We start from the raw sequence: 57671 nt of genomic DNA, 5'->3' as shown, positions 1-57671 counted from the left end.
TTCGCGGGGACTTTGTCATTGCGGACGATGCCACGCGGTTCGACGCGTTCTTTGCCGGCCATGGTGGTTTCCGCCAGGTCGAGCTGGGCACCGGGCATTACCACGAAGGCGGTGTGGACGTGGGAACTCCAGTTGTAGAAATTACCGCGGCTGACGAAGACCCAGGTGCCTTCGTCAAGGTGAAGGGCGGTTTTGGGCGTCATGTCGGAGTAGATCGATCCACCGGGGCCGGGCACCTCGTCAACCAGCGCAGTGACGGCGCGCAGACTGGATGCGCCCGGGCCTCTAAAAACAAAGACGTTGGAGAAGCCGCGGGAGACACCGATCTCCGAACCCGTGCCGGTGATCGTAATGCCCGGGGGCATGATGAGCGGGCTGCGGAGTCGATGTTTGCCCGGCGCGAGGGCGAGCACGGAGCCGGGAGCCGAAGTGTCCAAGGCAGCTTGCAGTTCGTCCAAGGTGGCGAACGTGGCGGTGGGCGCGGTTCCCGGTGCGGCCAGCACCCAGAGTTCGGCCGTGTTGGGCGCGGGGAGGGCGATGACGGCTTTGGCGGCTTTTTCCACGGGGCCGACGATGCGGGTGTTTTGCAGCGACCAGCCGGCGGGCAACGTGGCGGGCCAGGTTGAGTTGTTGATCGCGACCACGTTTTTCAGGCTTGAACGCGCGCCGGGTTGCGTGGCCCACGGGAGCTTGCCCGTCAGGCTGACGTCGCTCACGTCCAGCGAGCCGGTGGTGTGCACCGTAATCGCGCCGGTGTGTTTCAACTGCCCTCGGTTGATGTTTAACCGGCCGCTGACCTCGGCTTGGAAAATGGAAATATCGACATCGTTCAAAATCATGACCGAGTCCGGGGTTTGCAGGATATACGATATCGCGCCTGAAGCGTTATTCAGACGAGCGACGCCGGGCAGTTGAAGCGCCACGCTATTCAGGCGCAGATTGGAGCCGTCGAGAATAAGCGAGCCCGCGAATTTCTGCTTGGAGATCATTTCATCTAACCGTTTGAACGTTCCGCTCAACGCGAGATCGCGGAATTCCCAGAGGCGAGTGGGTGGCGTTTTTTTCTTAGGGTTGCGGTTCCACCGGGCGGTTTTCTCGTTTTTGGTGAACGCGAAGTCAGGAGCCTTCGTGCTGGTGAACTTCGCGGCTGAGTCGGTGATGCCGCGAAGGCGCAAGGGGCGCTCCATCGGCCAGGCGCCCAAGTCGAGCGGTCCGGTGAGGGCGACTTCCTGGCCGGGGGCGGAACCAAAGCCGGTTTTGTCGGCCGCAGTTGCTTTGGGATCGGGGAAAAACGAATCGCCGCGACGTAGCGATGGGGCTGGTGATTCACCGCGATCCAGCATGGCCTGACGTTGGGCGATCACGCGGAAAACCAGCGGCAGCGAGGTATCACGGGCGGCGTCGGCGAGGAGCGTGGTGGTTTTTTCGGAGGGGCCGGCTTTGCGTGCGATCAGGGCGGACAACCATTTGGAGGCGGGCTCTTCCGGCGTGCCGCGCACGCGTTGCGAGTAGTCGGTAGGACTGAGGCGACCGGCGAGCAGTTCGGCGTGTGCGGTGGCGGAGGAGATGCCGGGAAGCGCGTTGGGCCCGGCGTTGGCGCCGAGCAGGTGGGTTTGATACACCGACCAGAGCTCGGTGCCGGCGGGTTTCTGCGGCGTGACGAGGAGTTCGTTGGCGGATGATAGAGCGCTTTTCTTTTTGTCGACTGGCGCGTTGGAGAGTTCGGCGAGAATCGATGCGACGAGTTTTCCGGTGGCGCTATCAAGGGAGACTTCCAGCAAGGGCAGGGAACTTTGCGCCACGGCGAGTCGGTCGCAGGCGATGGCCGCGAACGTTCGGAAAAGGTGGGCCTCGATATCGGTCGGGTCGTTAGCGATGCGGTTGTCTGCAAGGGAGAAAAGTAGATCCCAAGAACCGGCGCTGGTGGCGGTGGCGAACGCGGCGCTGGTGTTCAGCGTTTCGATGGAATCGAGGCGCCACCAATGCTGAAGGGCGATCGACGCGGAATTTTCGTCACGCGCCTGCGAGGCCCATTGCCAGCGCAACATCCAGCCGGCGGCGTGGGCGGGATTGGCGGTGAGGGCGTGGTCCAATTGTTCGAAAGCGCGGGCGGGATCGGCGGATTGCCACGAGGCGGCGGCGCTCGCGACCTCGGCGTCAACCTGCGCGGCAAGCGTCTCCAAACTGACCAGCAACGCTTGGGTGTCCGGTTCGAGTTCGCGATCAAGGCCGGTTTCCGGGCCGACCCACTCTCGGACGAAGGCGCGGGCGCCGGAGAACAGGGCTTCGTTGAGATTCTTGAGCTCGAGCGCGGTGGCGTGGCGGCGGCGCAAGGTGGCGGAGGACTTATCACCGGCGAGTAACGCAGCGTCGGTCGCGACGAGCACGTCTGCGGGAGTTTTGGCCGCGTCGAGCAACGCACGGGCTTCGGATTTGGCGCGTTGCTCGCGTGCGAACACTACATCGCCTGCCGTGAAAAAAAGCAGATTTTCGCCGATGGAAAGCGCGTTGTCCTTGTTCGTTTCGTCGATCATCGCGGCGAGTTCGGCTTTCAGGTTTTTGATGATGGGCGCATCCGCAGGCTGGGCGGTTTCACGGGCGTCGAGTTGTTGAACGAGAAACTGGCAGAGATCATCGAATCGTTTGAGGTTGGTGTAAACCGGACCGAGCGCGTTGTAAGGTCCGCGGACGTCAGCCTCCCACTTGGTCCAGGTATCCGTTGGCACCGACAGGTTGTAATCGGCTTCCTCGCGAAGCGCCCTGAAGTTGTCGGCGAGCGCAGTCAAGGTCTGGGTTTGCTTCGTGTAGTCTTTGATGAAGGTCGCGTGACGGGTTTTGGCGGTCTGGAGAAACTCCTTCACGAATTTGAGTAAGTCAGGCGGGACTTTGCGCTCAACTTTGGAGGTGGTTTCCACGGCGGCACTGGCTTCGATCGCGGTCAGCAGTTCGCCGGCGAAGCCGGTTCTTTTGCCGCTGACGAGAGCGAGATCCTCGCGGTTTCTTTCCACGAATCTAACGAGATCAAACTTGGAAATCTCGGCGGTGCGAAGGAGCACCTGATGGGCAAGGGCGTTTCGTAATTCGGCTGATTCCGGATGGGCGGCCAGCTGCTTTTTGAGGTGGTTCGCGGCGGCATCGGTGCTGCCGGCCGCGGTGAGCCAGCGAGCGAGTTCGATCTGCGCGGAAAGGGGGGCATCGGGTGCGGAGGCCTTGGCGGCGGCGCGACTCAGCAACCGATCCCAGACGGCTGCTTCGTTGAACCGGATGAACGCATCCCAGCGGGCGCGGCGGGCGATTTGGGTGATGTTGTCGGCCTTGTCGGCGGACGGGTTTTTGAGGAGCTCTGAGTAGGCGGCCCAAGAGGCGGCGGGCTCCTCGACGGCGGTGTGAGCCTGCGCTTTCAGAGCGAGCAAGGCGCGGCGTTGCGCGGGCGTGAGAGCGGGCTCGGCGGATGCGGAGAGGCCTTTACGGGCGGAGCCGATGGCGGCGGCGGGGGCTCCGAGACGCACGTAGAGCTCGGCCTCGAAAAGTCGGGCGACGGGGTCGTTGGGCTTGGCGTCGGTCCAGTTGCGCAGGGCGAGCCAGGCGGTTTCCAAGTCATCCTTGGCGAGCGCGGCTTCGAGCTGGGTTTGGAACTCCGCGATGTTGGCGGACGGCGAAGTGGCGGCGGCGGTCGCAGGTGCGCAGACACCGGTGGCAACAGCGGCAACGAAAACGATGCTCGCGACAAAACGGATGCCGGAAAGAAAGCGAAACGACATGGCTGCGGATTCAGCCGGTGGCCGATGCGCGATGCAACTCTCTGGTTCTTGGCGGCTGTTGGCTCAGCCTTGGGCGAGTTCTTCGGCGCGGGCTTTGGCGGCTTGCACGGTCTCGGCGATGATCGCACGGAAGTTGTGGGCTTCGAGGCGTTTTAAGCCGGCGAAGGTCGTGCCGTTGGGCGAGGTGACCTGGTTGCGGAGCGTCTCGGGTTCGGTGCCGGTTTCGGCCATGAGGCGCGCGGAGCCGAGGAGGGTTTGCACGGCGAGCATTTGCGCGGTGTCGCGGTCGAGTCCGGCGGTGACGCCGGCTTCGCGGAGGGCGGCGGTGAACTCGAACACGAAGGCGGGGCCGCAGCCGCTGACGCCCATAAGGGCTTCGATCTGGTTCTCGGGGACTTCGACTTCCTTGCCGATGGCGCGGAGGAGGGTGAGCACGGTGGCGCGGTCGGTGTCGGATAAAGGATTCAACGAGCACCAGCCGGTCATGCCAGCGCCGATGGCGCTGGGGGTGTTGGGCATGGTGCGCACGATGTTGCGCGCGGAGGGGAAGGCGGCCGACAGGCGGGCGAGGGTCTTCGCGGCGAGGACGGAGATGACGAGCTTGCCGGCGGTGAGCGCGGAGATGAGTGGATCGACGCTGGCGAGATGCTGGGGCTTGAAGGCGATGACGACGATGTCGGCGGTCGAGAGGAGATCGGCGGGCGTAGTGGCGAGGCGGATACCGGTGCGACCGGCGAGTTTTTGCGCGCTGGCGCCGCCGCCACCGAGGCAGGAGATGTCAGCGGGAGTGCAGACGTTCTGGGCGAGCAGGCCGGTGACGATGGCGGCGGCCATGTTGCCGGCTCCGAGGAAGGCGATCTTGGGCATGGTGGGCGGATCAGGCGTCGAGACCCTTGCGGGTTTTTCGTTCGACGGGGTGGGTGATGACGGCGGAGGAGCCACCGCCTTCGCGGTCGTTGACGGTGATCTCGCCGCTGAGATTGCGCAGGGCGTGGCGGGCGACGGTGAGGCCCATGCCGACGCCGACGGTGTGCTTGGAGCTGATGAACGGCTCGAACATGCGATCACGGATATCCTCGTCGATACCGTGGCCGGCATCCTCGATGGTGATCTGAATCTGGCGGCCCTCGGAAGTTTCGGTGAGTGCGGTGCGCATCCAGATCGGTCGCTCGGTCGCGGCGGTTTCATCGTAGGCCTCCCAGGCGTTGATGAGGACTTTGACGAGGACGTCTTCGAAAATCTCGACGTGGGTGTCGATGGTCTGCTCGCCGAGGGGATTGTCGATGAGGACGGGCTGGGTGATTTTATTTTCCGACTGGTAGCGGGCGACGGCGCTCTCGAGGACCTCGTTGAGTTTGCAGCGAACGAGGGGCAGGCGGGATTTAACGACCAGCGAGCTGAGCTGCTTGATGATGGAGACGATGCGCTGCACGGCGTTCTCCACGCTCTCGGCGTTTTTTTTGACCTTCTCGGGCTTGTCGTAGCCGGACTTGATGAGGTCGAGGTAACCGAGGACCACACCAAGGAGGTTATTCAGATTGTGCGCGACGCCCTGAGTGACGGCGCCGATGGTGGCGGCGCGGCGGGCTTCCACGAGACGGCGCTGGAGGTCGAGCATCTCGCGGTTGATCTGGACGAAGCGGAGCTGCGTCTGGACGCGGGCGAGGGTTTCATCGAGGTCGATGGGCTTGGTGATGTAATCGACGGCGCCGACACCGAGGCCCTCGATTTTGCCCTCCTTCGACGTGCGGGCGGTGACGAAAATCACCGGTATGTGGCGCGAGGCTTCGTTGGCCTGAAGGCGCTGGCAGACCTCGATGCCGTCCATGTCGGGCATCATGACGTCGAGGAGGATCAGGTCGGGCTTCGTGTGCGCGACGGAATCAAGCGCCTCCTGGCCGTTGTAGGCGGTGAGAATCTCGATGCCCTCTTTCTCCAACTTCCGCTTCAGGAGTTGGACGTTGATGGGTTGGTCATCGACGACCAGGATTTTGTGGGCGGACATCTGGGGACGGACTTAGAGTGCGGAAACGAGAAGGAGCAAGACTCAGGCCGCGGATTGGCGGTGGGCCTTGACGGTGTTCTTCATCAGCATGGCCACGGTCATGGGGCCGACACCGCCGGGGACGGGGGTGATTTTGGAAGCGAGGGGCGACACGGTGGGGAAATGGACGTCGCCGGTGAGGCGGTATCCGGTTTTCTTGGACGGATCGGCGACGCGGTTGATACCGACATCGATGATGACGGCGCCGGGTTTGACCATGTCGGCGGTGACGAATTCGGCGCGGCCGATGGCGGCTATGAGGACGTCGGCCTGGCGGGTGATGGCGGCGACATCCTTGGTGCCGGAGTGGCAGATGGTGACGGTGCCGTTGGCGCCGGCTTTTTTCTGGAGGGCGAGGAGGGCGACGGGTTTGCCGACGATGAGGGAACGACCGAGGACAACGACGTGTTTGCCCTTCAAATCGGTGCCGGAGCGGGCGAGGAGCTCCATGATGCCGGCGGGGGTGCAGGCGACGAAGCCGGTGTCATCCTCTTGCGCGACCTTGCCGATGTTCAAGGTGTGGAAACCATCGACGTCCTTGTGCGCGGCGAGGCGGCGGAAGGCGGCGGGTTCGTCGAGGTGTTTAGGCAGCGGGGACTGGACGAGAATGCCGTCCACGGTCGGGTCGGCGTTGAGGTCGTCGATGAGCTTTTCAAGCTCGGCCTGCGTGGTGGTGGCGGGCGGGAGAATGATGCGGCTCTCGATGCCGATCTCGGCGGCGGTCTTCTCCTTTTTCTTCACGTAGGAGACGGAGGCGGGATCTTCGCCGACGCGCACGAGGGCGATACAAGGCTTGCGACCGGAGAGGGCGGAGACCTGGGATTTGAGTTCGGCGACGATGTCGGCCGCGATTTGGTTACCGTCGATCAGTTGCATGGAGGAAAGTTGAGGGATGAGAGCTGGGTGTTGAGAGCCGGAAACGGAAAGTCCAGAGCTGGTTTGGGCTCTGGACTCTCGCTCTGGACTGGCGGCTGGTTTTAATCAGCGCAGCTGGATGCTCTCGGCGACGACGACCATGTCCTTGGTGCCGGGGACAGCCTTGGCGGTGCCGTAAACGACGATGGTGCGGTCGATGTATTTGTTAATCTGCACGGTCGCGAGGAGCTTGCTCACATCAATGTAGGCATAACGGGCGCCGGCATCGTCGTTGAGCTGGAAATCATACGGACGGCGGGGGCGCAGGGGGCTGTAGGTGGAGGCGAGCTGGCCTTGGAAAAGGCGGGGGAGGGAACTCGAGGCACCATCGCCGGCGGGAGCGGCGCGGCCGATCGCGGTGACGGGAGGCTGAGAGGGAGCGGCGGTGTCTTTGATCTGAGCTGCGGCAACGCTGGTGGTCGTGACGGCGACGGGAGCGGCGACGGTCTTGGCGGAGGGCGTCTTGATGTAGCCGGTCACGGTCTTGGTGAGGCGGAACTTGGTCCACTTGCCGCGGTAGTCGGTGATCTCGGAGACGTCGTCTTTATCGGCGAGGGCTAGCACGGGGGCGTCGGTCTTGGCTTCGAGTAAGTAGGGCGCGCCGGCGCGGACCTCGAGGGCCTTGGTGACATCCTTGTTGGCAGCGTAGACATCATGCGGTCCGGAGAGCGTGACGGCGGTCCAGCCGGAAGGGGCGGAGATGGCGTTCGAAACGGAGGGTTCGGTGCCGGCCTTCAGCGAGGCGATGGCGGGCGTGGAGGCGTCGGGCTTGGCGTAAACCGGAGTGGTTTCAGCGAGGGGCGCGGCGTGGAGGGCGGCGACACCCAGAACGAGGGCGGCGAAGAGGGTGGAATTAAGCTTCATTTTTTTTGACTGAACGTTTGGCGAGGGCGACAGCGAGGGGATGCGCGCCGGGATCTTTGAAGAGGGAATTAATTTCTTTGGTAGAAAGTTGTTTCATCGCCCGCAAAGGAATTCCTTTCAGCGGGAAGGAGCCGATCTGGTAACGGCGGAGGCGTTTCACGTCGTAACCGAGCTTCCCGAAGAGGACGCGGATCTCGCGTTTTTTGCCGTGGTGCATGGAGACGTCCATGCTCTCGGACTCTTCGTTTTTCCCGGCGTTGACGAGGGTGGCGGTCTCGACCTTCAAGTGTTCGCCATCGACGGTGATGCCGCGCACGAGCTGGGAAATACGGGACTTGGGGAACGGTTTCTTGAGGGCGACGAAGTAGCGCTTAACAACGACGTTGCGCGGGTGCATCAGGCGGTTGGCCAGATCGCCGTCGGTGGTGAGGATGAGCAGTCCTTCGCTTTCCTTGTCGAGACGGCCGGCGCAGAAAAAGCGAAACTTGGAGAACTCGCGGGGAATCAGATCGAAGACCGTCTGCGGGTTGAATGGATCATCGTTCGAGCACACGAGGCCGCGGGGTTTGTGCATGGCCAGCGTCATCTTGGGCTGGGGCGCGACGTTCTTGATGCTCTTGCCGCTGACCGTGACCTTATCGAGGCCCGGAGTGACCTTCTGGCCGGGGATGGCCTTGACGGCGTTGACCCATACTTCGCCCTCGCGGATGAGCACCTCGGCATCGCGACGCGAGCAGATGCCGGTTTCGGCAAGGTATTTTTGCAGACGGATAGGCTCGGATTCGCTCATGAACAGCAAAGTTGGCTGCAAAGCGCAGGCCGATGCAAGCCCGCGTGCCATGCATCGCAACTAAGGGCTTGCGGGGGAGGGGGGGCTCTCCCTCAATTCTTGAATTTATGTCAGCTCCCGTCGCCACTTCCGCATTCTCGAAAGACAATCCGTTCCCGGCCAAAGTGACCGAGAACCGCCTGCTCAACAAGCCGGGTTCCGCCAAGGAGACGCGCCACTTCATCGTCAGCCTCGGTGACAGCGGCCTCTCTTACAAAGCCGGCGACTCCCTCGGCGTGTTCCCCTCCAACCGTCCGGTTGAGGTGGCCGAAATCTTGGAGAAGCTCGGTGCCAGTGGCGACGAGCTCGTCTCGCCCGCGATGCTGAAACTGCCCGCGCCGATCAGCCTGCACGAAGCGCTTTCGCACAAGCTCGCCCTCGGCAGCCCGACCGCGAAGATCATCAACACCCTGTTCGCGAAGGCCACCGATCCTTCCGACAAAGCCGCTCTCGGCGAACTCGTCACTCCCGAGGCCAAGGAAAAACTCGCCGGCTACCTCGATGAACGCGAATACATCGACATCCTCAGCGAGTATCCGAACACCAAGCTCACCCCGCAGGAATTTGTTGATCACCTGCGCAAGCTGATGCCCCGTCTTTACTCGATCGCTTCCTCCTCGAAGCCCTTCCCGAACGAGATCCACCTGACGGTGGCGGTCGTTCGCTACACCACCAACCACCGCGAACGCCATGGCGTGTGCTCGACGTTCCTCGCCGACCGCGTGCGCGTGAACGAGACGCCCGCCCCGGTGTTTGTTTCCAACTCCCACTTCGGTCCGCCGGAAGACATCACCAAGGACGCCATCATGGTCGGTCCTGGAACCGGTATCGCTCCGTTCCGCGCGTTCGTGCAGGATCGCGTGGCTTCCGGTGCCACTGGTCGTAACTGGGTGTTCTTCGGCGACCAGAAGAGCCACACCGACTACCTCTACCAAGAGGAGTGGGAGAAGTATGTCGCCGACGGCAAGGTCACCCATCTCGACCTCGCCTGGTCGCGCGACCAGATCCTCAAGGTTTACGTGCAGGACAAGATGCGCGAAAAGGGCGCCGAGCTCTGGAGCTGGATCAGCGGCGGCGGTTACTTCTTCGTCTGCGGTGACGCCAAGCGCATGGCCAAGGACGTCGATGTCGCCCTCCATGATGTGATCGTGCAACACGGCGCGATGACCACCGAGCAGGCCATCGAATACGTGAAGCAGATGAAGAAGGACAAGCGCTACCAGCGCGACGTGTATTGAGTGCTGAAAAGTAGCGAGTAGCGGGTAGTGGGTAGCGAGCATTACGCTGCGCTGCACTATCCGCCGCTTGCTGCTTCAGGTTGTTCTACTCACTACCCACTACTCGCTACTTCTTTTCCCCAACCATGACCTTCACCAATCGCACCGCTATCGTCACCGGAGCCGGCCGCGGCATCGGCAAAGCCATCGCCGAAACCCTCGCCGCCAAGGGCGTCACTGTCATCTGCGTTTCCAAGTCCGCTGAATCCTGCGGCGCCGTGGCTGCGTCCATCGTCGCCTCCGGTGGCAAGGCCGTTGCCCGCGCCGTGGACGTTTCCGACGGTCCGGCGGTCATCAAAGCCTCCGAAGAACTCATCAAGGAATTCGGCAAAATCGACATCCTTGTGAACAACGCCGGCATCACCCGTGACGGCCTGCTCGCGCGCATGTCCGACGACGACTGGAACTCCGTTATCCAGACCAACCTCACGAGCTGCTTCCATTGGACCAAAGCCATCGGCTGGCCCATGTGCCGCAATCGCTGGGGACGCATCGTCAATATTTCGTCGGTCACCGGTATCATGGGTAACGCCGGTCAGGCCAACTACGGCGCCGCCAAGGCCGGTATGATCGGCTTCACCAAGTCGATCGCCAAGGAGTTCGCCAAGCGCGGGGTGACCGCCAATGTGGTCGCTCCGGGCTTCATCAAGACCGACATGACCGCCGAGCTGAGCGAGGAAGTGCAGAAGGGCGCCACCGCGCTGATCCCGATGCAACGCTTCGGCGAAGCCGCTGAAATCGCCCACGCCGTCGCTTTTCTTGCCTCCGAAGAATCCTCCTATGTCACCGGCCAAGTTTTTGCCGTTGACGGCGGTATGGCAATGTGACCCCTTTCAACCTTCAAGTAATACTATCATGGCCGACCAAAAAACCATCGAACAACGCGTCAAAGAGATCATCGTTAACCAGCTTAACGTTAACGAAGAGCAGATCACGCCCCAGGCTTCCTTTCTGGACGATCTCGGCGCTGATTCCCTCGACACCGTCGAGCTGATCATGGCCTTCGAAGAAGAGTTCAAGGACGAGATCAAGGGCGAAATCCCCGAGTCCGACGCCGAGAAGCTCACCACCGTCGGTCAGGTTGTGGAATACATCACCGCCAAAGCCGGTAAGTAAGCGACATTCTCTTTCGGCGTTCTACCGAGCCTCTTGCGAGACTTCCTGGTAGAACGCCTTTTTTGTTTTTAGACCCCAACGTTTAGCTCAATTTTTCATGGAAAATCTCCCTGCCTCCCAGCGCGTTGTCGTCACCGGTCTTGGTGCCATTCACGGACTAGGCCATGATGTGGATTCGTTTTGGGCCAGCCTGCTGGCCGGCAAGCCAGGCATCGACCGCGTCACCCTCTTCGATCCGACCAATTTCGCCAGCCAAGTCGGCGCCGAGGTCCGAAACTGGAATGCGGAAGACCACATGGATCCCAAGGAGGCGCGTCGCAACGACCGCTACACGCACTTCGGCTTCTGCGCCGCCAAGCAGGCGTTCAAGGACTCCGGCCTCGATATGTCGCAGGAAGACCCTGATCGCGTGGGCGTGGTCATCGGTTCCGGCATCGGCGGCATGTATACCTACGAGGCGCAGCTCAAGAAGCTGTTCGACGGCGGTCCGCGCAAAGTTTCGCCGTTCACCATCCCCGCGCTGATCGGCAACATCTGCTCCGGCATGTTTGCGATCGAGATCGGCGCACGCGGTCCGAACTTTGGCTTGGTCTCGGCCTGTGCCACCGGCACGCACGCCATCGGCGAATCCATGCACATGATCAAGCGCGGCGATGCCGACGTGATGATCGCGGGCGGCACCGAGGCGACCATCACGCCGTTCGCCTATGCCAGCTTCTGCTCCATGCGCGCCATGAGCACTCGCAACGACGATCCCGCCACATCAAGCCGTCCGTTCTCGCTCGGCCGCGATGGTTTCGTGATGGGCGAGGGCTCGGGTATTCTCGTGCTCGAGTCCCTTGAGCACGCGCAAAAGCGCGGTGCCCGCATCTATGCCGAAGTCACCGGTTATGCGGCGACGGCCGATGCGCATCACATCACCATGCCGGATCCCGAGGGCAAGGGACTCGGCATGGCCATGACCCGCGCGCTCCGCGCCTCGGGCATCACGCCCGACCAGGTGGACTACATCAACGCCCACGGCACCAGCACGCCCTACAACGACAAGTTCGAGACGCTCGCCATCAAGCGCGTGTTCGGCGAACGCGCGAAGTCGGTGGCGATCAGCTCCACCAAGTCGATGACTGGCCATCTCCTCGGTGCAGCCGGCGGCATCGAAAGCGTGATCAGCGTGAAGACGATTCAGACGGGCAATATCGCGCCAACGATCAACCTTCATGAGCCCGATCCGGAGTGCGATCTGGACTACGTTCCGAATGTCGCGCGCCAGGCCAAGGTGAAGGTCGTCATGAGCAACAACCTCGGCTTCGGCGGACAAAACGCCGCCGTGGTGTTTAAGGCGATCTGATCGAGGAGGACGGACCGGGAGGTCCGTCCTCCTTTTCTGCCTTTCATCAATAAAAAGACCCGGGCTTTTCGGCCCGGGTCTTTTTTTGTATCCGTTGAACGGATGCGGCTTACTTGAGGATCATTTCCTTCACCGTCTTACCGGCGGGGATCATCGGCAGCACGTGTTCCGTGTAAGGCACGATGACGTCGAGGAGGAAGGGGCCGTCGTGGTCGAGCATCTCCTGGATGGCTTCCTTGAGTTCGCTCTTTTTGATGACGCGACGACCCTTCACGCCGAAGCCTTCGGCGATCTTCACGAAATCGGGATACAGGCCGCCGGGGTTGTCGGGGCTGCCGATGTTGTCGGCGTGGCCGAGGATGGTGTTGCCGCGGATCGAGCCGTAGAAACGGTCTTCCCACTGCACGACCATGCCGAGGTGCTGGTTATTCAGGATCATCGCCTTGGCGGCGATTTTCTCCACCGCGGCGGTGGCGAGCTCCTGGATGTTCATCATGAACGAACCGTCGCCATCGATGTCGATGACCTGCTTGTCGGGGCAGGCGACCTTCGCGCCGAGAGCGGCGGGATAGCCGTAGCCCATCGCGCCGAGACCCAGCGAGCTGATGTAGCGGCGGGGCTCGTCAAACTGATAGAATTGCGCGGCCCACATCTGGTGCTGGCCCACGCCGGTGGCGATGATGGCTTCACCCTTGGTGAGTTCGTAGAGCGTCTTGATCGCTTCCTGCGGGAGGATGTGCTTGTGGTCTTCGAAGCTGAACGGGTAGTCGCGTTTCCATGCGTTGATCTGGGTGATCCAAGCCTTGGTGTCGGGCGCGGTGAACTTGGCCGCCGCGATCAGTTCGTTGAGACGCACGAGGGCGTGCTTCACGTCGCTCACGATCGGGAGCTGCACGCGCTTGTTCTTGTTGTGCTCGGAGGGGTCGATGTCGATGTGGACGATCGTGGCGTTGGACGCGAACTTCGAGGTGTCGCCGGTGATGCGGTCGTCGAAACGGGCGCCGAGGCAGAGCACGAGATCGCTTTGATCAACCGCCCAGTTGCCGTAGGCCGAGCCGTGCATGCCGAACCAGCGCATGGAGAGCGGGTGGGACTCGGGGAACGCACCGATACCCATCAACGTCGTGGCGACGGGGATGTTAGTCTTCTCGGCGAAGGTCTTCAGGTCGGCAAACGCTTCGGCGGAGATCAAGCCGCCGCCGGCGTAGATGACGGGCTTCTTGGCCGCGGAGACCAGATCGAGCACGCGTTTGAGCTCGTCGTCGGTGGCCTGCGGGAGGGAGCCGAGCGTCGGGTTGGCGAAGGAAATGGTGGCCGGGAAAACCGGCGTGAGCTTGGTCTGCTGCACGTCCTTCGGGATATCGATCACCACGGGACCGGGACGGCCGGTGCGGGCGAGATAAAAGGCTTCTTTGATGACGCGCGGCAGATCGGCGGCGTTGAGCACGAGGTAGCTGTGCTTCACGATGGGCAGCGTCATGCCGAAGAAATCGGTCTCCTGAAACGCGCTCTTGCCGATGAATTTGGTGAACACCTGGCCGGTGATGGCGACCATCGGGGTCGAGTCCATGTAGGCATCGGCGATCGCGGAAATAAGATTGGTGGCGCCGGGGCCGCTCGTGGCCATGCACACGCCGACCTTGCCGGTGGCGCGGGCGTAGCCCTCGGCCGCGAAGGAGCCGCCCTGCTCGTGGCGGGGGAGAATCACGCGAACTTTATCACTGCGGGCGAAGGCTTGGTGAAGCTCTTGGGAAGCACCGCCGGGATAGGCGAAAATCACGTCAACGCCTTCACGGGAAAGCGACTCTACGACCACGTCAGCACCGTTCATGGCGCGGCCAATTTCGGGTTGGGGAAACGACGTGGGGGAGGTGGACGATTTCATAGGCATTTAACGTGATGACGTAAGGGTGAGAGAAAACCCGTCCGGCCCTAGGCTGGCAAGAGTGGAAAACGCGGGGACATTTGAGGTTGGTTTGGCGGGTCTGCTGTGCACTTTGGGCGCCGTGCTTAAAATTCTGTTCATTGGCGACATCGTCGGTAAGCCCGGCCGCGAGATTCTGACCGAGCGTCTGGCGCGTCTCCGCACCGAGTTGAAGGCGGATGTCGTCATCGCCAACGGCGAGAATGTAGCGGCGGGCAATGGCATCACGGCCACGCTGGCGAAGACGCTGCTCGGCAGCGGTATCGATGCCATCACGCTGGGCGATCACGTGTGGGATCAACGCGGCTGGGATGACGAGATCGATGATTTTCCGACCGTGTGCCGGCCGGCCAATCTGCCTGAATCCTGCCCCGGCGCCGATCATGTGATCCTCGATATCAAAGGGTTTAAACTCGCGGTGTTCACCGTGCTCGGCCGCACGTTTATGGGCATGAAAGCGGAGTGTCCGTTCCTCTGCGCCGAGGCGATGTTCAAGAAACTCGAAGGCAAGGCCGACGGCGTTTTCGTGGAAGTTCACGCCGAGGCCACCAGTGAAAAAATCGCGCTCGGCTGGCATCTCGACGGACGCGCCATCGCGGTGCTCGGCACGCACACGCATGTGCCCACAGCGGATGCGAGCGTGTTGCCGAAAGGCACGGCGTTCATGTGCGATGTCGGCATGACCGGCCCCTATGCCTCCGTGCTCGGTCGCGAAGTGGCGCCGGTGATCTCACGCTTTCTCGATGGCATGCCCAAACGCTTCGAAGTGGCCGAGGGCGACGTGCGCATCTCGGGTGCGTTGGTCGACTACGATGAGGTGGCCAAGCGCGCGACCGAAGTGCGCTTGATCACCGTGCGACGCGGAGGCGGACGTTAACGGGCGAAGAAACCTGAAGGCTGAAACTTGAAACCTGAAAAGTCAGAACTTCAGGCCTCAGGTTTCAAAGTTTCAGGTTTTCGCGTCAGTTGTGCACCACGCCGGCTTCTTCGTAGATGCCGAGGCGGCGGTAACGCTCGTAGCGCGCATCGAGGAGCGCATCGCCCTTGAGGCCGCGCAGGTCGTTGAGATGCTTGTGTAACGCGTAGCGCAACGTGGCGGCGGCCTTGGCGTAGTCGTTGTGCGCGCCACCAAATGGCTCCGCGATGACTTCGTCGACCACGCCGAGTTTTTCCAGCTGGTCGGCGTTGAGCTTGAGGGCTTCGGCGGCCTTCGGGGCGGCGGCCGGATCTTTCCAGAGGATCGCCGCGCAACCTTCGGGCGAGATGACGGAGTAGTAGCTGTTTTCGAAAATGAGCACGCGGTCGGTCACGCCGATGCCGAGGGCGCCGCCCGAGCCGCCTTCGCCGACGACGATGGAGATCGAGGGAACGCGGAGCATGGCCATCTCGCGGAGGTTGGTCGCGATGGCTTCGGAGACGTGGCGCTCTTCGGAACCGAGGCCGGGATAGGCGCCGGGGGTGTCGATAAAGGTGATGACGGGCAGACCGAATTTCTCGGCCATTTTCATCAAGCGAAGGGCCTTCCGGTAGCCTTCGGGCTGGGGCATGCCGAAATTACGGGCGATCTTTTCCTTGGTTTCACGGCCCTTCTGCTGGGCGATGATCATGACGGCCTCACCATTGAAAAATGCGGTGCCGCCGATGAGGGCGCGGTCGTCGTTGAACTGGCGGTCGCCGTGCAACTCGACGAAACCTTCGCAAAGGAGGTTCACGTAATCGAGGGCGTAGGGACGCTTGGGATGACGGGCGATCTGGACCTTCTGCCACGGGGTGAGACTGGAATAAATCTCACGCTGGGTTGCGGCGATCTTGCGTTCGATGCCGGCGATTTCGCTGGCCAGGTCGAGGTTGTTCTCGAGGGATTGCTGGCTGAGCTGCTCAAGCTGGGCGCTCAGATCGCGCAGGGGCTTCTCGAACTCGAGTGTGTAAGCGGGTTTTTCCATGTGAAGCGGGGAAGGCTAGGGCGACGGCTTGGCGTGTGTCAATTGGCGGCATTCCATTGCTTTTTGCGTCGAAATTGCAATCGACATTGTAATGTTGGACGCCTGCGCTATCTGCGATACTCCAAACGCTTAAATGACAACCCTCGCTTTGCTAACTCAAGTGTCGCAGTGGTGGGATGAACTCAACCTCGCGCGGCAGGTGTTCTACGGATTCGGCATCATCGCTGGTGTCGTGGCCGTGATTCTCGCCGTTCTGTCGATGATCGGTTTTGACCATCACGACAGCATAGATGCCATCGGCGACGCCGATACCGGTGATGGCGGCGGCATCTTCTCCATAAAACCGCTGACGGGTTTCTTTCTCGGCTTCGGCTGGGCCGGCGGTCTTGCACTCGACAACGGCCTGGGGCTCTTCGCCGCGACGGTCATCGCGATTGTTTCCGGCGGCATCCTCATGGGAATCATCGTCGCGATGTTCCGCGCCATTCAAAGCATGCGTAGCGATGGAACCGTGCGAATCGACGATGCGCTCAACGCCACCGGCACCGTTTACATCACGCTCCCTCCGTCCAAGGGCTCCGGCGGCCAGGTCGTCGTGAGCTTTCACGGACGTCAGGAAACTTTTGCCGCGCTCAACGTCACAGACCGGGCAATTCCGAGTGGCGAGCGCGTAAAGGTCATCCAGATCGTCGACCCGCGCACCGTGCTGGTCGAGCCGCTCTAAGGCACTCGCGACCCGTATCCGTCTTTCTCGTTTCCGCTTCGTTTCACTTTCCAGTCCAACTCCAACTCGTCCCTTCAATGATCGAAATTATCGCCATTTCCCTCGCCGTTCTCTTCGTGATGATCGTCGGCCTGACGCTCCTCTCGCGTTATCGCATGTGCCCTCCCGACAAGATCCTCGTGGTCTACGGTAAGGTCGCCAGCGGCCTTTCCTCCAAGTGCTACCACGGCGGAGCCACCTTCGTGATGCCCGTCCTGCAGAGCTACCAATACCTGGATCTTACGCCCATCACGCTCGACATCGAGCTGCGCGGCGCGCTCTCCAGCCAGAACATCCGTATCGATGCTCCGGCCTCTTTCACCATCGGTATTTCCACCGATCCTGAGGTCATGCAAAACGCCGCCACGCGCCTGCTTGGTCGTTCGCTCGACGAGGTCCAGCAGCTCGCCGCCGAAATCATCATGGGCCAGATGCGCGTTGTGTTTGCCTCGATGACCATCGAGGAAATCAACAACGACCGCGAAAAGCTCATCGCCGCGATCACCAAGGGCGTCGAAGTCGAGCTCCACAAGGTCGGTCTTCGCATGATCAACGGCAACATCCGCGACATCAAAGACCAGTCCGGTTACATCGACGCGCTCGGCAAGGAATCCGCCGCCCGCGCGATCAACGATGCGCACATCAAGGTCGCCCAGGAAAATCAGCGCGGCTCCATCGGTCGTGCCGAAGCTGAGCGTGATCAGGCCATCCGCGTGGCCACCGCCCAGGCCGAAGCCAAACGCGGTCAGAACACCGCGCAATCCGTGATCGCGAAGTCCGATGCCGACCTGGCCTTCGACCAAGCCGAGGCGAAACGCCGCACTGAAGCCGCCCAACAGGTCGCCTCGGCCCGCGTCCTCCAAGAAGGCTACAAAGCCCAGCAGGAAGCCGAACTCGCCCGTGCCGACCGCGACAAGGCCGCCCAGCAGGCCGACCAGATCGTGAAGGCCGAGGTGGACAAACAGCGCGTGCGCATCGACGCCGAGGCCAAGGCCGCCCAGTCCGAGATTCTCCAGAAGGGTCAGTCCGCCGCTTACATCATTCAAAAGGATGCCGAAGCCGAGGGCGTGAAACGCGTTGCCGAAGGCGAAGCCGCTGGTATCCGCGCGAAGCTCTCCGCCGAGGCCTCCGGTATCCAAGCCAAACTTACGGCCGAAGCCGAGGGCACGCGCGCGTTGCTCGACGCGAAAGCGCAGGGCTTTGAAAAGCTCCTCCGCGTCGCCGACGACACGGCTGGTGCCACGCAGCTCCTCATCGCCGAAAATATCGTGCGCATCGCCGAGATCCAAGCGGGCGCGATCCGGGGCCTCACGTTCGAAAAGGTCATCGTCATGGGCGGCGGCGCGGGTGGTGGCGGTGCGTCCGCCGGCCCTGGCCAGTTCGTGCAGGACCTCTACAAAGGCGTGCTGCCGATCAACGAACTCGCGAAGAGCGTGGGTCTGAACCTGCCGTCGTTCCTTGGCACGGATGCGAAGCCCGCTCCGGCTGCTCCTGCGACGGACAAGGCGCCGGACGCCTCTTAAGCGGATGCTATAAAAAAGCCGGAGTTCCGTGATTCACGGGCTCCGGCCTTTTTTGTGCCAATTAAGATTTACTGCACGCCGCCCTGATGGGCCTCGGGGTTCTTGAGCTGGTCTTTCCAGCTGAGAATCTTGGCCTGCGCGCCGTATTTCTCGGCGGTGGCCTTGTCGCCTTTTTCCATCCAGATGCGTGACAGCGTGGTGTTGATGAACAGATCGTCGCTGCGCACGGCGTGGGCTTTTTCGGCGGCGTGCAGCGCGTCGTCAAAACGGCGCAGGCTGAAATGGATTTCCGCCAGCGCGTGCCAGGCTTCGAAGGATGCGGGCGCGGCTTCGGTGGCGCGGGCGAGTTTGGCCAAGGCCGCGTCGGTGTCACCCATCGTGTAATCAAACGTGGCGTCTTCGATCAGAGTCTGGAGTTCGGCGTCGGTCATGGGATCGGAAGGAGGGTCTCGCGAAGGATGGAAAGGAGGCGAAGGTTCGGAAAAGAAAGGCCGTGTAGCGGTTTCTTACTTCGCGGCCTTCGTGTCCTTCGCGAGACAAATAAAAAAGCCGGCCGTGATTGCGGCCGGCTCAACAGTGGCTGAAACGAGACTCAGGCCTTCGGGGCGCTGCCGACGATGGCGAGGGTGAGTTTGATCTCGTTGGAGACCTTGTCCTCGTTCTCGCCGGGTTTGATTCCGTAGTCGCCGCGGTTGATGGTGAATTCGCCGCGCACGACCAGCAGGTCGCCGCCCATCTCGGGCTTGCCGATGCGCTTGCCGAACTGGCCGGCGAGGTAGGTGAGTTTGACCGGCACGGTGATTTCCTTGGTCACTCCCTTAAGCGTAAATTTGCCCGTGGCGTCGGCGGTCGTGGTGGTGCCGGTGGTCTTTGCGTTGTCGAGTTTCACCAGTTCGAAGGTGATTTCGGGGCTGCCCTTGGCGTCGATCCAACCGTCGCTAAGGAGGTGGCCGGTCATGGTCGAGTTGGAGACCTTGAGCGACGCGGCTTCGATCACGATCTTGCCGGTGGTGGCCGCAGGAGCTTCGGGGTCGAAGCTCACGGTGCCGGTGACTCCGCTGGCGGTGCCGGAGATCGGCTCGAGCAGGGAATCGAGGTGAAACTGGACGGCGTTGACGCCTTTCGGATCCTTGAAATCGAAGGAAGTCGGGGCGGCGGTGAGGGACGTGGCGAGGGCGAGCGAGGCGAGGAGCAGGGTGGGTTTCATAATAGGAAGATTAACTGCGGCCGGCGGGTTTTTTACGCCGGATGAAAGTGATCGCGAAGAGGACGAGACAGAGGAAAAGCGCCGGGCCGAAGAGTTCCACGCCGGGCATAAAATGATCCTTATATGTCACAAACTCGATGCCGGTGACCTCGTCGATCTGCTTCATGGGAATCTGGGTCTTGGTCCAGCCGAGGTTCCAACCCGCGGCAGCCCAGAAAGCGAAGGAGAACATCGCAAAAAATCCCGCCAGCATGCGCAGGAGAATACGCCAGGCCGCGATGCCGGCAGGGGCGGAGTTGGATTCGGTGGCCGGAGCGGGTGTGGTCATGCGAATTCCGCTGAGGCAATCCGTTGCCGGTAAAAGAGCAAGTGAGCGGATGATTTACAGAATCAGCATCGCGTCGCCGTAGCTGAAGAACCGGTATTCGCGGGCGATGGCCTCGGCGTAGATTTCCTTGAACCAGGCGATGCCCTCGGTCGAACCGGGAGTAAGAAACGCCGAGATGAGGCAGAGTAACGTGGAGCGGGGCTGGTGAAAGTTGGTGATCAGCGCATCCACTCCGGCGAAGGTGCGCGGCGGATAAATGAAAATGCCGGCCTCGGCGAAATGCGGGTGATCGAGCGCCGAGGAATGCTTCGAGAGAAAGTCCTCGACCGAGCGCACGGTTGTAGTGCCCACGGCGATACGACGGCCGCTCGCGGTGCGCGTGGCGGGGAAAAGCGCGCGCTGGGTGGCGACGGGGAGTTCGTAGAGTTCGCGGTGGATGGCGTGATCCTCGACGGTGGCGGCGTCGATGGGTTTGAAGGTGCCGAGGCCCACGTGGAGCGTGACCTCGGCGGCGTCGACGCCTTGCGAGGCGAGGGTGGCGAGCAACTCGGGCGTGAAATGGAGTCCGGCGGTGGGCGCGGCGACGGCGACCTGGCGGCCACGGTCGGCGTAAACGGTTTGGTAGCGCTCGATGTCACGCGGACGATCGGCGGTCGGATCGGCGCGCTCGATGTAAGGCGGGAGGGGGACGTCGCCGAGGCGGTTGGCCACATCGACGATGGACTGACCGGCGGGCGTGGTGAAGCGGATGAGCGCGGCGCCCTCGGGATCTTTGGCGAGGATTTTACCCGAAAAGTCGTCGCCGTGGGCAAACGTCGCATCGACAGGAAGTTTTTTCCCGGGGCGGACGAGGCACCACCAGACGTTGTCGCCATGCGTGGTATCGGGACGGAGCAGAAGGCACTCGATCACGCCACCGGTGGGGCGTTTGGCATGAAGGCGGGCGGGGAGAACCGCGGCGTTGTTGCGAAAGAGGGTGTCTCCGGCGCGGAGAAACTGCGGCAGATCGGCAAACGTGTGGTGCGAGACGGTGCGACTGGCGCGATTGACGACCATCAGGCGCGAGGCGTCGCGGCGCGCGGCAGGTGTTTGCGCGACGAGGTGGGGAGGCAGGGTATAATCGAAGAGGTCGGTCGAGAGCGGCACGGGAGGGAAAATGAGGCTTGCGATTGCAATCAGGGCGAGTTTCTTCCGTTCCTTCTCTGCAAGGCCGATGTAGCTCAGTGGTAGAGCAGCGGTATCGTAAACCGCAGGTCGTCGGTTCGATCCCGACCATCGGCTCCAGTGTTTGAGAGGTAAAACGGGGCGTAGTCCCCGAACCCTCCAAAGTGCCAAACGTGACAAAGTGGACAGAAGTTCAGTCCACTTTTGGTGCACCGCGCTAAACTAGGGCGGGGGAAGATCCGCGGCCGTCGTGCCGTGCGCGTGGTTCCTATCGAGCCGGCGCTCTTGTCTTGGCTAAAATGCTCAAGGGACCGACACCTGCCCTTGATCAATACGTCTTCAGATTCACGGAAGATCCGCGAGGTGGTCGAGTGGCAAGAGGACATTTGCCGCCACAGTTGGATTTCCTATCGCCTGGCAATGATCGGGGACGAGGTGCGCGTTGCCAAGGAGGCTGGAAATTCGCCGGATGTTATATATCGGCACTATTTCCAGTTAGTGATGAAAATCGATTCTCTAAAATTATTCTCTATTTGGAAGTGCACGGCTGATTTTTGACTTGAAATCACCTGACTCAATTTGGGGTAAAAAGATTATAATTAATATATTTGAGGATTTCGATCAATTCTTTCTGCGCCTTGCAGTAGTCGATCACAAGATATTAGCGATACATCGTTGTTGTTTTTGAATTCAGCTTTTTTTTCTAAATCTCGTGCATCTAGCAATGAGCGCCGGCTCATTATTATGTCGAAGGTGAAGTATAATGCAATTTGTGGGTGGTGGATCTCGATACCTGCGGAGCATGTTAACGCGTCATCCACATTGTGCTTTCGGATTAAATCCTTTTCGTTTGCGTATCTTTTTAGGTCTCGTAGCAACTGAGGGCGGTTCTTTGTTATATATGTTTTCCAGCTGTTTACTTGTTCTAGTGCTTTGTTGGCGCGCTGAGAAAGACTGCCGTTTTGATTAAAGAAGGGAGATTTTGGAGGCTCAATCTCGATGAATTTGATTTCAAATGCTCCACTAAAAGGAGCTATCACAACAAAGTCGGAAATGAAGTCGTTGCCTAATGGGAATTGTGCGATAATTCGGGTTGGATTCCCTATATATCGCAATGATTCCAGTAGCACATACGGGTTGATTACTAGGAACTCGCAAAGGGCTCTTTCACCATCGTTATTATCCAGCACTGCTAATAGTTCTTTGGTTTTTAAGTTACTTTGTTGCATTCGTTGTTGCCTGAATTGTGGGCTTCAAGCGCCGCGCGCGCTTTGGTGAACTCTTCTAATCTCTGGGCAGTGTAGTCTTCTTCTTTAATTGTTCTAATTAGAGGCTTACTGTATCCAGTGGATATATGGTTCAGTGTTCGTTCGATTTTTTCAAGAACAGTATGTATTTCATGCATTCCATTTTTAGTAATCGTAATGCGGTCCCTGTATGGGGTTGCATCTAATATAATGGGATTCGTGTGTTGCTTACCCCAAACATCAGTAAAAGACATGCTGCCGGTCCAAATTAGCTCTGGGTAGGCCTCTTCTACTCGCTCCCAAAAACCAACTAATGCATCGACGGATCCCGATGCAGGTAATGATTGAATTCCTTTTTCTATAAAATGAATTGGGACCTCGCGTTTAGTGGCAGGAAATTCTCCTTTTCCCCCGAAAACCGATTTGAGGTTCTGATCTAAACTAATTTTTATATTTGTTGCGGGAGTCTGGCCTGTATTTGCGAGTTTAATAAAAAGGGAGAACTGTTCGATTGTTACAGTCCAAGTCAGGTTCGCACGTAGGCGCGAGCGTTCCATGGTCAATGCCGAAGCGATCTGACGATTTGCGAGCACAACTAATGCGATAGTTGCCGCAACGTAAACCAAAGTCAAAAGTGCCATTACAGCGCCGGCGTTGTCGTTTAACCATTCAATCATAATTTTGGGGTTTTAAACTGAGGTTTTCTCAATTCGTTGGGTTAATCCAAAGGGGTCGGGCCGTTACTTGTTACATTGCCGGCACGCTTTGTCATAATATGAAAATAAGTGCCTTATGCTGACTGGCCGAAAAACCGTTTGCATGACAAAAGGCAATGCCGGCTCTTTGCAAAACTCAATAACGTTTTGGCAAAGTTAAAGATAGGAAGTCGCTGTCCGCGACGGCATCTTCAATTATCAGCGATGTGGTCGTTGGACAGGCCGCCTTGGAGTTTCTGGCGGAGCTTGATCGATTCAATGTCGGCGCGGACGTCTTCGGTGAAGAGCGCGAGGCGTTGGTGGACGTTGAGGGTTTCCAGGAGCTTTTGCTTGAGACGCGGGTTTTCGCAGAAACTGAACGCCGCCAGATCGACGAAGATCTCGGGGTCGTGAACGGATTTTAGAAAACGGCTGAGCTCGCTGGAGGCTTCTCCGCTGAGGCGCTGACGCGTGGAGAGCAGGCGGGAGAGGCGGGCGCGGAGCTTCAGGTTTTCCTCTTCGTCGGCACCGGCTTCACTGCTGAGCGCACGGATGCTCACGGTGCGGTAGGGTTCTTCGCGGATGATATTTTCGATGCGCACGCGGACCAGGCCTTGGAGGAGGAGATTGGACGTGCCGTCTTTGTTTTCCTGACAGGCGCGGACAATGCCCATGGTTGCGATGCGGTGGGGCGACTCGAAGTCGTCGGGCTTGCGCGGGTTGAGTCCGCCGACGGCGAAGAGACGGTTGGCGGCGAGAACGTCTCCGAGCATCTCTCGGTAACGCGGTTCGAAGATGTGCAACGGGAGCAACGCTTGCGGGAAAAACGCGAGGTTGGGCAGCGTCATCATCGGCACTTCGTCGGGCACCACGATTTCCATTTCCATGGGGAAGAACGTGGGGACGAGTGAGGGGAAATCAACTCTCCGAGGCAGACTCGGAGGTTTAAACTACAGACACCGAGTCGGAGTTTTGGACAGGATGGGATCGGGGATAAAAACAGGATGGTTCGGAGGTTCGATATCCTGATCCTATCCTGTTAATCCTGTCTCAACTCAGCCTGCGGCGGGTTTGCGGCGGCGGTGGGCGAGGCGGTCGAAGGCGAGATAGACCACGGGTGTGGTGAACAGGGTGAGCATCTGACTGAGGATGAGGCCGCCGACGATCGCGTAGCCGAGCGGTTGGCGGAGTTCGGAGCCGTCGCCGTGGCCGAGGGCCAAGGGGATGCCGCCGATCATCGCGGCGAGCGTGGTCATCATGATCGGACGGAAACGTTTCAAGCACGCTTCGTAGATCGCGTCGTGCGGCGACATCTTGCGTTCGCGTTCGGCTTCGATGGCGAAGTCGATCATCATGATGGCGTTCTTTTTCACGATGCCGATGAGCAGAAGAATGCCGATGATGGCGATGACGCCGAGGTCGTGGCCAAAGGCCCACAAGGTGAGCAAGGCACCGAGTCCGGCGGAGGGAAGCGTCGAGAGGATCGTGAGCGGGTGGATGTAGCTCTCGTAGAGCATGCCGAGGATGATGTAGATCGCGACGATGGCGGCGAGGATCAGGAGCGGTTGCGATTTGAGCGAATCCTGGAAGGCCTGCGCCGAACCTTGGAAACTGCCGGTGAGCGTGGCGGGCGAGCCGAGGTCGTTGCTGGCGCGTTCGATGGCGGTGACGGCCTCGCCGAGGGCCACGTTGGGCGCGAGGTTGAAGGAGATCGTGACCGAAGGATATTGGCCGAGGTGATTTATCGAGAGCGGCTTGGTGGCGCGCGGGTCCACTTTCACGAGGGAGGAGAGCGGGACTTGTCCGCCGGTGAGCGGCGAGGTGAGGAACAACCGCGAGAAGGTCGAGGTGTCGGCCTGCTGCTCGGGCGGAACCTCGATGATGACCTTGTATTGGCTGACCTGCGTGTAGAACTGAGTGATCTGGCGTTGGCCGAATGCGTTGTAGAGTGCTTGGTTGATGGCGGAGGCGGGGATGCCGAAACGAGAGGCGGCCTGGCGGTCGATCTCGACGGTGAGCGCGGGCGCGTTGGATTCCTGGTCGGAGGTGACGTCGCGTAACTGCGGGAGCTCGGCGAGGCGGGCTTGGATGCGTGGAGCCCAGTCGTTGAGGATGTCGGAGCTGACGTCGCGCAACGTGTATTGATACTGAGTCTTCGAGGAAAGTCCGCCGATGCGCAGGTCTTGGCGCGACTGCGGGAAGAAGGCGATGCCGGGGATGGCGTTAATCTTTTGGCGGAGGCGCGTCATCACGGTGTTGACGGGATCGCGTTGTCCGCGGGGCTTGAGGTTGATGAAAGCGCGGCCGGTGTTGGCGCTGCCGCCGCCGCGTCCGAGGAAAGCTTGGAACGCCTCGACGGAGGGATCGGCCTGGATGATGGCGACAACCTGTTCCATGCGACCGTTCATGGCGGTGAAGGAAATGTCGGGGGCGGCCTCGATGGTGGACGTGATGAAGCCGGTGTCCTGCTCGGGGAAAAAGCCCTTGGGCATCTTGATGAAGACGGCGGCGGTGAGGGCAAACGTGAGGAGAAGCGAAACGAGGGTGGTGCGTTGGTGGGCGAGCACAAAACGCACGCCGCGGGCGTAGATTGATTCCATGCCGGTGAGCGTGCCCTCGAGGAAGCGGTCGAGACGGGCGCGGAGGGTGTTGCCCTTGGGCGGATGATGCGGTCGCAAGTAAAGCGAGCTGAGCATCGGGATGAACGTGAGCGACACGAAGGCCGAGATGAGCACGGCGATGGTGACGGTGACGGCGAATTCGCGGAAGAGGCGGCCGATGATGCCGCCCATCAGTAATACCGGAATGAATACAGCGACGAGCGAGAGCGTGATGGAGAGAATCGTGAAGCCGATCTCCTTGGCGCCCTTCAGCGCGGCGTCCATGGGCTTCATGCCATCCTCGATGTGGCGGTAGATGTTTTCGAGCATCACGATGGCGTCGTCGATGACGAAGCCGACCGTGATGGTGAGGGCCATCAGCGAGAGATTGTTCAGGCTGTAGCCGAGCGCATACATCACGGCGAACGTCGAAACGATCGAGATGGGCACGACGACGCTGGAGATGAGGGTGGCGCGCAGATCGCGGAGGAATGCGAACACGACCACGGTGACCAGAATCATCGTAAGCACGAGGTGCAGCTCAACCTCGGCGACGGAGGCTCGAATGGTGCCGGTGCGGTCGATGAGGACCTCGACCTTCAGGGCGGGCGGGACGGAGTCCTGGAGTGCGGGAATGAGTGCGCGGATGCGTTCGACGGTCTCGATGACGTTGGCGTTACTCTGCTTGAAAATGATGAGACCGACGCCGCGTTTGCCCTGGAGCCAGGCGGCGGAGCGGACGTTCTCGGGGCCGTCGATGGCGCGGCCGATGTCGCGGACGCGGATGGGAGCGCCGTTGCGATAGGCGATGACGAGGTCGTTGTAAGGCGCGGCGGTGACGAGCTGGTCGTTGGCGTAGATGGCGAGACTCTGACGGTCGCCGTCGAGGTTGCCCTTGGGGGAATTGATGGTGGCGCTGGCGATGACGCCGCGCACGTCTTCCATGCTGAGGCCGAGGGAGGCGAGGCGGGCGGGGTCAACCTGGACGCGGACGGCGGGCTTCAGCTGGCCGGCGACGGTGACCTGGGAAATGCCGGGGAGTTGGGAAAGCTGTTGGGCGACGACGTTGTTGGCGTAGTCGCTGACCTCGGTGAGCGGGAGCACGTCGGAACGCACGCTCAGGATCATGATGGGGGCGTCGGCGGGGTTGACCTTGCGGTAGGTCGGGGGTGAGGGGAGATCCTCGGGAAGTTGTCCGCCGGCGGCGTTGATGGCTGACTGGACCTCCTGCGCGGCGGAGTTGATCGCGATATCGAGGTCGAACTGGAGCGTGATCGACGTGGAGCCGAGCGTGCTGGTGGACGACATCTGGGTGATGCCGGCGATCTGGGCCAACTGGTTCTCAAGGGGCGTGGCGACGGACGAAGCCATCGTCTCGGGGCTGGCTCCGGGGAGATTGGCGGAAATCTGGATCGTCGGGAACTCGACCTGCGGGAGCGGTGCGACCGGGAGGAGCGGGAACGCGATGAGGCCGATGATGAAGAGACCGATCGTGAGCAGCGTGGTGGCGATCGGCCGACGGATGAACGGAGTCGAGAGGCTCATTTCGCGGCGGCAGGGGTGTTGGCTGAACCGGACGCGGCGGAGGCGGGCGCGGGGGTGGGTTTGGCGAGTTCAACTCGGGAACCGGGTTCGAGTTTATTCTGACCTTCGCGCACGACGCGGTCACCTGCGGCGAGGCCGGACTGGACCACGGTGATACCATTAACGGACGGGCCGAGTTTCAGGTTGCGCGGTTCCACGGTGGAATCGGCTTTGACGACGTAGGCGAAGGGACCATCGAGACCCGGTTGCACGGCTTCGGTCGGGATGTTGAGGGCTTGCGGCAGAGTTTGCACGAGGACGCGGGCGTTGACGAACTGGCCGGGCCAGAGGGTTTGGTCGTCGTTGGGGAAAACCGCCTTCAAGCGGAGGGTGCCGGTGCTGGTATCGATCTGGTTGTCGATGAGTTCCAGTTTGCCGCTGGCGAGGGTGCGGCCGGCGTCATCGAGGGCTTCGACGGGCAGGGCGTTGTTCGCACCGGCGGCGGTGATGCCGCGGCGGATATCGAGGAAGTATTGTTGGGGCAGGGTGAAGAGCACCGAGATGGGCTTCGTTTGTGTGATGACGACGAGGCCGTTGTTCTGGCTGGCGGTGACGAGGTTGCCGGCGTCGAGGAGACGGACGCCGGTGTGGCCGCCGATGGGAGCGCGGACGGTGGTGAAATCGAGGTTGAGCTTGGCGTTGTCCACGGCGGCTTGCGCGGCCTGCACGAGCGCGGCGGACTGCGCACGGGTGGCTTCGCGCTGATCGAGGAGCTGGCGGCTCTCGGTGTTGGTGGCGACGAGACCCTTGATGCGCTCGTATTCGCGAAGATCGTTGGCGTTTTGCGCTTCGCTTTGGGCCAACTGGGCGAGGGCTTGGGCGAGGGCGGCTTTGTAAGGACGGGAGTCGATTTGGGCGAGGATGTCGCCGACCTTGATCTCCTGGCCTTCGGTAAACTGGATCGATTCGAGCTCGCCGCTCACGCGAGGGCGGACGGTCACGGTGTTGTTGGCCTGCACATTACCAATTCCGTTTAACCAGATGGGCACGTCGCGCGTGGTCGCCTCGGTGATCTCCACGCTGATCGCACGGGGGGCGGCGGCGGGTTTTTTCTGGCCGCAGGCGGATAGCAAAATCACGCCACCTAGGGCGGTCGCGAGCATCGCGACGGAACGGAGACTATTCTTCATAAAGTGGAAAAAAAGGGGGCGAATACATGCGGTTCAGGTCCAGTCAAAAACCTCAACGTAGCCCACTGTGAGGCAAAATGATTGGGCGAACAGAGATACGCGTGCGCCAGCTGTGTCAAACGCGAGGCGGGGTTGTTCCTTAATTGTCCCAAAGTGTGACAGCGTGGCGCGTTTTTGGTGCATTAGGCGTGAATCGAATAGGGCGCTAATGTTTTTTAAGATGCTAATTAACAATTGATAGCAGATTAGGCGATCTGCAGTGCACGTTGGCTGCTAGGTAACTCCTAACTATGAGCCGAATTATTGGTATCGATCTTGGAACAACTAACTCCTGTATGTCCGTGATGGAAGGCGGCGAGCCCGTCGTCATTCCTAACGCTGAAGGCGCACGCACGACCCCGTCGGTCGTCGCTTTCACCAAAACCGGTGAGCGCATCGTCGGTCAGGCCGCCAAACGCCAGGCCGTCACCAACCCGCGCAACACCATCTTCTCCGCCAAACGTCTGATCGGTCGTAAATTCACCGAGGTCAGCGAAGAGGCCAAGAATCTCCCTTACAAAGTCGTGGCCGGCAAAAACGGCGACGCCTTCATCGAGGTGCAGTCCGGTGACAAAACCGAGCAGTTCGCCCCCCAGCAGATCGCCGCGTTCGTCCTCGGCAAGCTGAAGGCCGACGCCGAAGCTTACCTCGGCGACAAGGTCACCCAGGCCGTCATCACGGTCCCCGCTTATTTCAACGACGCGCAGCGTCAGGCCACCAAGGACGCCGGCAAGATCGCCGGTCTCGAAGTCCTCCGTATCATCAACGAGCCCACGGCCGCCTCGCTCGCCTACGGTCTCGACAAAAAGAAAGACGAGAAGATCGCCGTGTTCGACTTGGGCGGCGGCACCTTCGACGTGTCCGTCCTCGAAATCGGTGACGGCGTGTTCGAGGTGAAAGCCACCAACGGCGACACCCACCTCGGCGGCGACAACTGGGACGAGACCCTCATTAACTGGCTCGTTGACTCCTTCAAGGCCGAGCAGGGCATCGACCTCCGCAAGGACCCGATGGCTCTCCAGCGCCTCAAGGAAGAAGCCGAGAAGGCCAAGATCGCCCTCTCCTCGACACAGTCCGTCGATATCAATCTCCCGTTCATCACTGCTGACGCCTCCGGTCCGAAGCACATGAATGTCACGCTCACCCGCGCCAAGATGGAGCAGGTCTGCGACAGCCTCTTCGAGCGCACGCTCAAGCCGTTCCAAAACTGCTTGAAAGACGCCGACCTCACCTCTTCGCAAATCGACGAACTCGTTCTCGTCGGCGGCATGACCCGTATGCCGAAGGTTGTCGAAATCGCCAACAAGCTCGCCGGCAAGGCCGCCCACCAGGGCGTGAACCCCGACGAAGTGGTCGCCATCGGCGCAGCCATTCAGGGCGGCGTGCTCAAGGGTGACGTCAAAGACGTCCTCCTCCTCGACGTGTCTCCGCTCACCCTCGGCATCATGACCGCCGGTGAAGTTTCCACGCCGATGATCGCCCGCAACACCACCATCCCGACCAAGAAGTCGCAGGTGTTCTCCACTTACGCGGACAACCAGCCCGGCGTCGAAATCGTCGTCCTCCAAGGCGAGCGTTCGATGGCCCGCGACAACAAGAACCTCGGCACCTTCAAGCTCGACGGCATCCCGCCCGCCGCCCGTGGCACCCCGCAGATCGAGGTCACCTTCGACATTGACGCGAACGGCATTCTCCACGTCTCCGCCAAAGACCTCGGCACCGGCAAGGAACAGAAGATCACCATCCAAGGTTCTTCCGGTCTTTCCAAGGAAGAGGTCGAGAAGATGACCAAGGACGCCGAGCTCCACGCCGCCGAAGACTCCAAGCGCAAGGAAGGCGTCGAGACACGCAACCAGCTCGACAGCTCCATCTACGGCCTCGAGAAAACCCTCAAGGAAAGCGGTGACAAGCTCCCCGCCGACGTGAAGGGCAAGATCGAGACTGCGCTTGCCGATGCGAAGAAGGACCTCGAGTCCAACGACACCGACAAGATGAAGGCCGCCATGGAAAACCTCCAGAAGGTCGGTTCCGAACTCTACGCCGCCGCGCAGGCTGCCGGAGCCGGTGCTGCTCCTGAAGGCGCCGCCCCCGAGGGCGATGCCGGTTCTTCCTCCAAGAAATCCGAGAAGAAGGCCGACGTTGTCGATGCCGACTTCGAAGTCGTGGACGAAGACAAGTCCGACAAGAAGTAACCCTTCTTTTTCACTTTCGCCAGCCCGCCGGCCTTCGTGCCAACGGGCTGGCGTCGTTAAAAAACGAATACACAACTCCCCAAACCAAACCCAAATCTAAATCCAAATGGCCAAAGCTAAATTCAAGCCCCTCGGCGATCGCATTCTTTTGAAGCCGCTCGAGGACACCAAAGAACAAGTTCGTGGTGGCATCATCATCCCGGACTCCGCCAAGGAAAAGCCGCAGGAGGCTGAAGTCATTGCTCTCGGCACCGGCAAGAAGGACGAAAACGGCAAGTCCGTTCCCTTCGAGGTCAAGGTCGGCGACAAGGTCCTCATCTCCAAATACGGCGGCAGCGAAGTGAAGATCGACGACGTGAAACACACGATCGTTCGCGAAGACGACATCCTCGGCGTCATCGCCTGAGTCGTTCACTCCTCTTAAACTTAATCTCTAAACTTAATCTCTTATAATGGCTGCTAAACAACTCCTGTTCGACGAGGCTGCTCGTCAGAAGATCCTCCGCGGCGTCGAGCTCCTCGCCCGCGCTGTCAAAGTCACCCTCGGTCCCAAGGGCCGCAATGTCGTCATCGACAAGAAATTCGGCTCCCCCGCCGTCACCAAGGACGGCGTCACCGTCGCCAAGGAAATCGAGCTCGCCGATCCCTACGAGAACATCGGTGCCCAGCTGGTGAAGGAAGTCGCTTCCAAGACCAACGATGCTGCCGGCGACGGCACCACCACGGCCACCGTGCTCGCCGAAGCCATCTACAAGGAAGGCCTCAAGCACGTCACCGCCGGTGCCAACCCGATCTACCTCAAGCGCGGTATCGACAAGGCTGTTGAAGCCGCCGTCACCGAGCTCGCCCGCATTTCCAAGAAGGTGAACGACACCGAGGAAATCCGCCAGGTCGCCACCGTGTCCGCCAACTGGGACACCGAGATTGGTAACAAGATCGCCGAAGCCATGGCTGCTGTCGGCAAGGACGGCACCGTCACCGTCGAAGAGGCCAAGTCCATCGAGACCACCCTCGACGTCGTCGAAGGCATGCAGTTCGACAAGGGCTACCTCTCGCCCTACTTCGCGACCAACTCCGACACCCAGGAAGCCATTCTCGAAGACGCCTACGTCCTCATCCACGAGAAGAAGATCTCCAACCTCCAGGAGTTTCTCCCGATCCTTCAGGCCACCGCCAAGACCGGCAAGCCCCTCCTCATCATCGCCGAAGACGTCGAAGGTGAAGCCCTCGCCGCCCTCGTCGTTAACAAGATCCGCGGCACCCTCAACGTCGTCGCCGTCAAAGCCCCTGGCTTCGGTGATCGCCGCAAGGCCATCCTCGAAGACATCGCCGTCCTCACCGGCGGCCGCCTCCTCACCGAGGACCTCGGCATCAAGCTCGAGAACGTCACCATCGCCGACCTCGGCAAGTCCGGCCGCATCGTCGTCGCCAAGGAAAACACCACGATCATCAAGGGTTCGGGCAAGTCGTCCGACATCCAGGCCCGCGTGAAACAGATCCGCCGCCAGATCGAAGAAACCACCAGCGACTACGACAAGGAGAAGCTCCAGGAGCGTCTCGCCAAGCTCGCCGGCGGTATCGCCGTCATCAACGTCGGTGCCACCACCGAGTCCGAGATGAAGGAAAAGAAGCAGCGCGTCGAAGACGCCCTCCACGCCACCCGCGCGGCCGTTGCTGAAGGTATCGTGTCCGGCGGTGGTGTCGCTCTCCTGCGCACCTCCAAGGCCATCGATTCCGCCATCGCGTCCCTCGAAGGTGACGAGAAGCTCGGCGCCCAGATCATCCGCCGTGCCGTCGAAGCCCCGCTCAAGCAGCTCTGCTTCAACGCCGGTGTCGAAGGCGCCGTCGTCGTCCAGCAGGTCCTCGCGAGCAAGGGTGCCAACGGCTACAACGTTGCGACCGGTGCTTATGAAGACCTCGTGAAGGCCGGCGTGGTTGACCCGACGAAGGTTTCCCGCATCGCGCTGCAGAACGCCGCGTCCATCGCCGGCCTTCTCCTCACCACCGAGTGCATCATCACCGATGCCCCGGACAAGAGCCCCGCTCCGGCCATGCCCCAGGGCGGCCACGGCGGCGGTATGGACTACTAATCGGTCCATCCCAGTCCGACCCGCGTATCCGCGAGTCAACTCCCAGACCGGCGCTCCTCACGGGGCGCCGGTTTTTTGTTTTCAGATTTCGGCTTCTCATTCGAGCCCGTGCGGTATTCCGTGAAGCCAGCATGGAGGTTATCTTTCTCGGCACCGGCACTTCCCAAGGCGTTCCCATGATCGCCTGTGATTGCGCCGTCTGCACCTCGACTGATCCGCGCGATTCCCGCTACCGAGCTTCCATTCACGTCGTCATGGACGGCCTGCACATCCAAGTGGACGCCTCGCCCGAGTTCCGCCTCCAGTGCCTGCGCGCCCAGATCAACTGGATCGACCTCTTCATTCTCACGCACGGCCACGCCGACCACATTTCCGGCATGGATGACCTGCGCCGTTACTGCGATCTCCTCGGCGGCGTCGCGCTGCCGGTTTACACGACTGACGAAGGTATGAGCCGCGTCCTCTCGATGTTTCCCTACGCGATCGCCGAGCGCCCGGTTTCCAAAGGCTACGCAGCCTTCAAACTCATCGACATGCCACGACGCATCGAGCTGCCGCAAGGCGTGATCGAATCGACACTCCTTCCGCATGGCGGAGTGAATACGCTCGGCCTCACGTTCACGGAGAAAAGCAGCGGCAAAAAATTCACCTACTACACCGACTGCAAACGCGTCCCGCGCGAGGCCGTCGAGCAGGCGAGGGGATCCGACATCGTGGTGCTGGACGGATTGCGTCCGCTCTCGCATCCGACGCACATGAGCATCGATGAGGCGCTGGCTGCGGCCGTGGAAATCGGCGCATCGCAGACCTACCTCACGCACATCACGCACTTGACCGGCCACGCGGAGTGGGAAGCTAAACTGCCCGTTGGCGTAAAGTTCGCGCACGACGGACTTCGTTTAAGCCTTTGAGCTTCTCGGCGAAAGCCGTCGGTTATTACGGCGGTTAACTGCATTCCGGAGTGGATCGGTTCATCGGGTCAGATCTGTCCGTAATCTGATGAGGAGCCGCCTTACATTCAGGCCTAGATGAATGTTAAACTCACTAAAATGTGATTTTTATTATAATGTAAAATATTTAATATAAATATCTTATGTGTTTAAAATAGTTACTTTATCAGTTTACCAATGATTTGGCTTGAATTCAAACCCTACTGAATCACTGTGGTTTGAATTAGCCACGCATGAAGCTGTCCAAAAAAGGTGAATACGCCCTCCGGGCCCTGATCGATCTCGGCATCGCGGCCGAAGTCGGTCGGCCGCTCGTGCAGGTGTCGGAACTCGCCGAAAAGGAGCAGATTCCGGTCAAGTTTCTTGAGCAGATCATGCAGCTCTTGAAGGAAGAGGGTTTTGTTGAGAGCCGCCGTGGCAAGTTCGGCGGTTACCGCCTCGCCCGTGCGTCCGCCAAAATCACGGTCGGCAGCGTGGTGAGGGTGATCGATGGTCCGCTCGCACCGATCGGTTGCGTGAGTCACACGGCTTACGAGAAGTGTAGTTGTCCCGACGAGGTGCACTGCGGACTGCGCATGTTGATGCTCGATGTCCGCAATGCCATCGCCGGCATTCTCGACCGTTACTCGCTCGCCGATGTGGTCGAGGTGACGCTCCGCAAAATGCGCCGCGATGAAGTGCCTCTTCCGTTTTCCGATTCGCTGGTTCCCGGCCGCGCCGCCCGCCGCATCACGTTTCGTTCCCCTGTTCGTTCCGATCTCCAGCCCGTCGAGGGCCTCCTTTCGAATCTCTTTCCCGATTACAGCATTTAATCCGTCCTCATCATGAGCACCACGGCCAGCACCAAATCCCTTTCTTTTTCGTCCTCCGATATCACGTCACCCGCCTGGGTCGACATCGTCCGCCAGAAGGTCGAGTCGCTTCGTTATGGCGTCGTCCAGATCGTCGTTCACGACGGCAAGGTCACCCAGATCGAGCGCACCGAGAAGACCCGCATCGCCGGTCAACGGGACGGCGCCGAATAATTTTCCACTTTCGCCCGTCGGACAGCCCGAGGCGCAAACACACAGCACACACCAACAGCACGCAGTTGAACGGGTATCCCACCAGTCCTCTGGAGTCATCCCGACTAATCCGAAACATACCATGAGAACCCTTCCCGCCGCCGTTCGCACGGCATTGGCTACCACGATCACCGCCGTCGGCTTGACGGCTACCTTGCCGGCACAAACCGCCAGCACCAACGATCTCGACGCTTTGCGCGAACAGATCCGCCTGCTCGACCAGAAGCTCCGCATTCTGGAGCGCAATCAGGAGCTCCGTCAGGAGACTGCTGCTGCCGACGCCAAGAAACAGCCCAAGCTCAACGTTGGCGACGGTCGCGTTGAGGTTGTCTCCGCCGATGGCGCCAACTCCCTCCGCTTGCGCGGTCTCGTGCAAGGCGACGCCCGCCTCTATCTCGACGACGCCAATGCCGCGCAGGATGGCTTTGTCCTCCGTCGCGCCCGCCTGATTTTTGAAGGCAAGTTTTCCGACATCTTCCAATACACGATCCAGCCTGAATTCGGCGGCACCGTGCAGATTCTGGACGCAAACATCAACGCCGCGTTCAAGCCCGGCTTCCAGGTTCGCGTCGGTCGTTTCAAGACGCCGATCGGTCTTGAACAGCTCCAGTCTGATCCGGTTGCGTTCTTCAACGAGCGCTCCGTCGTGACCAACCTCACGCCCAACCGCGACGTCGGTATCCAGGTTCACGGCGACGTGCTGACTAACCGCCTGAACTACGCCGTCGGCGTGTTCAACGGTGTGCTCGACGGTGGCAATTCGCCCACGACCAACTTGAACAACGAAGGCGACTTCACGGTTGCCGCGCGTTTGTTCGCCACGCCTTGGGCCAATGACAAGGAGTCGAAACTCAAGGGGCTCGGCTTCGGTATCGCCGCCGGCACGGGTAACTACAAGGCGGGCGTGCCTCTCAATCCGTATCGCACGGACGGTCAGCAGAACTTCTTTGCTTACCGCTCTGCCGTTGGCAGCACCACCGTGGCCGATGGCACCGCGACGACGATCTCCCCGCAGGCCTACTTCTACAGCGGCCCGCTCGGTATCCTCGCCGAATACGTCTCGTCGTCTGCTGAACTCACCAACGGCGCCAACAGTCGCAAGCTGACCAACACGGGCTTCAACCTTTCGGTCGGCTACGTTCTCACCGGCGAAGAGTCGTCCTACAAGGGCGTCACGCCCAACACGAACTTCAGCCTGAACAAGGGCACCTGGGGCGCCTTTGAAGTCGTTACCCGCGTGGCCCAGGTTGATATCGATGATGATGCGTTTGCCGGCGGCGGCACTTCGCTGGCGGCTGCCGGCACCAACGCCACCGAGGTCACCACTTATGGCGTCGGTCTGAACTGGTATCTGTCGAAGGCCATCCGCGCCAACTTCGATATCTTCAGCAACAAGTTCGATTTCCAGGGTGCACGTCCGGCCACTGGCGCGCTCTCCGACAACGAACTCGCGTTCATCTCCCGCATCCAGGTGTCGTTCTAAAACGCACCCGTTTGATCCGTGTAGTTGCAGTGTAGTTTTCCAGAAGGCGAGGGGGGCGCATCCCGTCTCCCTCGTCTTCGCACCTCTCATCTTTTTGTCAGTTATTTCATCATGAAATTTAAATCTCTCTTCACCCTGCTCGCCGCCGTGGCCATTACCGGCTCGGCCCTCGCGAAAGACATCGAACTCCTCAACGTTTCCTACGATCCGACGCGCGAACTCTACGTCGAATACAACGCCGCCTTCGCCAAATACTGGAAGGCCAAGACCGGCGACAACGTTGTCATCAAGCAGTCCCACGGCGGTTCCGGCAAACAGGCCCGCTCCGTGATCGACGGCCTCAAGGCCGACGTCGTCACCCTCGCGCTCGCCAACGACGTGAGCGCCCTCAACAAGGTCGCTAATCTGATTCCCGCCAACTGGCAGGAGCGCCTGCCGCTCGGCTCCGCGCCCTACACCAGCACCATCGTGTTCCTCGTCCGCAAGAGCTCGCCGTTCGCCGGCAAGGTCAAGGACTGGAACGATCTCGCCCAGCCCGGCATCGCCGTGATCACGCCCAACCCGAAGACCTCTGGCGGCGCGCAGTGGAACTACCTCGCCGCCTGGGAATACGGCCGTCGTAACTACGGCAGTGACGAGAAGGCCCAGGAGTTCGTCGCGAACATCTACAAAAACGTTCCGGTCCTCGACTCCGGTGCCCGCGGTGCGACCACCACCTTCGTTCAGCGCCAGATCGGTGATGTGTTCATCTCGTGGGAAAACGAAGCGTTTCTCGCCGTGAAGGAATTCGGCGCCGACAAGTTCGAGATCGTCGTTCCTTCCGTCAGCATCCTGGCCCAGCCGACCGTCAGCGTCGTGGACAAGGTCGTGAAAAAGAAGGGCACCGAGGAAGTCGCCAAGGCCTACCTCGAATACCTCTATTCCGACGAGGCCCAGGACATCATCGGCAAGAACTACTACCGCCCGACTTCCGAAGCCGCCAAGGCCAAGTATGCCGCGTCCTTCCCGAAGGTTGAGCTCTTCACCATCGACGAGGCGTTCGGTGGTTGGACCAAAGCCGCCGCCACGCACTTCGCAGACGGTGGCACCTTCGACCAGATCTACCTAAAGAAGTAATTCATCCACCCATCGCGGAAGCCGCGTCCGGTCACGTTCTCGAGGGCACACCGGACGCTCTTCCGCGCTTTAATTTTCAAAATAATCACGTCCATGAGCCGCACGTCTCTCATAGCCCGCCGCGCCCTCGCCGCAGTGTCCGTCGATCACGCGCCGGTCGCCGCTCCGCTCTCGCCCTCGATCGAGTTCAACGAACGCCTGACTTCGCTCTACGCGTTGTCGCAACGTTCCCAATACGTTTTCGCTTCGCCCCTCGGCCCGTTCTATCGCCAGGCGCGTCATTATCACGTGCCGCGTTTCGTTTATTTCGGACCGCACACATCCGACGAATCTCTGCGCCTCGCGTTTCATGCGGGCTTCGATGCGCACGATCTGCGCGGCACGCTCGCCTTGCTGCATTTCGTCGAGCGCCTCGCGCTCACGCCTGACTTGGGGCAGGGGCTCAACCTCTCGTTTTTCCCCTTGGCCGATGTCACCGGCCTGCTGCGCAACGACACGCAAAACCTCGGTGAGTCTTCGTGGATCGCATCCGGCGTGCCGGAGCTCGATCTCCTCGCGACTGACGTGCGCAGCCGCGCCTATCACGGTTTTATCCGCGTTGAGACGACCGACGCTGACGACGATGTGATCACCATTCGCCTGCGCGGACACTCTGCTGACGCGCTCGGTCTCGAGTTGCTCAGCTCGCACGACATCGCGCCGTGGGACGTGCGCTGGGTTTCCGGCCCGGTCGACGCCACGCCCGCCGATGGACCGCTGTCCCTGAGCGACGATCTGCCGTTTCAACCGTTCGAACTCACGCTCGGTCTGCCGGCCTCCTGGTCGGTCGAACTGCACCGCGAGGCGGTCACGACCATCCTCAAAAACTTCATCGTGCGTTACCGCGGCTTCCACGCCTACGCGCAGCACCTCTAATCCGACCGTCCTCCGCCATCCGTGTCCGTCATGTCCACTTTAACAGCCCAACCGGTTTCGCGCTCATCGCGCGCCTTGCTCAGCCCGCTCTTTGAGTTGGCGAAGTATTGCCCGGCGCTGAAGGGTGGGGTGGCGGGAAATTTTTCGGTCAACGGTGAGGCGCACGACATCACCCGTTTCCATTTCCGCGGACCCAAAGCCGAGCACGATCCGTTGCGCATCGGTTTGTTTGCCGCGCTGCATGGTGACGAGCCGGCCGGCGCCGAGGCGCTGGTGCGCTGGCTGGCCGAGCTCGCCGGTGAGCCGTGGCGCGCGACCGGTTACGACCTCACCGTTTTCCCAATCTGCAATCCCACCGGCTACGAAGCCAACACCCGCCACAATCACGCCGGCCTCGATCTTAACCGCGAGTTCTGGCGCAAATCCGCGCAACCCGAGGTCGGCATTCTTGAGCGCGAACTCACCGCGGGGAAATTTGACGGCATCATCACGCTGCACTCCGATGACACCAGCGAAGGACTTTACGGCTACGCGCACGGGCGCTTGCTCAACGAGGCGCTGCTCAAGCCCGCTCTGCGTGCCTCCGAGCGCGTGCTGCCTCGCAATCGTGCGTCCGTGATCGACGGCTTTGAGGCCAGTGAAGGCTTGATCCATCGTTGCTTTGAAGGCGTGCTTTCGGCTCCCGTTCAACAACGCCCGCAACCCTTCGACCTCATTTTCGAAACACCCGCGCTCGCCCCGATCGACCTGCAAATCGAGGCCACCGTGATCGCCCTTGAAACCGTGCTCGAGGAATACCGCGTGTTCCTCGCGCATTCGATTAATCTCTGATGTCCACCCGCACCGCACGTTCCATTCTGCCCGGCTTCGGGTTGTCGCTGGGCTTCACGGTCGCCTACTTGAGCCTCATCGTGCTGCTGCCGTTGATGGCGGTGTTCATCAAGAGCTCGGGCATGTCGGCCGCCGGATTCTGGCGCGCGGTGTCTTCGCCGTTTGTCGTGTCGGCCTACAAGGTGAGCTTCTTCGCCTCGCTGGCCGCCGCCTTGGTGAACGCCGTTTTCGGGCTCATCGTGGCCTGGGTGCTCACGCGCTATTCGTTTCCCGGTAAAAAACTGGTCGATGCGCTGGTGGACATTCCGTTCGCATTGCCCACGGCCGTGGCCGGCATCGCGCTCACGACGATCTATGCGCCCACCGGCTGGATCGGCCGCTGGTTGATTCCCTACGACATCAAAATCGCCTACACGGAGATCGGTGTATTCATTGCGCTGACGTTCATCGGGCTTCCGTTTGTGGTGCGCACGTTGCAACCCGTGATGGAGGAGCTCGAGCCCGAGTTGGAAGAGGCGTCCGCCACGATGGGCGCGAGCCGGTTTCAGACTTTGCGCCGCGTGGTGTTTCCTGAACTCGCCCCGGCGCTGCTCACCGGCACCGCGATGGCCTTTGCGCGCGCCCTGGGTGAATACGGCTCAGTGGTGTTCATCGGCGCGAATCTTCCCATGAAGACCCAGATCGTGCCGCACGTGATCTACGAGAAACTCGAGCAATACGACTATCAGGGAGCCACTGCCATTGCGACCGTCATGCTCGTCGCTTCGTTTTCGCTGCTGCTGCTCATCAACCTGCTTCAGAACTGGAGCCGCCGGCACCACAAGATCTGACCATGGCCTCCGTCGTTTCCCATCTCCATAAAACCGGTGCCGGTCGCGGCCACGCTTCGCGCGTGACGCAGGATTCCGCGTGGGTGCGCTGGACGCTCACCACCATCGCGCTCCTGTTTCTGGCGAGTTTCGTTTTACTGCCGCTCGCCGCAGTATTCACCGAGGCGTTACGCAAGGGCTGGGGCGTCTTCATCGCCGCTTTCACCGATGCCGATGCGGTCGCTGCAATTAAACTCACGCTGATCACCGCCGCCATCTCGGTGCCGTCCAACGTCGTCTTCGGCGTCGCGGCCGCGTGGTGCATCACAAAGTTCCAGTTTCGCGGCAAGAGCGTGCTCATCACGCTCATCGATCTGCCGTTCGCGGTCTCGCCGGTCATTGCCGGTTTGGTCTTCGTCCTGGTCTTCGGTTTGCAGGGCTGGCTTGGCCATTACATCAACGCCGAGAACCCGTGGTTTCCCTGGCTTCAGCAGTGGCTCGCGGACAAGGATTTCAAGGTTATCTTCGCCACGCCCGGCATCGTGCTTGCCACCATTTTTGTCACGTTTCCCTTCGTCGCCCGCGAACTCATTCCCCTGATGCAGGCGCAGGGCACCGATGAGGAATATGCGGCCGTCACCCTCGGGGCGAGTGGCTGGCAGACCTTCTGGCGCGTCACGTTGCCGAACATCAAGTGGGGGCTTTTCTACGGCGTCATCCTGTGCAACGCCCGCGCGATGGGCGAATTCGGCGCCGTTTCCGTGGTGTCCGGCCACATCCGCGGCGAGACCAACACCATGCCGCTCCACGTGGAGATCCTTTATAATGAATACCAATTTTCCGCGGCCTTTGCCGTTGCCTCGCTCCTTGCGCTTCTTGCCATCGTCACTCTCATCCTGAAGTCCTTGGTCGAATGGGCGCATAACCGCCACCAGGCCTGACCCTTTTTCTACTCACTACCCGCTACTCGCTACCCACTACTTTTTGCCAGCATGAGCATCACCGCGACCAACATCAAAAAAACCTTCGGCGCCTACACCGCCCTCGAAGGCGTCGACCTCAACGTGCCTGCCGGCAAGCTCGTCGCGTTGCTCGGCCCTTCCGGCTCCGGCAAGACCACGCTCTTGCGCATCATCGCGGGCCTGGAGTTTGCCGACGAGGGCAGCGGTCGTATCCAGTTCCACGGCGAGGACGTCACCGATGTGCCCGCCGGCGAGCGCAAGGTCGGCTTCGTTTTCCAACACTACGCGCTCTTCCGCCACATGACTGTGGCCGAGAACGTCGCCTTCGGTCTCAACGTCCGCAAGCGCAAGGACCGTCCATCCAAGGACGAGATTGGCGATCGCGTGAACAAGCTCCTCAAGCTCGTCCAGCTCGACAATCTCGGTAAACGTTTTCCCACGCAGCTCTCCGGCGGACAACGCCAGCGCGTCGCCTTGGCCCGCGCACTCGCCGTCGAGCCCAAGGTGCTTCTCCTCGACGAACCGTTCGGCGCGCTCGACGCCAAGGTCCGCAAGGAACTCCGCCGCTGGCTCCGCCATTTCCACGACGAGATCAATCTCACCACGGTGTTCGTCACGCACGACCAGGAAGAGGCGCTCGAGATCGCCGACGAGGTCGTCGTCATGAACAACGCCAAGGTCGAGCAGGTCGGCACGCCGCAGGAGGTTTACGACCAGCCCGCCTCGCCGTTCGTTTATAACTTTCTCGGCAACGTGAACCGTCTCCAGCTCCCGTGGCGCGGACTGGGGGAGGGGACCGCCGCTCCGTTTACCGACGCGAAAATCGCCTTCGTGCGCCCGCACGAGCTGGAGATCATTCGCTACCGCGTCGGCGTCGAGGGCGAGGTCGCCACCGTCCAGTCGATCCACGCCGCGGGCTCCGTCGCCCGCGTCACGACACGGCGCGGCTCCAACGAATTCATCGACATCGAACTCAGCCGCGCCCGTCTCGATGAGCTCGCGCTCCAGCCCGACGATTCGGTGCTGCTCCGCGTGCGCCGCAGCCGGCTTTTCGCCGAGGATTACGCCATCTGAGCAAGCGACTTCCCGTTTGCCCTTTTCCACTACGAACCGCATCCTTTTCCCTTTCACATCCAAACCCACCACCACCATGGCCCGTATCTACAACGACATCACTGAAACCATCGGCAATACTCCTCTCGTCCGCCTCAACCGCACCGCTGCCGCCCACGGCGCGCAGGCCGAGGTGCTCTTGAAGCTCGAGTTCTTCAACCCCCTGTCGTCCGTGAAGGACCGTATCGGGAGCAACATGATAGAGGAGGCCCTTAAGAGCGGTCGCATCAATCAGGACACCGTGCTCATCGAACCCACCTCCGGCAACACCGGTATCGCGCTGGCGTTCGTCGCCGCCGCCAAGGGTCTCAAGCTGATCCTCACCATGCCCGAGACGATGTCCCTCGAGCGCCGCAAGCTCCTCAAGATTCTCGGTGCGAAGCTCGTGCTGACCGAAGGACCCAAGGGCATGAAGGGCGCCATCGCCAAGGCCGAGGAGCTCAACAAGCAGATCGCCAACAGCGTCATTCTCCAACAGTTCGCCAACCCTGATAATCCCGCGATCCACCGCACGACCACCGCCGTCGAAATCTGGAACGACACCGATGGCGGCGTTGATTTCGTCGTCTCCGGCGTCGGCACCGGCGGCACCATCACCGGCATCGGTGAGGTCCTGAAAGCCAAGAAACCCGGCGTGAAGATCGTCGCCGTCGAGCCTGCCGGTTCGCCTGTTCTCTCCGGTGGCGCCCCCGGCCCGCACAAGTTACAGGGTATCGGTGCCGGCTTCATTCCCGCCGTGCTCAACACCAAGATCATCGACGAGATCATCCAGGTGAAGGAAGACCAGTCCGGCCCGATCTCAAAGCAGGTCATCAAGCTCGACGGCATTCCGGTCGGCATCAGCTCCGGCGCCGCCATCTGGGCCGGTCTCGAAATCGCCAAGCGTCCCGAGAACAAGGGCAAGAAGATCGTCGTGATCGTCCCGTCCTCCACCGAGCGCTACCTGTCCTCGTGGTTGTTCGCCGATGTCGATGTCGAGAGCGACAACATCAGCGACTTCATCACCACGCCCGCCGCCGCGCAGTAAGTCAGAACGACAGAGGACGGAATACGGAGGGACAGAATACAGAGGACAGAGCACAGAAACAGCCATCTGCTCCGTCCGTCTTCCGTAATCCGTCCTCTGTCCTCCGTAATCCGTCCGGCGGGGTAGCCAAGTGGGAAGGCCCGGCGCCGCAATCGCCTTACGAGTTGGTTCGACTCCAACCCCCGCCTCCAATTTCCGCAACCGGATCGCGCACGTGCTGCCCGCACACCGCCCGGTCGCCTCGAATAATCCATACCGTTCCCAGCGGCCCGCCGGACCACCGGAGGCTGATTTCATCCAGCAATCCACTCAATCCCTCCGCTCTTCGTATCCATGAAACGCTCACTCATCCTCGGTCTCACCGCTCTCCTTGGCCTGGCCTCACCCGCCGCTCACGCCGCCCAGGAAATTCTCAACGCGTCCTACGACGTCTCCCGCGAACTCTTCATCGACGTCAACAAGGGCTTCGTTCCCTACTGGAAGCAGAAGTCCGGTGAAGACGTCACCGTCAAGCAGACCCACCAGGGTTCCTCGAAGCAGGCCCTCGCCATCCGCGAAGGTCTCCGCGCCGATGTCGTCACCTTTAATCAGGTCAACGACGTGCAGATCCTCGCCGACAGCAAACTCGTCGCCAAGGACTGGGTCGGCAAGTTCCCGCACAACAGTTCGCCGTTCTACTCGGTGCACTCGATCCTCGTCCGCAAGGGCAACCCCAAGGCCATCAAGGATTGGTCCGATCTCGCCAAACCCGGCGTGACCATCGTGCAGGTCAACCCCAAGACCGGCGGCAACGGCCGCTATGCAGTTCTCGCTTACTACGCCGCCGGTCTCGAAGCCAGCGGTGGCGACACCGCCAAGGCCCGCGAGCTCCTGAAGGGCATCCTCGCCAACGTCGTGGTGTTCGAATCCGGCGGCCGCGCCGCGACCTCGACTTTCACCGAGCGCGAGATCGGCGACGTCCTTGTCACCTTCGAATCCGAGACCAGCGCTTTTGCGGCGTCCGGTAAGTTCGAAGTCATCACCCCCAGCGTGAGCATCCTCTCCGAGTTCCCCGTCGCCGTGGTCGACAAGGTCGCCAAGAAAAAGGGCACCGAGGCCGTTTCCAAAGCCTACCTCGATTATCTCTACACCCCCGAGGCCCAGGAGATCGTCGCCCGCAATTTCTACCGTCCGCGCAACGAAGAGGTCGCCAAGCGCTACGCCGACAAGTTCGCCCCGGTGAAGGTCCTCGAGGTTGACTCGACCTTCGGCGGCTGGGCCAAAGCCACCACCGATTTCTTCGATAACGGTGCCTTGGTGGACACCTTGCTCAAGGAGATCGCCGCCGCGCGTTAAGTCGTTTCCCGCGCGCCCACGGTTTGCGCCAGTGCCGGAAAATTCAGCATCGGGCTGGATTTCGCGTGCCCTGCGCAGGCCGTGGGTCTTTCGTTTATTTTCTTCGATCCCATGTCGCACCAAAGAGTCATTCCCGGCTTCGGTTACACGCTGGGCGGCACTCTGCTCTTTTTGAGCTTTGCGACGCTGTTGCCGCTGGGTGCGCTGGTCCTGAAAGCCGCCGGTCTGTCGTGGGCCGAGTTCTGGTCCTACATCTCCGATCCGCGCGCCGTCGCCACTTACAAGGTCACGCTCACCTCCGCTTTGCTCGCGACGTTCTTCAACGTCATCCTCGGCCTGCTCGTCGCGTGGATTCTGGTGCGTTATGATTTTCCCGGACGCCGGTTTCTCGACGCCGCCGTCGATCTGCCGTTCGCGCTGCCCACCGCCGTGGCTGGTCTCACGCTCGCCACGCTCCTCGTGCCCACCGGCTTGATCGGCCAGCTCTTCGCGCCGTTTGGCTGGAAAATTTCCTATGCGCTTCCCGGCATGGTCATCGCGATGACGTTTACCAGTTTTCCTTTTGTTGTGCGCACCGTGCAGCCCGTGCTGGCCGACCTCGATCCACACTTGGAAGAGGCCTCGATGAATCTGGGCGCCGGGCAGGTGCTCACGTTTTGGAAGGTCATTCTGCCGGAGCTCCTGCCGGCATTGCTCGCGGGGACCACGCTTTCACTGGTGCGTGCGCTCGGCGAATTCGGCGCGGTCGTGTTCATCGCGGGCAACCTGCCGTTTAAAACCGAGATCAGCTCGCTGCTCATTTACATCCGCGTCGGTGAAAGCGATTACGCCGGCGCCGCCGCGCTCGCCACCGTCATCCTGGCCTCCGCCCTCGTCGTGCTGGTCGTGATGAATATCATCCAAGGCCGTCTTTACCGGAGGCTCCACGGATGAACGTCACCGCCAGCCAGACTCCGCGCGCCTCGATTGCCGGTCACCCGCGCCGCATCGCCCTCGTCGTGATCGGCACTTCGCTCACCGCGTTGCTGATCCTCCTGCCGTTGGTCGCCGTATTTTATTACGCCCTGCGTGAGGGTTGGACCGTTTATGTCGGTCACCTGAAAAACCAGGAAACGGTCCATGCGATCTGGCTCACGTTGCTGGCCGCGCTCGTCGCCGTGCCGGTCAATACCGTCTTCGGCATCATGGCCGCGTGGACGATTGCCAAGTTCGATTTCCCCGGACGCCGGCTGCTCACGAGTTTGATCGAGTTGCCGCTCTCCATTTCGCCCATCGTGATCGGCATCGCCTACCTGTTTGTCTTCGGCATGCAGGGGCTGCTCGGCGAATGGCTCTCCGATCACGAACTCATCTTTTTCGGCTACGAGTTTCGGTTCGTGTTCTCCGTTCCGGCCATCGTGATCGTCACCACGATCGTGACGATGCCGTTCGTTTTCCGCGAAGTGTTGCCGCTCATGCAGACGCAGGGCACGAGCGAGGAACTCGCCGCCATTTCCCTCGGCGCAAGCGGTTGGAAAACATTTCTCAAGGTCACGCTGCCCAACATCAAGTGGGCGCTCATCTACGGTATCTCGCTCACCTTCGCGCGCAGTCTCGGTGAGTTCGGTTCAGTGGCCGTCGTGTCGGGCGCCGTGCGCGGCGAGACCAACACGATGACACTGCAGATCCACATGCTCTTCGACGACGCCTCGCAAACCGGCGCGTTCGCCGTCGCCTCCATTCTCACGTCCATCGCCCTCGTCACCATGCTCGTGAAAACCTGGGTGGAGCGCCGCGAAGCGCGCCGCCTCGCCGAGGGCACCGGCCTGAACTCAGAATAAATTCCACCCGATTTTTCGTCCCACGCAGAGGCAACCACCACCACCATGCCTTATCCCGAAGCCTATTCCGCCTACCTGAAAACGCTGCCGTTCCTCGGTCGCGTCACCTCCACGCACCACGAGGTGATCGCCGGCGCCTATGAGGAAATCCTCGTCACTTACGAGGTCGGCTCCGCCGCCATGGCCGATGGCGCGTGGCTCAAGCTGGTCTTTAAATTTTACTCCGACTGGGCTCCGTTCCAGACCACGCATCCGCAGGCCGCCAACTACCTCACCGCGAGCTACGTCCCGCGCGCCACGTTCCCCGATGAAAGCCCCGCTACCGTCCGCGCACTCAAGGTCCGCTTCGACCAAAAGGGCCACGAACGCCCTTACCAAAAGGCCGTCATCATCGACATCATCGACGGCTACCTGAAGCCCGGCGACCGCATCGAGATTCGTCTCGGCGATCGCAGTTTCGGCGGCCCCGGCACGCGCGTGCAGACGTTCGTCGAGGAGGTTTTCCGCTTTCGAGTGTTCGTCGACACCGCCGGTGCCTCGCGTTTTTCACCCGTCCCCGGAGACATTACGCTCGCCATCCGCGCCGGTGCCGCCGCGCGCGCCGTGTTGCTTTCGCCGCGCCTCGTGCGCCCCGGCACGCCTTTTAACGCAACCTACCGTCTCGACGATGCGTGGGGCAATCTCGCCTCGGTCAACGCCGCGCCGTCCGTCCTCGAAGTGCGTCGCGACGGCCGCGTGTTGTCCACGCATCCGCTGTCGTGGGCCGATCACTCCGGCGCGTGGGCCCGCGTGCCGCTCGTCTTGGACGAGGCCGGCGATTACGAGCTGGTCGTCGATGGCACGGTTGCGCCGCTCACGGTCGATCCGGCCACGCCCGCCGTGCGCGCGCATTTCGCCGATCTGCACGTCCACTCCGAGGACACGGTCGGCATCAACGACACGCGCTACAATTTATCTTTCGCCCGTGATGCCGCCGGCCTCGATGTGGTCGGCTACACGGCCAACGATTTTAACGTTCGCGCCGACCGCTGGGCCGACGCCGTAAAAATCTGCCGCGAGCTCAACGCCCCCGGCACGTTTCTCTGTTTCCCCGGCACCGAGTGGTGCGGCAGCAGCGCCGTCGGTGGTGATCGCAACGTCATCTTCCTCGGCGAAGAGGTGCGTTTCCCGCTCGATAAAAACGGCAAGAGCATGCGCGTCTTCGATTGGAACGAGGATACCACCAAGAGCCGCGGTCAGGAAGCCGATCTCTGGTCGGCCAGCGAGCTGCACAACGCCTACCGCGACATGGGCGACAACGTCCTGCTCATCCCGCATGTTGGCGGACGCCGCGCGATCTTCGACTGGCACGACGCCGCGCTCGAGCGCCTCGTGGAAATCGCCTCGTCGTGGGGCCACTTCGATTGGTTCTACAAAGACGCGCTCGCCCGCGGTCTTAAAGTCGGTGCCTCTGCCGCCGGCGACGAGCATCGCGGTCGTCCCGGTGGCGGCGCGCCCGGCGTCGGTTCGTTTGGCACGCATGGCGGCGTCACCGGTTTCATCGCCGATGAAATCACCGCCACCGCCGTCGGCCGCGCGTTGCGTGCCCGCCACACGTGGGCGACCACCGGCCGCCGCGCCGTCGCGTTGTTGTCGGGCTACGGCCATCCGCAGGGCGATCACTTCACTCACACCGGTCCGCTCACGTTGAACTACGACGTGTTGGGCGACGCCGGTTGGGAACGCCTCGAGTTGCGCGATGACCAAGGCACGGTGTTACTCACCCGCGATCTCGATGCGGAGTCCGGTCTCGCGCGCAACCGCTTCCGCGTGCGTTGGGGCGGCGCGCGCATCAAAGACCGCTACCGCTGGGCCGAGTGGCGCGGCATCATCGTGGTCACCGGCACCGCCGTGAAATCGTTTACGGTGCGCGGTTGCGAGCACCCCGAGGAAACGGTGAAGCAGACGTCCCCCGGCGTGTTTGAAGTGCGCACCGACACGTATGGCGACGCCGATCACGTCGAGATCGAGGTGGATGATCTCGCCGCCGCGCGCATCGACCTGCACCTCGACATCGATGCCTACAACAAAACCGGTCCCGCCATGGAGCGTAACATCGACACGCATACGCCCGGCACCGCTCAGGTGGTTTCCGGCGCGGATCTCCTGGCCAACGATGATGTGCGTTGGGAACTCGGCGGCGCGGAACTTTTTGTCGCCGTCGAGCGTCTGACCGATCGCCCGCTGCCGTTGCGCGTCACAGGTTCGCACACCGTCGAACCCGTCAACGGCCCGCACGGCCACCGCGCCCTCTACCTCTTCGCCCGCGAACGCGACGACCACAAAGTCTGGACCAGCCCGCTCTTCGTGACGTTCGCGTCGTGATCGCGTGACATTCTCCACCACCGGCGCGTTTCGCTAGCCTCGTCCTTATTCAACGCCAGCCTTTCCCACCCATGGCCACCACCGAAAAATCTCCGCGGCACATCGTTGTCGTTGGCGGCGGACTCAGCGGCACGCTCGTTGTTGTGCATCTGCTGCGCACGGCTCCCGCCGGCACCCAGATCAGCCTGATCGAGCGCAACCCGCCCGTGGGTCGCGGCGTGGCCTACGGCACCGAGTGCAAGGAGCACCTGCTCAACGTTCCCGCTGCGCGCATGAGTGCGTTTGCCGACCAGCCCGACCATTTCGTGCACTGGCTGGAGGGCAGGGTGGGGCGCCTCGGTTATCCCGACCAGGTGTCGCCGAGTGATTTTCTCCCGCGCCAGATCTACGGCGATTATATCGCTTCCGTCTTCGCCGAAGCCCGTGCGCAGGCGCCCGACACCGTGCGTTTCTCCAACATCGCCGGTGAACTCACCGACATCGAGGAACGCCCCGAGGGCAACGTCCGCCTGCTCCTCGCCGACGGCCGCACCCTCGACGCCGACCGCGTCGTGCTCGCGCTCGGCGTGCTCCCCGGCGAATACCCGATCCGCCGCTCGCTCCCGTTTTATCACGGCCGCCGCTACGTCCATGTGCCGTGGCGGCCCGAGGTGCTCGACGGTATCGGCAAGGATCAGGACGTCCTCATCGTCGGCGCGGGCCTCACCGCCAACGACATCATCGTTCAACTCGACCAGCTCGGCCACCGCGGCACCGTCCACGCGCTCTCCCGCCGCGGACTCCGCCCGCATCCCCATCGCCCCGGCACGCCCGCCCATCCGGCCTTCCTCGATGCCAACGCGCTCCCGACCACCGTGCGCCAATTGATGCATCTCCTGCGCGCCGAGATCCGCCACGGCGGTGATTGGCGCGCCGTGGTGGATTCGGTGCGCCCGTTTTCGCATGCACTTTGGCAAGGGTTCTCATGGGACGAACGCGCGCGCTTCATGCGCCATGTGCGTCCGTTCTGGGAAGTGCACCGCCACCGCATCGCACCGCAGGTTGCCGCGACCATCGACCGCCTGGCCGACGCCGGCCGCGTGAAATTCTACGCCGGCCGCCTCCAGTCGTTGAAAGAAACCCCCGTCGCCGCCGAGGCGGTTTTCCGCAAACATGGCACCGAGGATCTCGTCACGCTCACCGTGGCCAAAGTCATCAACTGCACCGGCCCGCGCACCGATTATTCGAAATATCAGCACCCGCTCTACATCAACCTGCTCGCCCGCGGCCTGATCGACCACGACCCGCTCGCCCTCGGTCTTCACGCGACGCCCGCCGGTGAAGTTTACCGCTACCGCGCCGGCCTCAGCCACTGGCTCTTCGCCATCGGTGCCCCCTTGAAAGGCGTGCTGTGGGAATCCACCGCCGCGCCCGAAATCCGCGTCCAAGCCCGTCAACTCGCCGCCCGCCTGCTCGCCTGATATTTTCCCGACCGATTAACGCCCATGAGCAACGACCGCTACCGCCGCCTCCTCGCCGATGTGAAAACCCGCATTCACGAAGTCACGATTGAGAATTATGTGAAGTCCACCGCCACGGCCGGCAAACCGCTGCTCATCGACATCCGCGAGACCGACGAATGGGACGCCGGCCACGCCCCCGAAGCGCTCCACATCAGCCGCGGCGTGCTGGAAGGCAGCATCGAAGAAGCAGTGCCCGACGTGACGACTCCGATCGTCCTTTCCTGCGCCGGCGGCAACCGCTCCGCGCTCTCCGCCGAGAACCTGCAAAAAATGGGCTACACCCGCGTCTCGTCCCTCATCGGCGGCTTCGGCGCCTGGACCAAAGCCGGCTTGCCCGTGGTGAAATAGTTTAAGCACTGTTTGGAAAAAAGGGTCAGCGTGAGAGCGAAAGGGGAGGCGATCAAGACGCCGCCGACCCTGTAGGGCCTCACCTCGTGTGAGGCCGCCCCGTCGTTCCGTCCTGTAGGGCGAGGCTAGCCCACGCCCGCTCCGCACCTCCGATTTCAGGTCTCAAGTCTCCGCTCTCAGGTCTGCCGTCCGTCCTCAGGTTTCAAGTCTCCAGTCTCAGCCCTCCGTCAGTCCTCCGTCTTCCGTCCTCCGTTTCGACTCCGTCCTCCGACTTCAGGTTTCAAGTCTCAGCCTTCAGGTTTTCCGTCCGTCCTCCGCCTTCCGTTAAGCATCCAACGGACTCCGCACCCCCAAGCCCGGTTTCTTCATCACATGAAGATACTTCTGCGTCGTCTCCACACTGGTATGCCCGAGCAAGTCCTGCACCGTGCGGATATCCACGCCATTTTCCAAAAGATGCGTGGCAAAACTATGCCTGAGCACATGAGGCGTGATCCGCTTGTCGATTTTCGCGGCAGACTGCGCCTTCTTGATTATCCGCTGAAACGTCGAATCCACCGCATGATGACGACGCCTCACCCCGGACACCGGATCTACACTGGTTTCCCGCGACGGAAACAGCCACTGCCACTCCCACTGTTCACCCGCCCTCGGGTATTTTTTATTAAGCCCCTCCGGCAGCCACACTCCGGGCAACTTCGCCTCCCGATCCGCCCTGAACAACTCGCGCAACCTGTCCACATGTTTGCGCAACGGCTCCACCAACGACTCCGGCAGCACCGTCAAGCGGTCCTTGTCACCCTTGCCGGCGAATACCTTGAGCTGACACCGCTCCAAATCCAGGTGATGCACCCGCAACCGCAGCATCTCCATTAGCCGCAACCCGCTCCCGTAAGCCAGTTCCGCCATCAGCCGGGACGTGCCCTCCAACTGCTCAAACAACCGCTTCACCTCGTCGCGACTCAACGCCATCGGCATCGATGCCCCCTTTGCCGCCCGCCGAAATGACAACTCGCCCAAATGAATGCCCAATGCCCCTTGCATCAAAAACACCAACGCATTGAGCGCCTGACGCTGCGTCGAAGCACTTGCCCGCCACTGCACGGCCATATCCGTCAAAAACGCCTCCACATCCCCCGCACCCGCCGCCTGGGGCTCTCGCGGCTCGATAAACTTAGCAAACCGCACCGCCCACCCTCGGTAAGTTTCCTCCGTGCGCCAGCTCATCCCCTTGGTGCGCAATGCCTCAACTAACTTTCGTTCCCAATCATTTGCCCCCATATCCTTCGCCGCCGGCCCCGGCTCCATCGCTCGCTGCTCCTTTACCGGTAGCGGAACGGCAGCCGCCGTTTCGACCTTTAACTCAACCGGCTCCTTCACCTCCGCTTTGTGTCCTCCGCCCTCCGTCTTCTCCAAGCCACCCGTCTTCGCATTCCAAGCCTCATTGAAAAACCACCTCAACGCCGGCTTTCCCGGATTATCCCCCGCCGCCTCAACCTCTAAAATATAGCTTTTTGCAGTCGCTATGCAGGCAAAAGTCCTCTTCTGCTTACACCATCGCAAATACGCATAAACCCCATGCCGGACAGCTTCCTTTGCCTCCTCCCCGATTTTCAACTGAGCCAATACCACGCCCCACTCAGGAAATCTCACCGCCTCACGCTCGTCTTGCCATTTGGTAGCCATAACCCCAGTGCAGCTTTTCGCAGGTCACAATCAACCCATAAAAACCTGCACTCAAAAGTTTCATACATTGAATATGAATAATTTACATAACAAAATCAGCCTAAAATCGCTGATTTCCTTCCGTCAATATGCTGCACTGAGTGCAGGCTAATAACACTGTTGGGCAAAATAAGATGAGCCGTTTTCTATCTATCGTTTTCTTAGTTTTCAGCATTTGCCTGACTGCCAATGCCGAAGATCAAAATCAGACTTTTACACCTGTAGGCGGATTCATCCCTGACGAAAAAACAGCAATTTCGGTAGCTATTGCCATCTGGAATCCGATTTACGGAGAAGAAAAAATCCAGAATCAGAAGCCATACAAGGCAGAGCTTCGTAATGGAGTTTGGTATGTCGCAGGCTCCAATAAGAAAGGACGGAAAGGCGGCGCAGCTGAGGCTGAAATCTCGAAAGCCGATGGGCGTATTATCACAGTATCCCACGGAAAATGAAAACCACGGAGCCCAACCAGTCGTTACAGACAATTTCGTGCAGTGTCACAGTCGCGGCGGAGCCGCTTTGTGTGCCACCGCACGAAATGTCTGATCTAAAGCGTTGGGCAAAGATAGAACCAGTAATCGAAAGCGTATAGAGCAGACGGAAAACGGAAAATTCGGACTACGGAAAGCGAAAGACGCCAGTGAATCGGAAACCCAAAATATCGGAAAAGAAAGAGTCGCCAGACATCGGATGAGAAGCGACGGGGCGAAGCGTTATTAAATTACAGACCATCAGCCCGAAAAGAAATCGAACCACCGGCGTATGAATCCATATCGCACTCAGAAAGAAAAGACTACGGAGCCCAACCAGTCACTACAGACAACGAACCGCACTGTCACGGAATGTGCTCCGAGCCGCACATTCCGCGCCAGCGCGATTCGTGTCTGACCTCAAACGTTCGGCAATATAAGACCGAGGTTACGTGGAAACCATCAGCCCGAAAAAATAAAACCATGTCGCTGATATACGGAAGCGACGGGGCGAAGCTGTAGATACGAAAAGAAAATATCAGCCTGAAGAAAATCGAACCCACGCGCATGAATATCTCTGGAGCCAGAAACAAAAACCACGGAGCCGAACCAGGCGTTACAGACAATTTCGTGCAGTGGCACAGTCGCGGCGGAGCCGCTTTGTGTGCCACCGCACGAAATGTCTGATCTAAAGCGTTGGGCAAAAAATCATGAAATCTAGATTCTTCATATGCGTGATTTTTGTCGGCGCACTGATCGTTAGTGGTTGCTCTATCGGCTTACGCCGCGACTCAGAAAAGATCGAAGCATCTTTGCTTGAGATTACACCGCTTGGTTCAAGTCCTGAAGTAGTGCTGGAGTTTATTAAAAAGAAAGAATGGCAGACCAAAGGCTACAGCCAGCAAAGCGGATTTTATAAGCAGCAGCCTGGACGGAAAGCCGAGACGGTCGGAACGTCTCATATTCAGGCGTCACTTGGCGATTATTGCCATTTTCCGATTGGAACCACTAATACGTCAGCATTTTGGGGATTCGATAGCGACAGACGGTTGATTGGAATCTGGATATGGAAGACTACCGACAGCCTATGAAAACGGAGCCCAACCAGTCACTACAGACAATTTCGAGGACTGTCCCAGTCGCGGCTGAGCCGCTTTGTGGGCCAGCCCTCGAAATGTCTGACTTTTAACGTTAGGCAAAATATGATATCGGAAGATCTCAGATTACTAGGGTTACAAAACATCTCAAAAGGCTGGCGAGCCGTCTTTTGGTTAGTCGGAGGCCCAATTGCGTCAGGTCTCGTTTGCTATATTTGTCTGCTATTATTCTTCGCAATCGGAGGGCCGGATATCGACAAGAAGGGATCGGCGACCGAAGAGTTTATCGCACGAAATTTTTCAGTCTTTATCCTGCTGCTCCTCATCAGCGGCATCCTTTATTCGCTCATCCGAGCCATTCTTTGCTTACTCCATAAAAATGAAAACGGAGCCTAACAAGTCGTTACAGACAATGCAGTTTGCTGTCACGCCGGCTGCTTCGCACCCGTCGCGCCAGCAAACCGCATGTCTGATCTAAAGCGTTCGGCAAAAAATAACAAAACCTATGTCCTGCCTCGGAGTTCACTTCGCATTGACCGCTGAAGAAGTCAAAACCCTGAAATCGTTCACGGACGATTCAGAGCGTCTCGAATATCTCCAAGAAGAGATCGAAGAGACATATATGGATGAAAATGCAGATTTTTGCGCCCAGACAGATAAGGCTTGGGATGCGATGCACCGCCTATTGGCGGACGGCGAATTGAGTTATTATGATGGTCCCGAACCGCTAAGGTTTACCGTAATCGGAGGAGAGCCTATTTACGCGGAAGGTGATTACATTATGTCACTGAAGACACTCGACCAAGTGAAAGCATTGGCCACCGCACTACCGAAAATTACGAAAGAAGAATTCAGAAAGAAATATGATTCTATGGATGAAGGTAAGTATGGATGCCAGAAGTCCGATGAGGATTTTGAATATACATGGGATTGGTTTACAGGCGTAGTGACACTTTACCAGAAGGCAGCCAGTGCTGGGCGTTTTGTGCTTTTCACAGCCGATCAATGAAAACCACGGAGCCGAACCAGTCGTTACAGACAATGACCACAGCTGTCACGTCGGCTGCTTCGCACCCGCCGCGCCAGCTGTGGTCATGTCTGATCTAAAGCGTTAGGCAGAAATAAAATGACCCTCGACGACTACATTGTGAAGCTGCGAGCCCGAGATAAGGAGATCGAGACGACGCCTGCGATGTTCGCCTTAGCCGAAGAGGCAATTCGGTGCTATCCGCTTTCAGCCAAACTTTGGTGCATCAAAGGTGCGATGATTCAGCTCGGACCCGTTGATAGCGGATATGAATTAGAAGATGCTCTTGGCACCTATCGGCAAGCCATTACGGTAGAGCCTGATTGTCCGGACGGATGGGAAGAACTGGGACATTACTATGATGTTCATCTAAATGATGAGAAGCAGGCAGAAATATTCTGGAAGAAAGCCGAAGCCCTGAAGGCACAGAAATGAAAACTGAGCCTAACAAGTCGTTACAGACAATGCAGTTTGCTGTCACGCCGGCTGCTTCGCACCCGTCGCGCCAGCAAACCGCATGTCTGATCTAAAGCGTTCGGCAAAGAAATACAGCGGATGAATTACCGAATGGTTATATGAAATGCTCAATTTGCGGACGCACGTTAAACGATCCATTGGACCCGCTTTCGGGAGATTGTGGCGGCGATTGTTGGGGCTGTATAGGCGAGATCGAAGCGGAAGCGGGTTGGGAGCCTTCACTGACTATGGTGCGAAAAGAGCATGTTTCTGGACTGCGTCCCGACTGGACAGAGCCCGAAAAGAAATCGAACCCACGCGCATGAATATCTCTGGAGCCAGAAATAAAAACCACGGAGCCGAACCAGTCGTTACAGACAATTTCGTGCAGTGGCACAGTCGCGGCGGAGCCGCTTTGTGTGCCACCGCACGAAATGTCTGATCTAAAGCGTTGGGCAAATAAACCCCGTGAATCCCAGTGACCAAATTCCGGCTAGCGTCCAAAGCACGCTGGACGCTATGAACAAAAAAGAACGGAAAAGCTACGGCTTCGGCGGCCGTATTGCATTCTTCATCTTCATAGCGGCTGTCATTCTCGCTATGTCGGCAGCGATCTACGTTCCATTCGCGATTGGCGCGTCGATGTCGGCCGGTGGCGGCGGCGGAAATTCACCATTGGCACTGATTCCGATCATGGCATTTATAGGAATCCTAGTTTCAGGCGTATTCATCTTTAAGAAATGAAAACGGAGCCCAACCAGTCACTACAGACAACGAACCGCACTGTCACGGAATGTGCGCCGAGCCGCACATTCCGCGCCAGCGCGATTCGTGTCTGACCTCAAACGTTGGGCAAAAATATGAAACCTGCATCGGTCTATCGTGGAATAGCGGCAATCAATGGCATTGTCGGACTGCTACTAGCGTTTGGAATTGTAGTTTTAGGCTTCTCGCTTGCTAGGCATTCCGAAGAAGACGCCCATCTATATCTTTTTGGCATGGTGATCATCATGGCGATCATTGCTGTCGGCCTGATCTGGACTGCTTTATCCTACTTCAGAACCCCCGATATGAAAAATGCGCTTTCGTTAGCCGTAAACACCTCGGTTATTATCTGGGCTTGTCTGGCACGACTCACACAATCCACGGAATTGGAAAAGATGATGGGACCAGCTCATATCGCAGTATCTATTGTGGTCGCTTATCTAGTTTACCGTTTGGGCCTTAAGCCACTAGCCCGTCGAGTCACTTGAACCGGATGAAGAAAACGGAGCCCAACCAGTCGTTACAGACAATGCAGTTTGCTGTCACGCCGGCTGCTTCGCACCCGTCGCGCCAGCAAACCGCATGTCTGATCTAAAGCGTTCGGCAAAAAATAAAAATGAAGCGCACCATATTCCAGTTCTCGCTCTTGGTCCTAGGTATTATTATAGGCTATTGCGGAAAATTGCTGGCTGACGCCAGCACGCCAGAGAAGTATGGCATTCAAGTAGAAGGATTACATATCACAGGCCAGCTCTCCGACTTTCAGAAGAACGAAATCGAAGCTATTACAGTGGCGGCCAAGTCGCTGGATAGTAAATACCCCATCATGAGTATTAAATTCAAATCACCAGGGGAAGTTGAGATTATGACTGGTGTGGTTCGCGGCCCATTAGATGGTGGCGGAAATTATTTTGATTTGAAGAAACAGAACGGAAAGTGGATTCAGGCAAATCCCGACTCCCGCCGCTTTTGGGTCTCCTAAAAATGAAAACCACGGAGCCGAACCAGTCGCCAGAGACAACGACTATGGCTGTCACGCCGGCTGCTTCGCACCCGTCGCGCCAGCAAACCGCATGTCTGATCTAAAGCGTTGGGCAAAAATAATGATCACCACAGCTAAAGCGAATCAACTGGCAGTAGACTGGCTGGGGAAGGCCGAGAGGGATATGAACGCCTTTGGGAGTGCACTACCAGGGCACGCCGAAAAAGCCCCGACCCATCTCATGATCCTCGACGCCCTGACCGAAGAGCATGACTTCGGCTGGGTGTTTTACTGGACGTCACGCGAGTATCACGAGACAGGGGATATTCGGCATGCACTCGGCGGAAATGCACCCCTGATCGTTGACCGGGACGATGGAAGTATTCACATCACCGGAACTGCGAAGCGGACCACTGTGTATATCGATGATTATCGGAAGATAAAAAACGGAGCCCAACCAGCGGCTACAGACAATGCGGTTTAAGCTCCCCATGAATGCGATAGCACAGGGTCCGCATGTCTGACCCGGAACGTTCGGCAATATAAGACCGAGGTTACGTGGAAACCATCAGCCCGAAAAAATAAAACCATGTCGCTGATATACGGAAGCGACGGGGCGAAGCTGTAGATACGAAAAGAAAATATCAGCCTGAAGAAAATCGAACCCACGCGCATGAATATCTCTGGAGCCAGAAACAAAAACCACGGAGCCGAACCAGGCGTTACAGACAATTTCGTGCAGTGGCACAGTCGCGGCGGAGCCGCTTTGTGTGCCACCGCACGAAATGTCTGATCTAAAGCGTTAGGCAGAATCAAAACATGTGGCCGTTTCCAAAGCCCGAGGAAAGTCGAAAGCCGAAGTATCCAAGCTTCCGTGCGTGGATGCACGCGCGTGGCGTGCCTCAGGGCTGGCTTGTCCACCCCGAC

53 protein-coding genes and 2 tRNA genes (1 of these 55 running past the window's edge) are annotated in these 57671 nt (G+C 60.1%); 37 read left to right on the top strand and 18 right to left on the bottom strand.

Annotated features, from left to right (window positions below):
• From FPL22_RS17525 to FPL22_RS17500, 6 genes are all read right to left on the bottom strand, one after another.
• Positions 1–3761, bottom strand: partial view of a hypothetical protein gene (locus tag FPL22_RS17525; RefSeq protein WP_144354341.1) — the 5' portion only. It extends 757 nt beyond the left edge of the window; only the first 3761 of its 4518 coding nucleotides appear in the window; the start codon lies at positions 3759–3761; its stop codon lies beyond the left edge, outside the window.
• A 63-nt stretch (positions 3762–3824) separates the two neighbouring features.
• Positions 3825–4628 (bottom strand): pyrroline-5-carboxylate reductase, encoded by an 804-nt coding sequence (gene proC / locus FPL22_RS17520; RefSeq protein WP_144354340.1) that lies wholly within the window; start codon positions 4626–4628, stop codon positions 3825–3827.
• A gap of 10 nt (positions 4629–4638) precedes the next feature.
• On the bottom strand, positions 4639–5766 hold the full coding sequence (locus FPL22_RS17515) for a hybrid sensor histidine kinase/response regulator (protein WP_144354339.1): 1128 nt from the start codon (positions 5764–5766) through the stop codon (positions 4639–4641).
• A gap of 42 nt (positions 5767–5808) precedes the next feature.
• Complete coding sequence (gene folD / locus FPL22_RS17510) at positions 5809–6681, bottom strand: bifunctional methylenetetrahydrofolate dehydrogenase/methenyltetrahydrofolate cyclohydrolase FolD (RefSeq protein WP_144354338.1); 873 nt, start codon at positions 6679–6681, stop codon at positions 5809–5811.
• A 105-nt stretch (positions 6682–6786) separates the two neighbouring features.
• Positions 6787–7584 carry a hypothetical protein gene (locus FPL22_RS17505; protein ID WP_144354337.1) on the bottom strand — a complete coding sequence of 266 codons (798 nt, stop codon included), beginning with the start codon at positions 7582–7584 and terminating at the stop codon, positions 6787–6789.
• Positions 7574–8374: a pseudouridine synthase gene (locus FPL22_RS17500; protein ID WP_144354336.1), complete on the bottom strand. Its 801-nt coding sequence runs from the start codon at positions 8372–8374 to the stop codon at positions 7574–7576. Before FPL22_RS17500 ends, FPL22_RS17505 begins: the two co-directional genes overlap by 11 nt.
• Positions 8375–8481: 107 nt before the next feature.
• Between FPL22_RS17500 and FPL22_RS17495 the strand changes: the two genes are divergently transcribed.
• From FPL22_RS17495 to fabF, 4 genes are all read left to right on the top strand, one after another.
• Positions 8482–9651: a sulfite reductase subunit alpha gene (locus tag FPL22_RS17495; RefSeq protein ID WP_144354335.1), complete on the top strand. Its 1170-nt coding sequence runs from the start codon at positions 8482–8484 to the stop codon at positions 9649–9651.
• Positions 9652–9776: 125 nt separating this feature from the next.
• Entirely contained in the window at positions 9777–10517 is a 741-nt protein-coding gene (gene fabG, locus FPL22_RS17490; RefSeq protein WP_144354334.1) for a 3-oxoacyl-[acyl-carrier-protein] reductase, read from the top strand.
• Positions 10518–10545: 28 nt separating this feature from the next.
• Positions 10546–10806, top strand: coding sequence for an acyl carrier protein (gene acpP / locus FPL22_RS17485; RefSeq protein WP_144354333.1), 261 nt, complete (start codon positions 10546–10548; stop codon positions 10804–10806).
• 97 nt (positions 10807–10903) lie between these two features.
• The gene (gene fabF, locus FPL22_RS17480; RefSeq protein WP_144354332.1) at positions 10904–12154 is read left to right on the top strand and encodes a beta-ketoacyl-ACP synthase II; all 1251 of its coding nucleotides are present in this window, start codon (positions 10904–10906) and stop codon (positions 12152–12154) included.
• Positions 12155–12263: 109 nt separating this feature from the next.
• Here the strand turns inward: fabF and ilvB are convergent, their stop codons facing one another.
• Positions 12264–14039, bottom strand: coding sequence for a biosynthetic-type acetolactate synthase large subunit (gene ilvB, locus FPL22_RS17475; protein ID WP_144354331.1), 1776 nt, complete (start codon positions 14037–14039; stop codon positions 12264–12266).
• A 121-nt stretch (positions 14040–14160) separates the two neighbouring features.
• Here ilvB and FPL22_RS17470 point away from each other — a divergent pair, with 121 nt between their 5' ends.
• Positions 14161–14955 (top strand): TIGR00282 family metallophosphoesterase, encoded by a 795-nt coding sequence (locus tag FPL22_RS17470; protein WP_144354330.1) that lies wholly within the window; start codon positions 14161–14163, stop codon positions 14953–14955.
• 85 nt (positions 14956–15040) lie between these two features.
• Here the strand turns inward: FPL22_RS17470 and FPL22_RS17465 are convergent, their stop codons facing one another.
• Positions 15041–16021: an acetyl-CoA carboxylase carboxyltransferase subunit alpha gene (locus FPL22_RS17465; protein ID WP_144354329.1), complete on the bottom strand. Its 981-nt coding sequence runs from the start codon at positions 16019–16021 to the stop codon at positions 15041–15043.
• Between the two features lie 133 nt (positions 16022–16154).
• Here FPL22_RS17465 and FPL22_RS17460 point away from each other — a divergent pair, with 133 nt between their 5' ends.
• Both FPL22_RS17460 and FPL22_RS17455 read left to right on the top strand, forming a co-directional pair.
• Positions 16155–16745: a hypothetical protein gene (locus tag FPL22_RS17460; RefSeq protein ID WP_144354328.1), complete on the top strand. Its 591-nt coding sequence runs from the start codon at positions 16155–16157 to the stop codon at positions 16743–16745.
• A gap of 77 nt (positions 16746–16822) precedes the next feature.
• Positions 16823–18307, top strand: a complete 1485-nt coding sequence (locus FPL22_RS17455; RefSeq protein ID WP_144354327.1) for a flotillin family protein — start codon at positions 16823–16825, stop codon at positions 18305–18307.
• A 68-nt stretch (positions 18308–18375) separates the two neighbouring features.
• Here the strand turns inward: FPL22_RS17455 and FPL22_RS17450 are convergent, their stop codons facing one another.
• The 4 genes from FPL22_RS17450 to queA all read right to left on the bottom strand — a co-directional run bounded on the left by FPL22_RS17450 (position 18376) and on the right by queA (position 20988).
• Positions 18376–18738: a tetratricopeptide repeat protein gene (locus tag FPL22_RS17450; RefSeq protein ID WP_144354326.1), complete on the bottom strand. Its 363-nt coding sequence runs from the start codon at positions 18736–18738 to the stop codon at positions 18376–18378.
• 161 nt (positions 18739–18899) lie between these two features.
• On the bottom strand, positions 18900–19514 hold the full coding sequence (locus FPL22_RS17445; protein ID WP_144354325.1) for a YceI family protein: 615 nt from the start codon (positions 19512–19514) through the stop codon (positions 18900–18902).
• A 10-nt stretch (positions 19515–19524) separates the two neighbouring features.
• Positions 19525–19842: a hypothetical protein gene (locus FPL22_RS17440; protein ID WP_144354324.1), complete on the bottom strand. Its 318-nt coding sequence runs from the start codon at positions 19840–19842 to the stop codon at positions 19525–19527.
• 54 nt (positions 19843–19896) lie between these two features.
• Positions 19897–20988 (bottom strand): tRNA preQ1(34) S-adenosylmethionine ribosyltransferase-isomerase QueA, encoded by a 1092-nt coding sequence (gene queA, locus FPL22_RS17435; RefSeq protein WP_144354323.1) that lies wholly within the window; start codon positions 20986–20988, stop codon positions 19897–19899.
• A gap of 63 nt (positions 20989–21051) precedes the next feature.
• Between queA and FPL22_RS17430 the strand changes: the two genes are divergently transcribed.
• Positions 21052–21126 (top strand) — tRNA-Thr (locus FPL22_RS17430).
• 479 nt (positions 21127–21605) lie between these two features.
• On the opposite strand, the gene FPL22_RS17425 is transcribed toward FPL22_RS17430, so the two are convergent.
• From FPL22_RS17425 to FPL22_RS17405, 5 genes are all read right to left on the bottom strand, one after another.
• The gene (locus FPL22_RS17425; RefSeq protein ID WP_144354322.1) at positions 21606–22235 is read right to left on the bottom strand and encodes a Shedu anti-phage system protein SduA domain-containing protein; all 630 of its coding nucleotides are present in this window, start codon (positions 22233–22235) and stop codon (positions 21606–21608) included.
• On the bottom strand, positions 22217–22930 hold the full coding sequence (locus tag FPL22_RS17420) for a hypothetical protein (RefSeq protein WP_144354321.1): 714 nt from the start codon (positions 22928–22930) through the stop codon (positions 22217–22219). The genes FPL22_RS17425 and FPL22_RS17420 overlap by 19 nt, the downstream gene beginning before the upstream one ends.
• 230 nt (positions 22931–23160) lie before the next feature.
• Complete coding sequence (locus FPL22_RS17415; protein WP_144354320.1) at positions 23161–23835, bottom strand: LON peptidase substrate-binding domain-containing protein; 675 nt, start codon at positions 23833–23835, stop codon at positions 23161–23163.
• 168 nt (positions 23836–24003) lie between these two features.
• Positions 24004–27093, bottom strand: a complete 3090-nt coding sequence (locus FPL22_RS17410; protein WP_144354319.1) for an efflux RND transporter permease subunit — start codon at positions 27091–27093, stop codon at positions 24004–24006.
• Entirely contained in the window at positions 27090–28262 is a 1173-nt protein-coding gene (locus FPL22_RS17405; protein ID WP_144354318.1) for an efflux RND transporter periplasmic adaptor subunit, read from the bottom strand. Before FPL22_RS17405 ends, FPL22_RS17410 begins: the two co-directional genes overlap by 4 nt.
• A gap of 290 nt (positions 28263–28552) precedes the next feature.
• Between FPL22_RS17405 and dnaK the strand changes: the two genes are divergently transcribed.
• The 21 genes from dnaK to FPL22_RS17300 all read left to right on the top strand — a co-directional run bounded on the left by dnaK (position 28553) and on the right by FPL22_RS17300 (position 50222).
• Positions 28553–30493 carry a molecular chaperone DnaK gene (gene dnaK / locus FPL22_RS17400; RefSeq protein ID WP_144354317.1) on the top strand — a complete coding sequence of 647 codons (1941 nt, stop codon included), beginning with the start codon at positions 28553–28555 and terminating at the stop codon, positions 30491–30493.
• Positions 30494–30599: 106 nt separating this feature from the next.
• Positions 30600–30899 (top strand): co-chaperone GroES, encoded by a 300-nt coding sequence (locus FPL22_RS17395; RefSeq protein ID WP_144354316.1) that lies wholly within the window; start codon positions 30600–30602, stop codon positions 30897–30899.
• A 46-nt stretch (positions 30900–30945) separates the two neighbouring features.
• Positions 30946–32583 (top strand): chaperonin GroEL, encoded by a 1638-nt coding sequence (gene groL, locus FPL22_RS17390; RefSeq protein ID WP_144354315.1) that lies wholly within the window; start codon positions 30946–30948, stop codon positions 32581–32583.
• A 131-nt stretch (positions 32584–32714) separates the two neighbouring features.
• Positions 32715–33494, top strand: coding sequence for an MBL fold metallo-hydrolase (locus FPL22_RS17385; protein WP_144354314.1), 780 nt, complete (start codon positions 32715–32717; stop codon positions 33492–33494).
• A gap of 272 nt (positions 33495–33766) precedes the next feature.
• Positions 33767–34345 (top strand): RrF2 family transcriptional regulator, encoded by a 579-nt coding sequence (locus FPL22_RS17380; RefSeq protein ID WP_144354313.1) that lies wholly within the window; start codon positions 33767–33769, stop codon positions 34343–34345.
• A gap of 12 nt (positions 34346–34357) precedes the next feature.
• Positions 34358–34558: a YezD family protein gene (locus tag FPL22_RS17375; RefSeq protein ID WP_144354312.1), complete on the top strand. Its 201-nt coding sequence runs from the start codon at positions 34358–34360 to the stop codon at positions 34556–34558.
• A 121-nt stretch (positions 34559–34679) separates the two neighbouring features.
• Positions 34680–36080: an OprO/OprP family phosphate-selective porin gene (locus FPL22_RS17370; RefSeq protein WP_162525364.1), complete on the top strand. Its 1401-nt coding sequence runs from the start codon at positions 34680–34682 to the stop codon at positions 36078–36080.
• Positions 36081–36191: 111 nt separating this feature from the next.
• Positions 36192–37196: a sulfate ABC transporter substrate-binding protein gene (locus tag FPL22_RS17365; RefSeq protein ID WP_144354310.1), complete on the top strand. Its 1005-nt coding sequence runs from the start codon at positions 36192–36194 to the stop codon at positions 37194–37196.
• 93 nt (positions 37197–37289) lie between these two features.
• Positions 37290–38111, top strand: a complete 822-nt coding sequence (locus FPL22_RS17360) for a M14 family metallopeptidase (protein ID WP_144354309.1) — start codon at positions 37290–37292, stop codon at positions 38109–38111.
• 30 nt (positions 38112–38141) lie between these two features.
• A complete protein-coding gene (locus tag FPL22_RS17355; RefSeq protein ID WP_144354308.1) occupies positions 38142–38942 on the top strand; it encodes a M14 family metallopeptidase in 801 nt (266 codons plus the stop codon).
• A complete protein-coding gene (cysT, locus tag FPL22_RS17350; RefSeq protein ID WP_144354307.1) occupies positions 38942–39772 on the top strand; it encodes a sulfate ABC transporter permease subunit CysT in 831 nt (276 codons plus the stop codon). Before FPL22_RS17355 ends, cysT (FPL22_RS17350) begins: the two co-directional genes overlap by 1 nt.
• A 2-nt stretch (positions 39773–39774) precedes the next feature.
• The gene (gene cysW / locus FPL22_RS17345; RefSeq protein ID WP_144354306.1) at positions 39775–40692 is read left to right on the top strand and encodes a sulfate ABC transporter permease subunit CysW; all 918 of its coding nucleotides are present in this window, start codon (positions 39775–39777) and stop codon (positions 40690–40692) included.
• A 51-nt stretch (positions 40693–40743) separates the two neighbouring features.
• Positions 40744–41787, top strand: a complete 1044-nt coding sequence (locus FPL22_RS17340; protein ID WP_144354305.1) for a sulfate/molybdate ABC transporter ATP-binding protein — start codon at positions 40744–40746, stop codon at positions 41785–41787.
• Between the two features lie 76 nt (positions 41788–41863).
• Positions 41864–42853: a cysteine synthase A gene (cysK, locus tag FPL22_RS17335; protein WP_144354304.1), complete on the top strand. Its 990-nt coding sequence runs from the start codon at positions 41864–41866 to the stop codon at positions 42851–42853.
• A 116-nt stretch (positions 42854–42969) separates the two neighbouring features.
• A tRNA-Cys gene (locus FPL22_RS17330) sits at positions 42970–43044 on the top strand.
• Positions 43045–43186: 142 nt separating this feature from the next.
• Entirely contained in the window at positions 43187–44188 is a 1002-nt protein-coding gene (locus FPL22_RS17325; protein ID WP_144354303.1) for a sulfate ABC transporter substrate-binding protein, read from the top strand.
• 111 nt (positions 44189–44299) lie between these two features.
• Complete coding sequence (gene cysT, locus FPL22_RS17320) at positions 44300–45121, top strand: sulfate ABC transporter permease subunit CysT (protein WP_144354302.1); 822 nt, start codon at positions 44300–44302, stop codon at positions 45119–45121.
• Complete coding sequence (locus FPL22_RS17315) at positions 45118–46008, top strand: sulfate ABC transporter permease (protein ID WP_144354301.1); 891 nt, start codon at positions 45118–45120, stop codon at positions 46006–46008. Before cysT (FPL22_RS17320) ends, FPL22_RS17315 begins: the two co-directional genes overlap by 4 nt.
• 45 nt (positions 46009–46053) lie before the next feature.
• Entirely contained in the window at positions 46054–48372 is a 2319-nt protein-coding gene (locus tag FPL22_RS17310; RefSeq protein ID WP_144354300.1) for a PHP domain-containing protein, read from the top strand.
• Between the two features lie 71 nt (positions 48373–48443).
• Complete coding sequence (locus FPL22_RS17305) at positions 48444–49832, top strand: FAD/NAD(P)-binding protein (protein WP_144354299.1); 1389 nt, start codon at positions 48444–48446, stop codon at positions 49830–49832.
• Positions 49833–49856: 24 nt separating this feature from the next.
• Positions 49857–50222: a rhodanese-like domain-containing protein gene (locus FPL22_RS17300; protein ID WP_144354298.1), complete on the top strand. Its 366-nt coding sequence runs from the start codon at positions 49857–49859 to the stop codon at positions 50220–50222.
• Between the two features lie 324 nt (positions 50223–50546).
• Here the strand turns inward: FPL22_RS17300 and FPL22_RS17295 are convergent, their stop codons facing one another.
• The gene (locus tag FPL22_RS17295) at positions 50547–51908 is read right to left on the bottom strand and encodes an integron integrase (protein WP_238991467.1); all 1362 of its coding nucleotides are present in this window, start codon (positions 51906–51908) and stop codon (positions 50547–50549) included.
• A 173-nt stretch (positions 51909–52081) separates the two neighbouring features.
• Between FPL22_RS17295 and FPL22_RS17290 the strand changes: the two genes are divergently transcribed.
• The 8 genes from FPL22_RS17290 to FPL22_RS17250 all read left to right on the top strand — a co-directional run bounded on the left by FPL22_RS17290 (position 52082) and on the right by FPL22_RS17250 (position 57228).
• Positions 52082–52399 carry an NTF2 fold immunity protein gene (locus FPL22_RS17290; RefSeq protein WP_144354297.1) on the top strand — a complete coding sequence of 106 codons (318 nt, stop codon included), beginning with the start codon at positions 52082–52084 and terminating at the stop codon, positions 52397–52399.
• Between the two features lie 728 nt (positions 52400–53127).
• A complete protein-coding gene (locus FPL22_RS17285; protein WP_144354296.1) occupies positions 53128–53508 on the top strand; it encodes a hypothetical protein in 381 nt (126 codons plus the stop codon).
• A gap of 511 nt (positions 53509–54019) precedes the next feature.
• Positions 54020–54523, top strand: a complete 504-nt coding sequence (locus tag FPL22_RS17280) for a YfbM family protein (RefSeq protein WP_144354295.1) — start codon at positions 54020–54022, stop codon at positions 54521–54523.
• 117 nt (positions 54524–54640) lie between these two features.
• Positions 54641–54976 (top strand): hypothetical protein, encoded by a 336-nt coding sequence (locus tag FPL22_RS17275; RefSeq protein WP_144354294.1) that lies wholly within the window; start codon positions 54641–54643, stop codon positions 54974–54976.
• 489 nt (positions 54977–55465) lie between these two features.
• A complete protein-coding gene (locus FPL22_RS17265) occupies positions 55466–55741 on the top strand; it encodes a hypothetical protein (protein WP_144354292.1) in 276 nt (91 codons plus the stop codon).
• Between the two features lie 116 nt (positions 55742–55857).
• Positions 55858–56250, top strand: a complete 393-nt coding sequence (locus FPL22_RS17260) for a hypothetical protein (RefSeq protein ID WP_144354291.1) — start codon at positions 55858–55860, stop codon at positions 56248–56250.
• Positions 56251–56378: 128 nt separating this feature from the next.
• Positions 56379–56744: a hypothetical protein gene (locus FPL22_RS17255; RefSeq protein WP_144354290.1), complete on the top strand. Its 366-nt coding sequence runs from the start codon at positions 56379–56381 to the stop codon at positions 56742–56744.
• A gap of 91 nt (positions 56745–56835) precedes the next feature.
• Positions 56836–57228, top strand: coding sequence for a YrhB domain-containing protein (locus FPL22_RS17250; RefSeq protein WP_144354289.1), 393 nt, complete (start codon positions 56836–56838; stop codon positions 57226–57228).
• The last annotated feature ends 443 nt before the right edge of the window (positions 57229–57671 follow it).

This window comes from Rariglobus hedericola (assembly GCF_007559335.1).
In the GTDB taxonomy this organism is placed as follows: domain Bacteria; phylum Verrucomicrobiota; class Verrucomicrobiia; order Opitutales; family Opitutaceae; genus Rariglobus; species Rariglobus hedericola.
This window is presented reverse-complemented; position numbering and strand designations above follow the sequence as displayed.

Coding starts and splice junctions, on each gene's coding strand:
- groL (WP_144354315.1), top strand. CDS start 30,946: ATGGCTGCTAAACAACTCCTGTTCGACGAGGCTGCTCGTCAGAAGATC.
- FPL22_RS17305 (WP_144354299.1), top strand. CDS start 48,444: ATGGCCACCACCGAAAAATCTCCGCGGCACATCGTTGTCGTTGGCGGC.
- folD (WP_144354338.1), bottom strand. CDS start 6,681: ATGCAACTGATCGACGGTAACCAAATCGCGGCCGACATCGTCGCCGAA.
- FPL22_RS17295 (WP_238991467.1), bottom strand. CDS start 51,908: ATGGCTACCAAATGGCAAGACGAGCGTGAGGCGGTGAGATTTCCTGAG.
- fabF (WP_144354332.1), top strand. CDS start 10,904: ATGGAAAATCTCCCTGCCTCCCAGCGCGTTGTCGTCACCGGTCTTGGT.
- acpP (WP_144354333.1), top strand. CDS start 10,546: ATGGCCGACCAAAAAACCATCGAACAACGCGTCAAAGAGATCATCGTT.
- cysK (WP_144354304.1), top strand. CDS start 41,864: ATGGCCCGTATCTACAACGACATCACTGAAACCATCGGCAATACTCCT.
- fabG (WP_144354334.1), top strand. CDS start 9,777: ATGACCTTCACCAATCGCACCGCTATCGTCACCGGAGCCGGCCGCGGC.
- FPL22_RS17375 (WP_144354312.1), top strand. CDS start 34,358: ATGAGCACCACGGCCAGCACCAAATCCCTTTCTTTTTCGTCCTCCGAT.
- FPL22_RS17285 (WP_144354296.1), top strand. CDS start 53,128: ATGAAATCTAGATTCTTCATATGCGTGATTTTTGTCGGCGCACTGATC.
- FPL22_RS17405 (WP_144354318.1), bottom strand. CDS start 28,262: ATGAAGAATAGTCTCCGTTCCGTCGCGATGCTCGCGACCGCCCTAGGT.
- FPL22_RS17280 (WP_144354295.1), top strand. CDS start 54,020: ATGTCCTGCCTCGGAGTTCACTTCGCATTGACCGCTGAAGAAGTCAAA.
- FPL22_RS17260 (WP_144354291.1), top strand. CDS start 55,858: ATGAAACCTGCATCGGTCTATCGTGGAATAGCGGCAATCAATGGCATT.
- FPL22_RS17365 (WP_144354310.1), top strand. CDS start 36,192: ATGAAATTTAAATCTCTCTTCACCCTGCTCGCCGCCGTGGCCATTACC.
- FPL22_RS17370 (WP_162525364.1), top strand. CDS start 34,680: ATGAGAACCCTTCCCGCCGCCGTTCGCACGGCATTGGCTACCACGATC.
- FPL22_RS17255 (WP_144354290.1), top strand. CDS start 56,379: ATGAAGCGCACCATATTCCAGTTCTCGCTCTTGGTCCTAGGTATTATT.
- FPL22_RS17355 (WP_144354308.1), top strand. CDS start 38,142: ATGTCCACTTTAACAGCCCAACCGGTTTCGCGCTCATCGCGCGCCTTG.
- FPL22_RS17455 (WP_144354327.1), top strand. CDS start 16,823: ATGATCGAAATTATCGCCATTTCCCTCGCCGTTCTCTTCGTGATGATC.
- FPL22_RS17315 (WP_144354301.1), top strand. CDS start 45,118: ATGAACGTCACCGCCAGCCAGACTCCGCGCGCCTCGATTGCCGGTCAC.
- FPL22_RS17275 (WP_144354294.1), top strand. CDS start 54,641: ATGACCCTCGACGACTACATTGTGAAGCTGCGAGCCCGAGATAAGGAG.
- FPL22_RS17250 (WP_144354289.1), top strand. CDS start 56,836: ATGTCTGATCTAAAGCGTTGGGCAAAAATAATGATCACCACAGCTAAA.
- dnaK (WP_144354317.1), top strand. CDS start 28,553: ATGAGCCGAATTATTGGTATCGATCTTGGAACAACTAACTCCTGTATG.
- FPL22_RS17395 (WP_144354316.1), top strand. CDS start 30,600: ATGGCCAAAGCTAAATTCAAGCCCCTCGGCGATCGCATTCTTTTGAAG.
- FPL22_RS17415 (WP_144354320.1), bottom strand. CDS start 23,835: ATGGAAATGGAAATCGTGGTGCCCGACGAAGTGCCGATGATGACGCTG.
- cysT (WP_144354302.1), top strand. CDS start 44,300: ATGTCGCACCAAAGAGTCATTCCCGGCTTCGGTTACACGCTGGGCGGC.
- proC (WP_144354340.1), bottom strand. CDS start 4,628: ATGCCCAAGATCGCCTTCCTCGGAGCCGGCAACATGGCCGCCGCCATC.
- FPL22_RS17325 (WP_144354303.1), top strand. CDS start 43,187: ATGAAACGCTCACTCATCCTCGGTCTCACCGCTCTCCTTGGCCTGGCC.
- FPL22_RS17420 (WP_144354321.1), bottom strand. CDS start 22,930: ATGATTGAATGGTTAAACGACAACGCCGGCGCTGTAATGGCACTTTTG.
- FPL22_RS17495 (WP_144354335.1), top strand. CDS start 8,482: ATGTCAGCTCCCGTCGCCACTTCCGCATTCTCGAAAGACAATCCGTTC.
- ilvB (WP_144354331.1), bottom strand. CDS start 14,039: ATGAAATCGTCCACCTCCCCCACGTCGTTTCCCCAACCCGAAATTGGC.
- FPL22_RS17425 (WP_144354322.1), bottom strand. CDS start 22,235: ATGCAACAAAGTAACTTAAAAACCAAAGAACTATTAGCAGTGCTGGAT.
- FPL22_RS17500 (WP_144354336.1), bottom strand. CDS start 8,374: ATGAGCGAATCCGAGCCTATCCGTCTGCAAAAATACCTTGCCGAAACC.
- FPL22_RS17460 (WP_144354328.1), top strand. CDS start 16,155: ATGACAACCCTCGCTTTGCTAACTCAAGTGTCGCAGTGGTGGGATGAA.
- FPL22_RS17515 (WP_144354339.1), bottom strand. CDS start 5,766: ATGTCCGCCCACAAAATCCTGGTCGTCGATGACCAACCCATCAACGTC.
- FPL22_RS17340 (WP_144354305.1), top strand. CDS start 40,744: ATGAGCATCACCGCGACCAACATCAAAAAAACCTTCGGCGCCTACACC.
- FPL22_RS17445 (WP_144354325.1), bottom strand. CDS start 19,514: ATGAAACCCACCCTGCTCCTCGCCTCGCTCGCCCTCGCCACGTCCCTC.
- FPL22_RS17440 (WP_144354324.1), bottom strand. CDS start 19,842: ATGACCACACCCGCTCCGGCCACCGAATCCAACTCCGCCCCTGCCGGC.
- FPL22_RS17450 (WP_144354326.1), bottom strand. CDS start 18,738: ATGACCGACGCCGAACTCCAGACTCTGATCGAAGACGCCACGTTTGAT.
- FPL22_RS17310 (WP_144354300.1), top strand. CDS start 46,054: ATGCCTTATCCCGAAGCCTATTCCGCCTACCTGAAAACGCTGCCGTTC.
- FPL22_RS17505 (WP_144354337.1), bottom strand. CDS start 7,584: ATGAAGCTTAATTCCACCCTCTTCGCCGCCCTCGTTCTGGGTGTCGCC.
- FPL22_RS17380 (WP_144354313.1), top strand. CDS start 33,767: ATGAAGCTGTCCAAAAAAGGTGAATACGCCCTCCGGGCCCTGATCGAT.
- cysW (WP_144354306.1), top strand. CDS start 39,775: ATGGCCTCCGTCGTTTCCCATCTCCATAAAACCGGTGCCGGTCGCGGC.
- cysT (WP_144354307.1), top strand. CDS start 38,942: ATGTCCACCCGCACCGCACGTTCCATTCTGCCCGGCTTCGGGTTGTCG.
- FPL22_RS17290 (WP_144354297.1), top strand. CDS start 52,082: ATGAGCCGTTTTCTATCTATCGTTTTCTTAGTTTTCAGCATTTGCCTG.
- FPL22_RS17410 (WP_144354319.1), bottom strand. CDS start 27,093: ATGAGCCTCTCGACTCCGTTCATCCGTCGGCCGATCGCCACCACGCTG.
- FPL22_RS17465 (WP_144354329.1), bottom strand. CDS start 16,021: ATGGAAAAACCCGCTTACACACTCGAGTTCGAGAAGCCCCTGCGCGAT.
- FPL22_RS17300 (WP_144354298.1), top strand. CDS start 49,857: ATGAGCAACGACCGCTACCGCCGCCTCCTCGCCGATGTGAAAACCCGC.
- FPL22_RS17385 (WP_144354314.1), top strand. CDS start 32,715: ATGGAGGTTATCTTTCTCGGCACCGGCACTTCCCAAGGCGTTCCCATG.
- FPL22_RS17360 (WP_144354309.1), top strand. CDS start 37,290: ATGAGCCGCACGTCTCTCATAGCCCGCCGCGCCCTCGCCGCAGTGTCC.